Raw genomic sequence first — 54,211 nt, forward strand, 5'->3', positions numbered from 1 at the left:
TGCCCAGGCCGTTGAGCAGCGAGTCCACCGCATCCAGATTCGCGGCCAGGTCCTGGAAGTTGGTCCCCGCGTTCTGGGCGATGCGCCGCGTCTCGTTCGGATCCGCGGGCAGCACCGAATTGATGCGATTGATGATGTCCTGCAACTGATTCACCGCCCCGCCCTGGGTGAAGGCGGCCAGCGCGGCCATGGTGTCCTCGAGCTGCACCGGCGGCCGGGTGAACTCCTGGCCGATGGTGCCGCCGTCCGGCAGCAGCTTGCCGAAACCGCCGGGCGGCGTGGTCAGCGCCAGGTGGATGTCACCGAGCACGGTGTTCTGCCGCAGCTCGGCCACCGTGGTGGCGGGCAACTGCACCTTGCTCGAGATCTCGGCGTCCACCACGACGTAGCCGCCCTTGCCGCCGGAATGCGCCGAATCCACCACGCGCACACCGGTGACCGTGCCGACCTGCGCGCCGTTGGCGATCACCTTGGCGCGGGCGGGCAGGTTCAGTACATTGCCGAACTCGATGTGGATGTTGTAGGTCGGGCCGGAAACCGACGTGCCGGGGACCGGCACCGAAGACGGATCGAACGCACAGCCACCGGCGCCCGCTATCAACGCGGTAGCCAGTACCGCCGCACCGAGGGCGCGTTTCGGCAGCGCCGGAAGACGCAAGGTAATGGTCCTCATCGCGCACCTGCCATTCCGACCACCAGCGGCACCAGTGGGATATCGAGGTCCGACGGCTGGGCGCAGCGGCCCGGTTGCAGCGCGTTCAGTGCCGCGCACGCCTGCTCGGACTGCTCCGCGGACAGTGCCACGCGCGGCGAACCGTAGGTCACGCCGGAGCCCATCATGTGCTCGGCGGCGCTGGTCAGCACCGGCAGCTTCTGCATGATCTCGGACATGGAGCCGACATTGGCGCGCAGCAGGCGCAGCAGCGGCATGGTGTCGTCGAGCGCCCGCATGATCGGATCACCGGCGATGGTCACCAGATCGTTGAGCATGGGCAGGGCCTGACCCAGCCGGTCGATCAATTCCGCACCGGGACCGAGCAATTCGCTGCTGGCGTTGTTCAGCGCCGGGGCCAGCCGCAGCAGCATCGAGCGCAGATCGCCCCAATGCGCCTCGACCTTCTGCCCGACCGAGGCGAAGGCATCGAAAATGCCCGCCAGATGGCCGATGTCGGCGTCCGGGGCGGACAGCGACGAACCGAGCTTCTTGACGATCGCGTTGATCTCCGGACCCGCGCCCGCCGTCGCCGCGTCCAGCGCGCCCAGACCGCGTTCCAGCGCGTCCGGGGCCTGCGCCGCCTGCAATTGCGCGGACAGATCCGCGAGCGCGGTCAGCGTCTCGGTGATGCTCTTGGGCGTCAGCGTCTTGGTGATGCACTCGCCGGGATTCCAGCGCGCGGTGTTCTTCCCGCTGAACAGCACCGCCAGATTCCGGTCCGCCACAATGGAATCCGCGACCGTGGTGGCGGCGGCATCGGCGTACACCGGGTACTTCGCGTCCACCTCGAACCCGACCGCGACCTTCGCGCCCTCGGATTCGACGGAGGTCACGGTGCCCACGGGGATGCCGCGCATGGTGACCTTGTTGCCCACGTAGAGGCCGACCGCGTCCGGCATGAGCGCGCAGTAGGACTGGGTCTTCTTCATCGGATCGAAGTAGACGAAGTACCCGACCACCGCCAGCGCCACCACCAGGACCGCGCCGGCGACCGACATGAACGCCTGTGAGGCGAGCAATCGCTTGAACATCAGCAGTCCTTTCCGGGCGCCGGGATGCAGATGGCCGGCAGCGGAACCGTCTGCTGCGACTGGTCGACGGTGACGCCGCCCTCCGGGATCACCAGTTCCGACAGCTTGGTCTGCAGGCTGTGCGCGGCGGTCAGGGTGGGCCCGAACTTCTCGCCGAGCTGTTCCAGCTGCTCGAGCGCGGCGTTCAGTTTCGGCTTCAGCGACTCGTCCCAGGCCGGCGCCGCGCCGCCCAGCCGCCCGACCACCTCACTGAGCAGCCGGATGGCCTCGGCCATTTCGGTGTGCTTGGCCTCCAGCACGGTGACCAGCAGGTTGGCATTGTCCATCAGGCGGCCGAGATCGGTTTTCGCGCCGTCGTACATGCGCACGTACTCATCGGCGACCGAGATGGCGTTCGAGACCTGGGTGCGCTGCCGATCCAGCGCGTCCACGTAATTGCCGACGGTGGTCAGCGTGGTGCGCAGGCTGTCCGGCGCGGTCTGCAGCGAATCGCCGAGGGCCGCCAGATTGCGGTTGAGGCTGTTGCCGTCCAGCTTCGACAGCGGCGCGGCCGCGTCCTGGAAGGTCTGCACCAGGCTGTAGGGCAGCCGGACCCGATCGGCCGGAATCGCCTTGTCCCCCAGGGCCTGTGACCCGGCCGGGAACACCGCGACGTAGTGACCGCCGACGATGGTCAGCATGCGAATGTCGAGGGAGGTCTGATCACCCATGAAGACATCCGAATCCACGGTGAACTTCATGATCACCTTGTCCGGCTTCAGCTCCAGGGACTTCACCTCGCCGACCGAGATGCCCGCCACGCGCACATCGTCGCCGGCCTTCACCGACTGCGCCTCGGACAGTTCGGCGGTGTAGGTGTGCTTGCCCAGCGGCAGCACGTACAGCGCGCCCGCGCCCAGCAGCAGCACCGCCACCAGCGCCGCGCCGATGATGCCGCGCCGCAGTTCCCGCTTCACCCGGGTGGGTTCGTCGATCACGCGGTCGTCGCCGAATCGCAAGCGGGGCAGTCTCATCCGTTGCACAGTGTCACCTGCTGTCCGCCGATAAGCACCTTCAGCATGCCGGGCAGTTCGGCGTTCCCCTTGCTGCACAACGGCTTCCAGCCGGACGGCCCGGAAGGCAGCGAGGCGTCCGCGGCGGCCAGCACGGCGGGCAGCCGGCCGAGCAGCTCCACCGCCTGCTTGCCGTCGGGGAAGATCTGCCGGATCAAGGTGTCCACGTCCTGGCCGCTGTTGATGCCGAGGGTGCGCAGCAGCGCGTCGATGGGCCGTAGCACCGACGGCGCGGTCGCCGCGAATTGCGCCAGCCCGCCGATGTTCTGCTGCAGCGCCTCGAAGATATTGCTGAGCTGGGCGAGCAGCGGCACCAGATAGTGCACCCGGCCGCTCAGGCGATCCGACAGATCCGACATATTGCGGATCAGCGTGCCGATCACCTGCTGCCGGTTGTCGACATGCGCGGCCAGCTTGCCGATGGCGTCCATGGCCGGGCCGACGCCGTTGCCGTCGCCCTCGATCAGAGCGACCATGCTGGCGCTGAATTGGTTGATGGCCTCCGGAGACACCGTCTGCAACACCGGCTTCAAGCCGTTGAACAGGCTGGTCACATCGAAGGACGGCACGGTGTGATCGATCTCGATGCGCGCGCCCGCCGCGATCGCCTTACCCGGCTGCGGCTGCTGCTGCAGATCGATATAGCGCTGCCCCGTGAGGTTCTGGTACCGGATCGCGAGCTTGGAGTTGTCGTAGACGGGTGCGTCGGTCTTGACCGTGAGGCTGACCTTGGCCCGGTTCCCCTCCAGCTCGATGCCCTTCACCTTGCCGACCTGCACGCCGTACATGCGCACGTCGTCGCCGACCTTGAGGCCGTTGGCATCGGTGAAAATCGCTTCGTGCGAATCGGTTTCACCCGAGACCGGCCGCTGGATGGCGGTCAGCACCAGCATGAGCACCACCACGATGACGCCCGCGAACAACACCAGCCGCCACGCCGCGGCCTTCACGCTCATCGCATTCCTCCCAGTAGCGGCGCGATGACCGCGGGCACGCTCTTCAGCTCGACCTCCACATTCAGCACCGGCCCCTGCCCGTTGTCGGGCATGGCGGCGCGCAGACGCTCCAGCAGCGTGCGCAATTCGGCCGAGGACTGCTGCGGGGCGGGCACCATCTGGGCCAGCGCGCTCAGCAGCGGCACCAGCGCGTCGGTGGTCCCGGACAGCTGAGTTCCGGCCTGGCCCAGGGTGTTCGCCAGGATGGGCAGCAGCTGCCCAGTCACGATGGCGACGCCCTTGTCGTATTCGGCCCGATTGGCTTGCAACCGCTGGATGCTGCGGATCAGATCGATGACCTGCACGGTCGCGCCCGCGAACTGACCGCCGCCGTCGAAGGCCGGGCCGAGTGCACCGAACAGCTGCGACAGCGGCATTCGCTGGTTGTCGGCGATGGTGCGCTGCGCGGTGATCAGCGCCTGGGCCAGCGGGGTGAGCGCCTGGGTGTCGGCGGCCGCCTGCGCGATGACCGAGGCCATCTGCGGGGTCAGCACCGAACTGCCCATCTGCGACATGCTGCGCAGAATCGAGCCCATGGTGGCGTCGTACACGTCGGCGGACTTGCGCCCGGTCAGGTCGATGACCGAACCGGAGCGCAACGGCGCACCGCCCGCGCCCTTGCGCAGTTCGATCTCGCTGATGCCGAACAGGTTGGCGGGCGCGTAATCCACCAGCAGGCTGTCGTCCAGCCCGAACATGCGCGAATCGTCCAGGCGCAGCGAAATCCGCTGCGTGCCTTTCTGATCCGGGTCGATGGCGGTGACCTTGCCGACCACCACGCCATTGGCCCGCACCTCGGTGCCCACCAGCACGCCGTCGCCGATCTGCTCGGTGCGCAGCGAAATCGGCAGGCCCGCTTCGGTCTTGTTGGACCGGTAGACCGTCCACACCGCCGTCACCGCGAGCACGATGGCCAGCGCCACCGCACCGACCGTCATCGCCTGCTTGCGATCGACGGCCACACCCGGCATTCCGTAATTCGCCATCCCCTACCCCGTGAACGTGATCGCCGAGTTGAAGCCCCACAGCGCGAGCGAGAGCACCATGTCCATGGCGATGATCGCCACCGACGAGGCCCGCACCGCTTTACCCGAGGCGATGCCCACGCCCTCCGGACCGCCGGTGGCGAAGAAGCCGTAGTAGCAGTGGATCAGGATGACGACCACCGCGAAGATGGCCACCTTCACCACGGCCGCGATCACGTCGAAGCCGGAGACGAACTGGAAGAAGTAGTGGTCGTAGACGCCCGCCGCCGACCCGTGCACCAGCGTGATCAGCCCGCGGCAGGCCGCGTAGGACAGGATCAGCGCGATCAGGAAGGTCGGGATGATGGCGACCGCGCCGGCCAGCACCCGGGTGGTCACCACGAACGGCACCGAACGCAGGCCGAGCGATTCGATGGCGTCGATCTCCTCGGAGATGCGCATGGAACCGATCTCGGCGGTCATGCGGCAGCCCGCCTGCGCGGCGAACCCGATGGCCGCGGCGATGGGCGCGAGCTCACGCGTGGTGGCGTAGGCCGAGACCAGGCCGGTGACCGGGCCCATGCCCAGCATGTCCAGCGTCGCGAACGACTCCACCGCGACCGAGGCGCCCATGACCAGGCCCAGCACGATCATCATCGGCACGGTCCCGCCGCCGACGATGATGGAACCGCGACCCCAGGTCATATTGGTGATGGCCCGCATGGTCTCGTCGCGATAGCGCTTGAGCGTCAACGGAATCGACGACAGCACCTGCCAGACGAAAGCCAGCACGAAGCCCAGGTTCTCCACCCGGCGCAGCACCAGACCGCGGCGGCGATAGGCGCGCGCCGCCCAGCCCAAACCCTTGGGCACGTAGGTAGCCGACATCAGGCCAGCCTCGTGGGCAGGAACATGGCGGTGATCTGCGTGGCGACCAGGTTGACGGTCACGATCGACACCACCGACAGCACCACGGCCGCGTTCACGGCATCGGCGACCCCGCGCGGACCGCCCTTGGCCTCGAGTCCGCGCTGGCAGGCGATGACCACCACCAGGAAGCCGAAGATGACCGCCTTGAGCAGCGACACCCACACATCCGCGGTGGTGGTGAAGGAACCGAAAGTGGCCCAATACGATCCGGGCGTCACGCCCTGACCGCCGATGGCGACCATGTAGCCGGCCAGCACGCCGACGAAGATGATGAGCACGTTCAGCAGCGGGGCCACGAAGATCATGGCGACCATGCGCGGGATGACCAGCCGGTGAATCGGGCTGATGCCCATGGTGTTCAGCGCGTCGATCTCCTCGCGGATGGTGCGCGCGCCCAGATCCGCGGCCAGCGCCGCCGCGCCCGCACCGCCCAGCAGGAAGCCGGTGGCCAGGGGCGCGCCCTGTTTGATGACGCCGAGGCCGCCGGTCGCGCCGAGCAGCGAATCCGCGCCCAGGGTGTGAATGAGGTTGCCGACCTGAACCGAGACGATGACGCCGAACGGAATGGCCATCAGGATGGCGGGAATCGCGGTGACCGTGATCAGCCGCCACGCCTGCAGAATGGCTTCTTTCCACTGGAACTGCCCACGCGCGAGATCGGAGAACGTGCCCGCGACCGCTTCCTGTGCGATGCCGGCGGCACGTCCGAAGGTGCGCAGCGAGGCCACCACGGTGCCGGAGAAGTTGTCGCGCACGATGCGGACAGCACTCTCTTGTTTGGTGACGAGCTTCAAAATTTCTTCTCCGTGATCGGCAACACTGCCTGCCATCAAAGCTAATGGTTACGCCGAGTTACAACAAATCCGCTCCAGGTGTGACACAGACCTCTCCGCAACTGTCCGGTACACCCGGAAACAGAGCTGGCCATGCGGCAGATCACCGATGTGACCAGGCATTCTGTAACGTGTTATCAGAGTGGATCGGCATGGACATGAGTTCGCACACGCACGCGGCGAACCCTTGGCCGAGGGGTTTTCCGGGGGTGAGCCATACCCGACCGACCTTGTTAGTGAACTGTCAGCTATTCAGAGGAATCCGCCGAACCCGCCCGTAGCCGGGCCCGCGGCGTGTTCACTGGGCCGCGTGGACGACACCGTCACCGCCGTCATGCACGCCGTCGAATCCGGCGACTGGGCCCGGTTCGCACAGCTCGTGCACCCCTACGTGCACTGGACCGAGGACGGCGTCACCACGCGCGGCCGCACCCGGGTGATGGCGCTGCTATCGGGCCGCGGCGTGAAACCGGCTGCGACCGTCGAACTGCGCGACGGGCAGGTCTATCGCTGGAACGCCTAGTGCGCTAAGGACTTACGGCCAGGAACAGGAAGCCGGAGAACAGCACCAGGTGCACACAGCCCTGCAGGAGGGTGGCGCGGCCCGGCACCACGGTGAGCGCGCCGACCACGACGGTCAGGGCCAGCAACACCATCTGCGTCGCGCCGAGGCCGAGCATGAGCGGGCCCTCGATCCAGACCGAGGCCAGCGCGATCGCCGGAATGGTCAGGCCGATGCTGGCCATGGCCGAACCCAGCGCCAGGTTCAGGCTGATCTGCACCCGCTCCCCGCGGGCGGCGCGCACGGCGGCAATGGTCTCCGGCAGCAGCACCAGCAGCGCGATGACCACACCGACCGCGGACGCGGGCAGGCCGGCGGCGGCGATGCCGTCCTCGATCGATGGCGACACCGTCTTGGCCAGCCCGACCACGCCGACCAAGGCCACCAGCAGCAGCACGAGGCTGATCAGCGCTTCTTTCTTGGACGGCAGATGCGCACGCTCGTCGTCGCCGGACTCCTCGACCGGCAGGAAGTCGTCGGGGTGACGGACCGTCTGCACCATGACGAAGACGCCGTAGAGCACGAGGGAGGCGACCGCCGCGAAGGCCAGCTGCGCACCCGAGAAGACCGGGCCGGGTTCGCTGGTGGTGAAGGTCGGCAACACCAAGCTGAGCGTGGCCAGTGTGGCGACCGTGGCGAGCGCGCCGCCGGTGCCCTCGGCATTGAATACCGCTACGCGCCTGCGCAGCGCGGCGACCAGCAGCGACAGGCCGAAAATGCCATTGCAGGTGATCATGACCGCGGCGAAGACGGTATCGCGGGCGTAGGAGGCGGCCTTGTCGCCGCCGGACAGCATCAGGGTGACGATCAGGCCGACCTCGATGATGGTCACCGCCACCGCCAGGATGAGCGAACCGAACGGCTCGCCGACCCGATGCGCCACTACTTCCGCATGGCTGACCGCCGACAGCACCGCGCCGATCAGGGCCGCGCCGATCACGGTGGCGGCGATCGGACCCGGCTCCCGCCCCCAGGAAACGGCCAGCACCACCGCCGCGAGGAGTGGGACGACGACAGACCACCAGCGCGAGAGAAGACCGACCATGATCTTCATCGTTCCAGCAATTCGGTCGCATCCACCGCAAAACGAGAGCCATCCCTCCCCCGCGCGGCGCGGGACATTATTCGATGGCGGCGGCGGCCTGCTCGAAAGCGGCTGCGGCGCGGCCGAAGTAATCGAAGAGCAACTCGCGCTGCTCCGGGGTGTACCCGGCCATGATCTCGCCGATCGCCCGGCGTGCCGGAGCCAGCACCCGCTCCAGTTCCGCGGGCTGCCCGACCGGTTCCACGATCACCTTCCGGCGATCACCCGGATCCGCGGCGCGCCGCACACAGCCGGCCGCCTCCAGCCGATCGATGAGCCGGGTGGTCGGTCCGGTGGTCAGCCCGGCCCGCGTGCCGAGTTCCCCCGGGGTCATGGCGCCGCGCAATTCCAGGATGTTGAGCGCGTACAGATCCGTGGCACCCAGCCCGACCGCGCGCGCACCCGCTTGGGCATGCAGCACCACGGCGCTCAGATAGCGGCGGAAAACCTCGTGCGGGCTGCCGGCGGCAGGCATTGACACGGCCGACTCTCCTCTCTTAATCTCTTCCTTAACGAAGAAACTTCTCCAAAGAAGAAGCATCTTCCACGCAGAAGACTAGCACGGAGGCCGATTCCCATGAGCACCATCGACGCCGACACCACCGCCATCCGCGCCCTGATCGAGCGCAGCCGCGACGCCTGGAACCAGGGCGACGGCGCCGCCTACGGGGCCTGCTTCACCGCCGACGCCACCGACGTCACCTATGTCGGGACCGTCTATCACGGCGGCGGCGAGATCGGGAGCGCGCACCAGGCGCTGTTCGACAGCTTCTTGAAAGGCACCCGGCTGACCGTCGAGATCCTCGAGATCCGCCGCTACGGCCGGGACACCGCGATCGTCGTCACCCGGGGCGAGTCCTCGAAGGGCAATCCGAAGAAGCTCGGAAAACTGGCCACCTACACGGTGATTCGCGATACCGACGGCCGGTGGCGGATCGCGGCGGTGCAGAAGACGCAGCACAAGCCGATCATGGAGACGGTCGCCTTCAAGTTCCAGCCCGCCACCCGGCCCGCCGCCCGCTGAGCGCGCGGCACACAGCGGATCGGATCCCGGAAACCCGGCCGGAGCTGGCATAGGCTGCCGGTGTGGACGAGACGACGGGCAGCGGCGCCGAGCCGGAGGACGGGCTACCGCATCCGCACGAACCGCACGACAGCAGTCTGGCCTCGCGGCTGAACTGGTTGCGGGCGGGCGTGCTCGGGGCCAATGACGGCATCGTGTCCACGGCCGGACTGGTGGTGGGTGTGGCGGCGGCGTCCACCGACACCTCGTCGATTCTCACGGCGGGCATCGCCGGGCTCACCGCGGGCGCGATCTCCATGGCGGCCGGGGAGTACGTCTCGGTCAGCACTCAGCGCGATACCGAGAAGGCGCTGCTGTCCAAGGAGCGGCGAGAGCTGGCCGAGGAACCGGAATACGAACTCGCCGAACTCACCCAGATCTATCGCGACAAGGGTCTTTCCGACGCGACCGCGCGCAAGGTGGCCGAGGAGCTGACCGCGCACGACGCCTTCGCCGCGCACGCCGAAGCCGAATTGAAGCTGGATCCGGACGATCTCACCAATCCGTGGCACGCGGCGCTCTCCTCCGCCGTCTCCTTCACCCTCGGCGCACTGCTGCCATTGATCGCCATTCTGCTGCCGCCGGTACAGTGGCGGATTCCGGTGACCTTCGTGGCCGTGCTGATCGCGCTGGCCGCAACCGGTTCGGTCAGTTCACGACTCGGCGGCAGCGACCCGAAGCGGGCGGTGCTGCGGGTGGTGATCGGCGGTGCGCTCGCCATGGCCGTCACCTACGGGATCGGGCAGCTGGCGGACGTTTCCGGGATCTGATCAGGGCTCGGCCGGGAACTCCGGTTGCGGTTCGGCGATCTCGGCCGGCGCGGGCGGAGCCGGCGGCGCGGGCTGCTGGGGTACGCAGATCCAGCGCGCGATCGGCAGCAGATCCCATTGCGCGGCAACGCCGTTCGTTGCACAGGGGGCGCCGAGCCGGGGTTGTTCGGTGGCGGGGACCGGATCGGTGCACACCCAGCCGCCGTTCGGCAGGGTCAGCGGCAGCAGCAGGGCGGCGCGCGAACAGCCCGGGCCGCCGATGGGGGCGGCGGCATCGATCGGGGCGATGACCGGCAGCGGAACCAGGGCCGGGATCACCACCGGGATCTCGACCGGATGCGGTGCGGCGGGACCTGGCGGAGTCACCGGGCTGACCGGCGCCACGCCCGAGGGCACGACGGGCGCGCCGGGAATCACCGCACCGGCCGCGCCGCCGGAGGGCACGCCCACCGTGCCGCTCGCCGGCGCCCCGGCGGGATTCGCCACGCCAGCGGGCGAATCCGGAAGGCGCCGATCGTCGATCGTTTCCGAATCGCCGGGCCGGTTCGAGTCGCCGCCCCGGTCGCTGGCGGTGGTGAGCAACAGGCCCGCGCCGATGGCGAGGACCATCAGCCCCGACACCAGCACCACCGCACCCAGACTGCGCGGAGTGATATCGCCGGTGCTGGAAGGCCGTTCGGGTTCGACGCTGCCGAGCATGGCTGTGCTCCTTCGGATTCCGGGCCGGGCGGTCAGGGAGCCGGGGGCGGCGGGGGCGGAGGTGGAATCAGGAACGGAATCAGGGGCGCGAGGATATCCGGGATGGGCGGGGGCGGCGGGGCGGCCGGCGCCGGGGGCGGGGGCTCGGGCGGGGCTTCCACCGGGGCGATATCGACGGGCTGGGATTGCGGGGTGTAGGCGGGAACGGGGGCCGGAGCCTCTTCGACCGGTGCTGGCGGCGGCGGGGGCGGGGCCGCAGCGGGCGGTGGGGGCGCGGCGTTCACCGGCTGCTGGGAAGAACTGGTGCCGGGCGTGGTGGTGACCGGGCCCGACGTATCGGCGGCGGGACGGTGCAGTCCGGCTTTCAACGGGCCGCCGATGAGGGCGAAGACCAGGCCGAAGGACAGGACGAGCAATACCACCAGCACTCGGGGCGACATCTCGCCCGACGCCATGACGCCGGGGGTGTCGCCCGTCTTGTCCGCGGCGGGTTTCTCCCGCACCGCACCGAGTGCCAAACCCGCATCCCTTCGCCTCGAAACCTGTGCCGCCGATCCGAAATGCTCGTCCTTCACGGACGGTACACAGGTTTGCCGGGATGCAGAACGGACTACACGGTACGGAATTGTTCCAGCTCAATATCTATCGATAACGATTGCTAGAAGATCGCCGAGGGCGTGCCGGTGAACCAGGAATTGGCGATGCGGACCCGGTGCAGCAGCCAGCGGCCGCCGTCGCGGCGCAGCTCCACGTCGTAGTAGTTCTTCAGCAGCGCGAAGACCGAGTGATCGGCGGTGAGCAGATGCTGCGCCTCGACCATGGCGGTCAGCCGAGCGGTGTCGCCGTCGATGACGATGCGCGGGTTGGTGACCTGATGGGTGGTGTCCACCCGCCCGGTGAATCCGCTCAGGATGGTGTCCACGATGACCCCGCGACCGCGCATGACGGGCACCTCCGCACCCCATTTCGCGGCGGCCGGGGCGAAGTCGAGTTCGGCGTCGGGGGTGAAGGACGACGCGAACAGTTCCTTGTCCTGCAGATCCTGCCCGAGGCCGAAACGGTAGAGGGCGTCCAGGATCTCGGCGCGATCGCGCAGTTCGCGGGCCGCGGCCGCGTCGTCGGTGGCGGACAGGGCCTGGGCTGCGGTGACGTACATGGTGACTCCTCGGTGGTTCGTTGACCGGATGAGTCCACCCTCCCGTGCGCCACCTGCGGCATCAATGCGAAAGTAGGGAACGGTCGTTAAGCCAGGCTTGAAGATGGGTGGCGGCATGCTGGAGCGGCACGAGATCGAGGTGTTCCTGACCTTGGTCGAGGAACTGCATTTCGGGCGCACCGCCGAACAACTGCACCTGTCCACCGCCCGCGTCAGCCAGACGGTGGCGAAACTCGAACGGCGGCTGGGGGTTCCGCTCTTCGAGCGCAGCAGCCGCCGGGTGGCGGTGACTCCGGCCGGGCGGGAGCTGTACGCCGATCTGCGCCCGGCCTGGGACCGGATCGGCGCGGCGGTGCGGCGCACCATCGACACCGCGCGCGGCCGGGGCGGCACGCTCACCGTCGCCTTCGTGGACGCCGCCACCAGCCAGCTGGTCGCCCGCGCCGCCGAACTGCTCCGCGCCACCCTGCCCGACTGCACCGTGCGTATTCGCGAAACCCAACCGGCCCAGGTGATTCCGGCCCTGCGCGCGGGCGAGGCGGATATCGCCCTCGGCACGCTCCCGATCGACGCACCGGATATCCGCCGCGGCCCGGTCCTGGTCACCGAGGCCCGCCTGCTCGCCGTTCCCGCGAACCACCCACTGGCGCAGCGCGATTCGATCACCCCCGCCGAGGCCGAGCGCACCACCGCCCTGGAGCAGCCCGCTTTCGCCACCACCACCGAACTGCTGGCCCTGGTCGGCGCGGGCCAGGGCACCCTGCCCGTCGGCGCGCACGCCCGCCGCTATCACCCGCGCCCCGATGTCGCCTACCTGCCGATCCGCGAGGCCCCGCCGATCGAATGGGCGTTGCTGTGGCTGAGCAGCAACGAGACCGTGCGCATCCGCGAATTCGCCAGCGCCGCCACGGCGGCCGCGGCGCCGGGCTGAGCCGACGATCACGGGACCGTGATGACGACCTTGCCGAACGGGTCACCCTCCATGAAGTGGCGGTAGGCGTCGGCGGCCCGGTCGAACGGGAAGACGCTGTCGATGACCGGGCGCAGGCCGTGCTCGGCGATGGTGGCGTTCATGGCCTCGTAGTCGGTGCGGCTGCCGACCGCGACCCGGCGGATGGAGAGATATTTGCCGCCGAAGATATCGGCGGCCGCGGCGGGCACCTCCGAGGCCTTCGCGCCGATCAGGGTGATGCGGGCGTCATAGGCCGCTGCCGCAACGGATTTCGGCAGGGTGAGCATACCGACCGCATCGATGACATGGTCCGCGCCGAGGCCGCCGGTCAGCTCCTGCACGGCATGCTCCCAGTCCGGCGTGCTCGCCCGATCCACCACCTCGTCGGCGCCGAGCTTGCGCAGCCGTTCGGCCTTGTCGGCGGTGGAGGTGATCGAAATGACCCGGGCGCCCAGCATTTTCGCGTGCTGGACGGCGAACAGCCCGACCGGGCCGGTGCCGACCGTCAGCACCGTCTCCCCCGGTCCGGCCGGGACCGGCTTGGCCACCCCGGACCAGGCCACCAGTCCGGCGCAGGTGAGCGTGGCGGCTTCCTCGTCGGTGAGGTGCGCGGGCACGTGCACCACCGACTGTTCCGCCAGCACGATGTATTCGGCGAGCCAGCCGTCGAAGTTCGCGCCGTACTGTTCGGCGGCCAGCGCCAGGGACTGCGGGCCGTCGATCCAATTGACGAAATAGCTGCCGGCCACCCGGTCACCGAGGGCGGCGCGGGTCACGCCGTCGCCCAGCGCGACGACCTCGCCGACGCCGTCCACCAGCGGCACCGTATCCGCTTTCAGCGGCAGCGGATAGGTGCCCTCGAGGAGCATCACATCGCGGCGATTGAGCGAGGTGGCCCGCACCCGGACCACCACCTGATGCGGTCCGGGGACCGGGATTTCCTGGGCGCGGCGGCTCAGGCCGTCCAGGCCGCGCAGCGATTCCACATGGTAGGCAAGGGCATTCATGATTCGTTCTCCTGAAACTGGAAGTGCGGGTGGCTACGCGGGGCCGATGTACTGGTGATCGCTGCGGATGCGGCCGTCCGCGTCCAGCGCGAGCACGTCGTAGCCCGCGCCGCCCTCGGAACCGTCGGCGGTGGAGACCATCAGCCAGCCGAGGCCGACCAGGTCGCCGGCCAGCCGGGCCGCCCGGCCCCGGGCCCGGAAGACGTATTCGCCCGGGGCGATGAACATTTCGTAGGCCCGGGTGACACGGGCGTCGAGGGCGTCGTGGCCGCGGACTTCCAGGTAGGGGGCCGGGAAGTGCAGGGCCGTCGCCGCCGCGCGGATCTCCTGCGGCGGGTCGGTCAGCACCTGGGTGCCGCCGGCGGCCCACAGTTCGGCGATCCGCTTGCGGCGGGCCTGCGGATCGGCCTCGTTCCACAGGGCGACGTACTCCTCGGTGAGGTTGATCAGGGCGTTTTCATCGAGTGGCTTGCTCATGCCGAGAAGTTTGTCCGGCAGGGGAACACGCCGCGATTCCCCGCAGGGAATGATCGAGTGGCCGCCTTCGTCATTCCTCGCAGGGAATCGCGGGACGGCTCGCGGTTCCGGACAGTGGAGGCATGACGACCATGGCGGTAGTGGAGGCGACCCCGTTCGCGCAGCAGTTGCGGCATTGGCGCGGAATGCGGCGAATCAGCCAGCTGGACTTGGCGATTCAAGCCGAGACCAGCCAGCGATACCTGAGTTTCCTGGAACAGGGGCGGTCGCATCCGGGCCGGACCATGGTGGTGCGGCTGGCGGAATCGCTGGGACTGTCGCTGCGCGAGCGCAACAGCCTGCTGCTGGCCGCCGGGTACGCCCCGGCATTTCCCGAATCCACTTTGGACGCACCGGAACTCGGCGCGGTGCGGCATGCCCTGGACACCATCCTGCAGGGTCATCTCCCCTACCCGGCCGTGGTCACCCGCCCGTTCGGCGTGCTGGTGGCCGCCAATCCCGCCTTCGAGCTGCTGACCGAGGATTGTGCGCCGGAACTGCTGCGGTCCCCGGTGAACGTGCTGCGCCTGGCGCTGCATCCGGACGGGCTGGCCCGGCGGGTGCTGAATCTGCCCGAGTGGGGGCGCCATATCGTCGACAGCCTGCGCAATCGGGCCGCGCGCAGTCCGGATCCGCTGCTGGACGAGCTCATCGCCGAACTGGTGGGCTATCTGCCGCCGGTCGATCCGGGCCCGAATCACATCGGTTTCGCGGTGCCGCTGCGCCTGCGGAGCGATGCGGGCGAGCTGCGCCTGATCACCACGCTGACCTCGTTCGCCACCGCCACCGACATCACCCTGTCCGAACTGCACCTGGAAGCGTTCCTGCCCGCCGATCAGGCCACCGCGGACATCCTGCGCGCCCGGTTCGCCGACTCCTGACCTCGGGATCTCCCCCGCCAATCGAATACTTGTGGCCGAATACTCGTAGACGTATATTTGTCTACGAGTATCGGAGGTGTTCGCGATGGCAGCCAAACGCAAAGTCACCAACCTGACGGGCCTGGCGGTGCTGTCCACCCTGGGTATCCAGCCCGGGCACCGCTACGAGATCGCCAATCGGTTGCGGCAGTGGGGCAAGGACACCGACATGGGTGTCAAATGGGGTTCGCTGTACACCGTCGTGGACAACCTCACCAAGCACGGGTTCCTGGAAGTCGCCGGCAGCGAACGCGACGGCGCCCGCCCCGAGCGCACCATCTACCGCATCACCGCGGCCGGCCGCGCCGAACTGGCCGACTGGACCCGCGAACTCATCGGGCAACCGGCCGCCGAGCAGCGCCCCTTCCGCGCCGGCCTGTCGGTGCTGTCGGTGCTGCCGCCGGAAGAGGTCGCCGACCTGCTCACCGAGCGAATCGCCAAGCTGGACAGCATCATCGCCGCGCATCGTGACCGCGCGGCCGCGCTGGCGGGCGCGCTACCGCGCCTGTTCACCATCGAAGACGATTACGAGCTGGCCATGCTGGAGGCCGAACTGCGCTGGTCCACCGCTCTGCGGGCGGAACTGCGCGACGGCACCTTCCCCGACCTGGAGAGCTGGCGCGCGTTCCATCGCGACGGCGTCATGCCCGCCGACTTCGCCGCGTTGCTGGAAGGGGGCGAGCCGGAGCAGGCGCCCCGGCAGGACTGATCCACAGACGAAACCGGGCCCCGGCGAGGGTGCTGCAACACCGCCGCCGAAGCCCGGGATAACACCGTCTCGAACCGCGTCCGTGCAGGCGAACTCGGCACCGAGTTTGGCAACTACAGGATAACTGGGTTCTCCGCACGCGTACCGGTTCGGGTTGATTACTCGAACCCACAGGGAGACAACCATGTCCACCATTCGTTCCGCCATCGTCATCGGCGGCGGCATCTCCGGTCCGGTGGCGGCCACCGCACTGCGCAGAGCGGGCATCGACGCCCGCGTGTACGAGGCGTACCCGGGACCGGCCTACGGCATCGGATCCAATCTGGCCCTCGCGCCCAACGGGATGGCCGCGCTCGAGCTCATCGGGGTCGCCGACGCGGTGCGCGCCAAGGCCGTCCCGCTCAGCCGGCAGGCCATGTCGGTCGGCAAGAAGATGATCACCGCACCCATGCTGACCGACGTCGAACCGCTGCGGCTGGTCGATCGGCCGGACCTGCACCAGGTGCTGCACGACGGCGCGGTCGCCGCCGGGGTGCCGTTCGAATACCGCAAACGCCTGGTCGAGGTGGAGGAGCTGGCCGACGGCGTGACCGCGATCTTCGCCGACGGCAGTTCCGCAACCGCCGATGTGCTGATCGGCGCGGACGGCATCCGCTCGGCGGTGCGCACCCTGGTCGATCCCAAGGCGCCCGGGCCGACCTACCTGCGCATGCTGGGCTTCGGCGCGTACACCGATATCCCGGACCTGCGCCTGCCCGCGGAGAGCATGGTGTTCGCGTTCGGGAAACGGGCCTACTACCTGTACTGGGCCATGCCGGACGGGCGTATCGCCTGGGGCGCGAATCTGCCGCACCAGCAATACCTTTCGCTCACCCAGGCGCGTGCGGTGCCGGCCGGGGAATGGCTGCGAATCCTGCGCGAGACCTACGCCGGGGACGAGCCGGGTGAGCTGCTGGCCCGCAGCACCACGCCCGAACAGCTGGTGACCATCGGGGCGCTGCACATCATGCCGTCGGTGCCGCACTGGTATCGCGGGCGCATGGTGCTCACCGGGGATGCCATCCACGCGCCCAGCAATACCTCGGGGCAGGGGGCGTCGCTGGCCATCGAGAGCGCCATCGAACTGGCGCGCTGCCTGCGCGACATCCCGGATCCGGAAACGGCTTTCGCCACCTACGAGGCGCTGCGGCGGCCCCGGGTGGAAGCGGTCGCGGCCCGGGTGGCGCGAATGAACCAGACCAAGGCCGCCGGTCCGGTGACGCGGGCGGCCATGGGCCTGGTGATGCCGTTGATGTTCAAGGCGCTCAACCCGGAGAAGACGTTCGCGCCCGAGCAGCGCTTCCGGATCGATTGGGACGCAACGGTGCAGCCGGTGCGCGCCCTGGCCTGATCCGCGCCCGCTCCGCCCGCTACCGGTGGGCGGAGAGGGTGTCCGGGCTGTCGGCCTCGTCCAGCAGCTTGGCGGCGATATTGTCCATGGCCTGCTCCAGCAGATCGCGATCCTTGGGATTGGTGACATCCCAGTCGTCGATCTGCGATTCCAGCCAGCGCCGCCAAGCGCCCCGGACCCGGTCCAGTTCCTGGATGCCCTTGTCGGTGAGAGTCAGTGTGCCGCCGTGGTTCCGGATGAAGCCGTCGCGTTCGGCCTTCTCGTACACCGGGGCCACCACCTCCTGCGGCACCCAATAGGTGTGCGCCACTTCGCTCAAGGTCGCCGCGCCGCGCACCTTGCCGAACATCCGCACCTGGCCGAGCGCCCACGCTTCGTCGCGGGTGAGGGAACTGCCCGCGGCACTGAGGATTTCCGGATCGGGCAGCTGATTGTCGCGCAGTTTGCGCAGCACCCGGCCGACGGCGCGCTCCAGCTGCACCACCCGATCGGAGGAATCCGGCATCGAAAAGCCTTCGCCCACATCGCTCGCCTCGGCCCGCGCGCTGTCGCGCAGCTTCACCTGCTTCAGGAACCACGCCACGATGAAGCCGAGCACGGCCACCGGCACCACCCAGCGGAAGACGTAGTCGATGGAATCGGCGTAGGCGGTGATGATCGGCGCGGCCTGCTCGGGCGGCAGCTGCCGCAGCAGTTCCGGACTCTGCGCGGCCTCCGGCGGCACCTTGGCCTCCATCACCGCCGCGCCCAGTTTCGGCGTGACCTGATTCACGTAGAGAGTACCGAAAATCGTTGTCCCGAAGGCGGATCCGATGGTCCGGAAGAAGGTCACGCCCGAGGTGGCGGTGCCCAGATCCGCGTACGGCACGCTGTTCTGCACCACGATGGTGAGCACCTGCATGGCCAGGCCGATGCCCAGACCCAGGATCAGCATGTACAGCGCCTGCTTCCAGAACGGCGTGCCCGCGCCCATGGTGGACATCAGGTACAGGCCGACCGCCATGATCGCGGTGCCGAGAATCGGGAACGCCTTGTACTGCCCGGTCCGCCCGACGATCACGCCGGACAGGATGGAGGTGCCGAACAGCCCCACCACCAGCGGCAGGGTGCGGATGCCGGACGCGGTGGCCGAAACCCCGTCCACATATTGCAGATACGCGGGCAGGTAGGTCATGGCGCCCAGCAACGCGAAGCCGACGATGAAGCTCAGGATCGAGCACACGGTGAACACATTGCTGCGGAACAGGTGCATGGGGAGCATGGGTTCGGCGGCGCGGAATTCGGCGAGGACGAACAGCACGGTCATCACCGCCGCCGTGACGAACAGGCCGATGATCATCGGCGAGCCCCAGGCGTATTCGTTGCCGCCCCAATCCAATCCGAGGATCAGGCAGGTGACGCCGATGGAGATGAGCGCGATGCCCAGGTAGTCGATGATCGGCTTGGTGGCCGCCCGGGTCATCGGGATGGTGCGGGCCGCCACCGCGATCATGACGATGGCCAGCGGCACGTTCACGTAGAAGCACCAGCGCCAGCTCAGATGGTCGGTGAACAGGCCGCCCAGGGTCGGGCCGATGACGGTGGTGATGCCGAAGACCGCACCCAGCGCGCCCTGGTACTTGCCGCGTTCGCGCAGCGGGATGACGTCGGCGATGAGCGCCATGGAGGTGACCATGAGCCCGCCCGCGCCCAGGCCCTGCACGGCGCGCGCGATGATCAGCAGCGTCATATCGTGCGAGAACCCGGCGATGATCGAGCCGAGAATGAAGATGGTGGCACTGAGCTGGAACACCAGCTTGCGGCCGAACAGGTCGCCGAACTTGCCGGACAGCGCGGTGGCAATGGCCTCGGCCACCAGGTAGGCGGTGACCACCCAGGCCATGTGCCCGGCGCCGCCCAGATCCGCGACGATGGTCGGCAGCGCGGTGGCCACGATGGTGGAGTCGAGCGCCGCCATGAGCATGCCGAGCGCCACGGTGGCGAAGATGATGTCGCGACGCCCGCGGCCGATCTGCGCGGGCACGGCAGGGACATCGGCGGTGGCGCTGGCACCCGTCATCGGCCCAGTATGTGTGGCTCACCAGCCTTGATCTGGCAACGACACGGTTAACTTCGAGCGGGGTCAGGCGGAGCGCACGGCGTAGTCGCCGAGAGACGGTTCGAGCAGATCGAAAGCCTGGTTGATCTGCGTGGTCAGCGCCTCGGCAATGACGTCGTTGGATTCCCCGGCCACGGTGCGGCGCAGGGTCTCCTCGAACAGGGTCCGATGCACACCGGCCAGCAAGGCGGCGGCAATGCGCGGGCCGAGATCGCCCGGCGCGGAATCGGTTTCACTCGCGAGGGTCTCGGCCAGCAGTCGCTCCCGCTCTTCGTGGAACTCGCGTAAACGCGCCACCAGCGCGGGACTTCCGGTGAGCAGCCGGGCGAATTCGGGCCCGGAGAACCCCGCCACCACGGCGTCCTGTTCGGCCGCCGCCCGCAGATAGTCCCGCCGCAGCGCCGCCAGCGCCGACTCCCCCGCCGCGCGGTCGCGCACGGTCCGCGCCAGGCTCGCCACGAACACCTCGTGGACGTCGAGCACCAGGTCTTCCTTGCGCGGGAAGTAGTTGGTGACCGTCATCTTGGCGACCTCGGCCGCTTCGGCGATCTCGGCGATGGTGACCGTGTCGTAGCCGCGCTCCAGGAACAGGCGGGTGGCGGTATTGGAGATGTTCTGCCTGGTCTGCTGCTTTTTCCGTTCGCGCAGGCCCGGTGGGCGGGTGCCGGTGTCGGCGGGGGGCGCACTCATGGCGACGACTATATCTGATTCCGTCCCAAAAACACTGTTGACATATTTTTAGGTCTGCTCTAAGTTTGTTCGCGATGGCTACCGCAATCGTGAGTGAAGACGCAATCAAGGACTACCTGCGGCAGATCGGGCGCACCGCCCTGCTGACCGCCGCCGAGGAGTACGCACTCGGCGAACGCATCGAAGCCGGTCTGCTCGCCCAGGCCCGGCTCGACGAATCCGGAACCACCACAAGCGAACTCACCACCGAGGAGCGCCGCACGCTGACTCGCACCGCCACCGACGGCCGGCGCGCCCAGGACCACATGGTCCGCGCCAATCTGCGCCTGGTGGTCTCCATCGCCAAGCACTACACCGCGCCCACCGGCATGTCGCTGCTGGATCTGACCCAGGAGGGCACCTTCGGGCTGATGCGCGCCGCACAGAAGTTCGAGCATCGCCGCGGGCTGAAGTTCTCCACCTACGCCACCTGGTGGATCAGGCAGTCCATCGGCCGCGCGCTGTCCGAGCAGAGCCGCACCATCCGGCTGCCCGGCCACATCGTCGAAGCGCTCAACAAGGTCCGCCGCACCCAGCGCACCCTCGCCCCGCAACTCGGCCGCGCCGTCACCCCCGAGGATGTCGCCGCCGAACTGTCGCTACCGGTCGAACAGGTCCGCGAGTTGATTCGCCTGGACCGCGAACCGCTTTCCCTCCACCAGCCGATCGGCGACGAAGACGCCACCGAACTCGGCGCACTCATCCCCGACCACCTTCCCGACCCGTCGGTCACCGTCACCGACGCCGCCGCCCACGACCAACTGAAGCGCGCCCTAGCCACCCTGGCCGAACGCGAGGCACAGGTCATCAGCCTGCGCTACGGCCTCGACGGCTCCGACCCCCGCACCCTCGAGGAAGTCGGCCGCGTATTCGGCGTCTCCCGCGAACGCATCCGCCAAATCGAAGCCAAAGCCATGCAGAAACTCCGCCAGCCCTCCCGCACCCGAGGCCTCACCGACCTCCTCGGCTGAGTCACCCTCCCTCGGCCGAGCCGACCCACTCGGCCGAGCCGCCCCAGAGGGGCCGGCGGCTAAACCGGCGGGCGATCCGACCCAGACGGGGCGGGGGCGAAACCGGCGGGCATTCCGCCGCATCCCCCAACCTTGATTCGCCCGGCCCGCCGTTCAGGCGGGCCGGGCGGCTTATCATTCCTGGCGCGGATGCTTCCGCCGGAACTTACTCTGGAGTAAGGTTGAGCGAGCGAGTGCGACGGTGCACATCGAACGCCGAACCTGTGAGGTCAACTCCCATGGCATGGAAGCCCAGCCAAATCTCGGACCAGTCCGGGCGCACCTTCGTGATCACCGGCGCCAATGGCGGCATCGGCGAGCAGACCAGCAAGGTGCTCGCGAGCAAGGGCGCGACGGTGATCATGGCCTGCCGCAATACCGCCAAGGCGCAGGAAGTCGCCGACAAGATCGACGGTGATGTGCGGGTAGCGGCGCTGGATCTGGCGTCGCTGGACTCGGTGCGCGAGTTCGCCGAGAAGTCCGGCGAGATCGACGTGCTCATCAATAACGCGGGCCTGATGAACATTCCGTTCTCGCGCACCAAGGACGGGTTCGAAACCCAGTGGGGCGTCAACCATCTGGGCCACTACGCGCTCGCCGGCCTGCTGCTGGACAAGATCCGCGACCGGGTGGTCACCCTGGCGTCCATCGCGCACCGGCAGACGCCGAAGCTGTGGATCGACGACCTGAACTACGAGAACCGCCGCTACCAGCGCAATCTCGCCTACGCGCAGTCCAAGCTGTCGAACCTGATGTACGCCCGCGAATTCCAGCGCCGCCTCACCGAGGCCGGTTCGGCCAAGCGCTCCTACGGCGTGCACCCGGGTGTCTCGGCCACCGATCTGTTCGCCCGCACCGAGACCCCGCTGGACAAGATCTCCAAGCCGTTCGTCCGCCTGGTCGGGCACTCCCCCGCCCGCGCCGCGCACTCCTCGCTGTTCGCCGCCACCGAACCCGACGCCGATCCCACCGTCTACTGGGGTCCGAACCGGTTCCGCGGCACCCAGGGCCCGGTCGAGCCGTGCTCCTCCAGCCGCCTGTCCCAGAATCGCGAACTCTGGCAGCGGCTGTGGGCCGAGTCCGAGCGTTTGACCGGCGTCACATACAAGTTCTGAGCCCGCTCCCGATCGGCTCCCCGGCCGCCGCGACCTTCGTCGCGGCGGCCGCGCTTTCCCCGGACCTCTTACTACGGGGCGCGTAGTAGGCAGGTACCGTGGAGGACGTGTCCGCTCCCCAACGCCGCCCGGCCTTGATCGTGTTCGTGGTCGTGGCGGCCGCGGCGTGCCTGGGCCTGGGTTACTGGCAGTGGGGGCGCTTCGAATCCGGCACGGGCACCGCCCAGAATCTCGGCTACGCGCTGCAGTGGCCGCTGTTCGCCGGCTTCGTGGTCTGGGCCTACTTCCGATTCGTGCGCTTGGAACGCGACGCGGAGGAAGAGTCCGCGCCGCAGGCCCCCGGCGAGACCGCGCCCCGCGCCCAGCGTGTGAAGCCGGTCGCGCCGCGCGAGATTCCCGCGGGCCTGCTGCCCGAACGCCCCAAGGCGGTCAAGGACGAGGATCCGGAACTCGCCGAATACAACCGATACCTGGCCGATCTGCACGCCCACGATCTGGATCAGGCGATCCGGGACGCGGGGCTGCGCAATACCGAGAGGAACGCCGGTTGACCACCAGCGACAATTCGACCGAAGCCACCGTCGCGCCCCGGCCGATCGGCGCCGCGACGACCGAGAAGATCCGCGGCGCGCTGCTGCGCTACCGGATCCTGGCCTGGATCACCGGTATCTGGCTGCTGGTGCTGACCGGTGAGATCGTCTACAAGTACCTGCTGCTCGACGATCGCAACGACGCGCCGAGCTGGTTCTTCTACATCGGCCAGGTGCACGGGCTGTTCTACATGCTGTACCTGGTCTTCACCATCGACCTCGGCATCAAGGCGCGCTGGAAGCCGGTGACCACGCTGCTCACCTGCCTGGCGGGCACGGTGCCGTTCCTGTCGTTCGTGTTCGAGCACAAGCGGACTCAGGAAGTGAAGGGCGCCTTCGGGCTCTAGAAACCCCAGTTCCAGATTCGCGCCCCGCCATTACTGTGGCGGGGCGCGGTCGTCTCCGGCCGGTCGAGCAACAGCCCCCTACTGCGAAACAGGGTCCGGGGACCTGATCCCCGAACCCCATTGTTCTTTCCCCGCAGGGGAATTCAGTCCTGCGCGAGCGCCGCCAGCGCGGGCAGCAGCTGCCGCAGGGCCCGGCGGCGATGCGACACCGCGTCCTTCTCGGCGGGGGTGAGCTGGGCCGCGGACACCTCGCCGCCCTCCGGCACGAACAGCGGGTCGTAACCGAATCCGCCGTCCCCCACCGGTTTCCGGGCGATCGTGCCCGGCCATTCCCCGCGCACGATCTCCTCGACGCCGTCGGCCACCAGCGCGCACGCCGACACGAACCGCGCGCCCCGGCGCTCGTCCGGCACGTCACCGAGCTGCGCGAGCAGCAGGGCGTTGTTGGCCTCGTCATTGCCGTGCGTGCCCGACCAGCGCGCCGAGAGCACCCCCGGCATGCCGTTGAGGGCGTCCACCGCGATCCCGGAATCGTCTGCGATACAGGCCAATCCGGTCGCGGCGAACCCGTCCCGGGCCTTGGCGACGGCATTCCCCTCGAAGGTCGCGGCGGTCTCCGGCGCTTCCTCGTAGGGCGGCACGTCGTTCAGGCCGATGATCTCGATGCCCGCGATCCCGGCCTCGTCCAGGATCCGGCGCAATTCGTTGAGCTTCTTGGCGTTCCGGCTCGCCACCAGCACCTGACGCGGCATTATCGCTTCTTCGCCTCTTCCGGTTCCGGCAGCGCGCCGGGGTACGGCAGGGCCAGGGCTTCCTTCTGGATCGCGAAGATCTGCTCGCAGCCCGCCAGCGCGGAGTCCAGCAGCTTGTCCAGGGTGGAGCGCGGGAAGGTGGCGCCCTCGCCGGTGCCCTGGATCTCGACCAGGGTGCCGGTGTCGGTGGCGACCACGTTCATATCGACCTCGGCGCGCGAATCCTCCTCGTACGGCAGGTCCAGCCGGACCCGGCCGTCGACCACGCCGACGCTGACGGCGGCGATGGCGCACGAGATGGGCTGCGGATCGGTCAGCTGCCCGGCGGCGGCCAGGTAGGTGACGGCATCCGAGAGCGCCACGTAGGCGCCGGTGATGGCGGCGGTGCGGGTGCCGCCGTCGGCCTGCAGCACATCGCAGTCGATGGCGATGGTGTTCTCGCCGATGGTGGACAGGTCGATGCAGGCGCGCAGCGAACGCCCGATCAGCCGGGAGATCTCCTGGGTGCGGCCGCCGACCTTGCCCTTCACCGATTCGCGCCCGGAGCGGGTGTGGGTGGCGGCGGGCAGCATGGCGTATTCGGCGGTCAGCCAGCCCAATCCGGAATCGCGCCGCCACGGCGGCACCCCGTTGGTGACGCTGGCGGTGCACATGACCCGGGTCTGCCCGAACTCCACCAGCACCGAACCCGCCGGATGCGTGGTGAACCCACGGGTGATCTTTACCTCGCGGAGTTCGTCATCCGCACGTCCATCGGCTCGTTTCGACACGGCAGTAGCCTAACCGCGCGCGGAGACAAGTGAGCAAAGGCCCGGCCCGCGCCGAAACGCGGGCCGGGCCGTTCACTTACCGGGTGGCGACGCCACCGTCAGATGTCGAAGACCTCGCCGGGCGAGACCGCGTGCACCGGACCGGAGTACACGGCCTTGGCTTCGGCGATGACATCCTCGCGCGAAGTCCACGGCGGAATGTGGGTGAGCAGCAGTTCACCCACGCCGGCCTGGGCGGCGATCAGACCGGCTTCGTGGCCCGAGAGGTGGATGCCGGGCGGGCGATTGGCCGGATCGTGGGTCCAGGACGCCTCGGACAGCAGCACGTCCGCGCCCTGGGCGAGCTCGAAGACCTCGTCGCACAGCGCGGTGTCACCGGTGTAGACCAGGGTGCGGCCGTTGGCGGTGGTGATGCGCAGCCCGTAGGACTCCGGGGGATGGAACATGCGGCGTGCTTCCACGGTGTGCCCGGGCCCGAAGCCGATGGGCGCGTCGGTCACCCACTGGCGCATGTCGATGACGTCGGACCAGTCGTCGGTCTCGCCGCCGATCTCGGCCGAGGCGTTGCCGATCCGCAGCGAGGTGTCGGACGGCCCGTAGACGATGGCCTTGCCGCTCGGCGGATTCGGGTGGTAGCGCCGCCACACCAGCAGACCGGGCAGGTCGAGGCAGTGGTCGGCGTGCAGGTGAGTCAGGAAGATGTCGACTTCACCGGGATCCAGATAGCGCTGCAACGCGCCGAGCACTCCGGGTCCGAAATCGATCACGGTGGGAGTCATGTCCGGGCCGGTGAGCAGGTATCCCGACGCCGGGGAATCCGGGCCGGACACGCTGCCCGAGCACCCGATGACGGTGAGGCGCATTCCCCCATGCTGCCACGCTGCTGTCTCGCTCAAAGGAGGGATCCCCCAAAACGCCGACCGGGTCCAGCGTCACCCCGACGTAACAGGGCGGCCGGCGTTGGCCCCGCGACGATGACGACGTTCATGAGCAGAGAGTACCCATCCGGCAACCAGACCACCCACCGCCCCGAAAAGATGCCCTTGCCAAGAGATTCCGGGCTGTCCGGGTAGCACGCCCCACAGGATCGAGCCGTACAGCAACCCCACCCCCACGCTGACGGCGACGAAGACCCAGTTCCGGGCCAGCCAGCCCCAGCACAGCAGGTAGGTCAGCCAGCCGAAGACCAGCACCGAGGCGCCCACGTGCACGGACCCGGTGGCGCCGGTGAGCCACACGCCCGTTCCGGCGATCACCCAGATGATCGCGGTCGCGGCCAGGCCCCGGCCGATCCCGGTGAGCAACGTGAGCAGGCCCAGGACCAGCACCGGGAGGGTGTTGCCGATCAGGTGTTCCCAATTGGCATGCAGCACAGGTGCGAACAGGATGCCGTCGAGGCCGTCGATCTCGCGCGGCTCCACCCCGCCCTCGTAGTCGAGCCGGTCCCCGGTCACCTGGTCGACGGCTTCTACCCCGTAGAGCAGACCGGTAAACCCGAGAATGATCACAATGGCGCGCTGCCACAACAGCTTCACCGGATTGCCCGGGCGCGCCGGATCGCCCGCCGGCCGGATCGGATTCGGGGAACGCGAGCCGGGACTGTCGAGCTGCCTGCGCAGCCGCTCGATCCGCTCCGGGTCGAACGACGCTCCTACGCCACCCATGGCAGCACCTCCTGGCTCCCGCTCTCCTCACCGAGCGTACCGACGGGCGCGCGGCTCAGGCCCAGAGTTGCCCGTCGAGGCGCTCTTCGGCTTCTTCCAGGGTGCCGTCGTAGGCGCCGGTGGAGAGGTATTTCCAGCCGCCGTCGGCGACCACGAAGGCGATATCGGCGGTCTTGCCCGCCTTCTGCGCCTTGCGGGCCACGCCGAGCGCGGCGTGCAGGATGGCCCCGGTGGACACGCCCGCGAAAATGCCCTCTTCCAGGACCAATTCGCGGGTGCGCTTCACCGCGTCGTACGGGCCGACGGAGAAGCGCGAGGTCAGCACCGATTCGTCGTAGAGCTCCGGCACGAAGCCCTCGTCGAGATTGCGCAGCCCGTAGACCAGTTCGCCGTAGCGCGGTTCGGCGGCCACGATCTCGATGCCGGGGACCTTCTCGCGCAGGAATCGGCCGGTGCCCATGAGGGTTCCGGTGGTGCCGAGGCCCGCCACGAAATGCGTGATCTCGGGCAGGTCGGCGAGGATCTCCGGCCCGGTGGTCTCGTAGTGCGCGAGCGCGTTGGCCGGATTGCCGTACTGGTAGAGCATCACCCAGTCCGGATTTTCGGCGGCGATCTGCTTGGCCAGTGCCACAGCCTGATTGGAGCCGCCCGCGGCCGGGGAGTCGATGATCTCGGCGCCGAACATGGTCAGCAGCTGCCGCCGTTCCACCGAGGTGTTCTCCGGCATCACGCAGACCAGCCGGTAGCCCTTGAGCTTGGCGGCCATCGCCAGGGAGATGCCGGTATTGCCGCTGGTCGGTTCGAGAATCGTGCAGCCGGGGGTGAGCCGTCCGTCGGCCTCGGCCTGCTCGATCATGCGCAGCGCCGGACGGTCCTTGATGGAGCCGGTCGGATTGCGGTCCTCGAGCTTGGCCCACAGCCGCACGTGGTGCTCGCCGTCCCATTGCGGGGACAGGTTCTTCAGCCCGACGAGCGGGGTGTCGCCGAGCGTCGCGATCAGCGACTCGTAGCGCGCCACGGTTAGCGCGCGCCGCCGGCGACCGCCGGAAGAATGGTCACGGTGCCGCCGTCGGTCACCTCGGCGTCCAGCCCGCCCGCGAAGCGCACGTCCTCATCGTCGATGTAGATGTTCACGTAGCGGTTCAGCTTGCCGTCCTTGAGCAAACGCTCCTTCAACCCCGGGAAATTGGCTTCCAGGTCGTCGATGAGCGCGGCCAGGGTCGCGCCCTCGCCCTGAACTCGCTTCTCGCCCTTGGTGATCGGGCGCATGATGGTCGGAATGGACACGGTGACCGGCATGACTGGGACTCCTTGCTTTCAGGTGGTGACGATCTGGACGGGCTCTTCCTGGACCTGCCCGTCCAGAATCCGATAGCTGCGCAGCTCGTGCCGCTCCGGGTCGCGGGTGGAGATGAGCACGTAGTGGGCATTGGGTTCGGAGGCGAAGGAGATGTCGGTGCGACTCGGGTACGCCTCGGTCGCGGTGTGCGAGTGGTAGATGACCACCGGCTCCTCGTCGGCGGCGTCCATCTCACGCCACAGCTTCAGCTGTTCACCGGAATCGAACTCGTAGAAGGTCGGCGAGCGCGCGGCATTGATCATGGGAATGAAACGCTCGGGCCGGTCGGACCCCTCGGGCCCGGCGATGACCCCGCACGCCTCGTCGGGATGGTCGGCGCGGGCGTGCGCCACCATGGCGTCCACCAGGTCGGCCCTGATCACCAGCACTGTCGCATCCTTCCGATCCCGGCGCGGCTCGGCCGTGGCGGCCAAACGTTGTCGTCAACAGGTGAGAATATTCGGGTATTCCCGGCGCGCCCGCGCACACCCCCTGGTCAGGCTCCGAACAGTTCCCCGTAGGCCGGAATCCCCGCGACCGAGGTGGCGGACAGGATGGCGTCCACGATGGCCCGCTCCACGCACACCGCGGCGGCGGTGCAGAGCTGGTCGAGCAGCAGCAGATCCGACGGGAAGGCCGGGGGCAGTGGGAAATCCGGCTGTGCTGCGGCCTGCCCGGTGGCCAGCGCGAAGATGGTGTCGCCGTCCAGCGGCGAATGCGCGGGCCGGACCGCGCGGGCGATGCCGTCCTGTCCGGTGGTGGCCAGGCGGCGGCACGCGGACTTGTCCAGGGCGGCGTCGGTGGCGACCACGCCGATGGTGGTGTTGAGCACGGTGCCCTTCACCGCCAGGGCATTGGCGGCGGCCAGCTGTTCGGCGGTGGCGGGCCGCAGGGCGAAATGCTCGGCCCCGTCGGTGCCGCTCCCCCACGGCAATCCGGTGCGCGGATCGAAGACCGAGCCGACCGGATTGGCCACCATGATCGCGCCGACGGTGACGCCCGCGGCCGGGCCGTCGGTGAATTTCACACTGGCCGTGCCGATTCCGCCCTTGATGGATCCGGCCCGCGCCCCCACGCCCGCTCCGACCGAACCGCGCGCGAAGTCCTGGCTCGCGGCATCGGCGGCCAGGAAACCGAAGTCGGCGTCGGGGCGGATATGCCACGAGCCCACCGGCAGATCGAAGATGACCGCGCCCGGCACGATCGGCACCACGCGGGCCGGATCGGCGGGATCCATCGGAATGCCCTCCTTGTGCTCCTCGCACCAGCGCATCACGCCGTCGGCGGCGGCCAGCCCGTAGGCGCTGCCACCGGTCAGCAGGATCGCATTCACCTGCCGCACAGTGTTTCCCGGATCCAGTAGGTCGGTCTCCCGGGTGCCGGGGCCGCCGCCGCGCACGTCCACCGAGGCGACCGCGCCGCCGGGCACCCGCACCACCGTGCACCCGGTGGCCGCGCCCGAGCCGATGGCGGCGTTCTCGTCCAGGGCGTGATGGTGGCCGACGAGCACGCCCGCCACGTCGGTGATCGAATTGCGCGGTCCGGCAACGCTGTTCACACGGTTCTCCTGTCCGGGAAGGCGGTCGGCGCTAGGGCGCGAGGGCTTGCAGCAGGGAGTCCTGCATCCAGGTGAGCCAGTGATAGACCTCGAGGCTGGGCGCGCGCGGGTCGTCGGGATCGAGCTGATCGGGGGTGTCGGCGCTGATGTCGAGCGCGGTGCCCAGCGCCAGCCGGACGTCGTTGAGCGCGTTCAGCCAGGCGTCGGCCTGTTCGGGGGTGAGCACGATCTTCCCGCCCTGCGGCGGCAGCGTTTCCAGCACCACCAGCCCGGCCGAGACCTTGGCGTCGATGATCTCCGGCTCGTGCAGGCTGCGCAGCGCGCTGTTCATATCGGCGCGCTCGGCATCGGGCGAACCGGGTTCGCTGCGATGGAAATCGGGCAGCAGCCGGCGCAATCGCGGATCGTCGGGCGGGGTGTTGTTGCCGAGCTGTAGCCCGGTGAGGGCGGCCAGATCGTCCTCGGGGGCCGAGCGGGCCCGGTCGGTGAGCAGTCCGGTGACGGCGCCGACGAGCGACCGCAGGACCTCCGCTTCGTGGCCGTCCATTTCCGACTTCAGTTTCAACCCGCCCAGGGAGTTCTTTCTGCTCCACTTCCGCACGGGTTCACCGTAGTCGCCCGGATCAGTCGTCACGCTGCATGGTCGCCCACAGTCCGGCCGCGTGCAGGCGTTGGACGTCGTGTTCCATCTTGTCGCGCGAGCCCGAGGACACCACGGCCTTGCCCTCGTTGTGCACCTTCAGCATGAGCTCGGTTGCCTTGCCTTTGCTGTAACCGAACAGCTTCTGGAAGATGTACGTCACGTAGTGCATGAGGTTGACCGGATCGTCCCAAACGACCGTTACCCAGGGCCGATCCTCGGCCTCCAGGATTTCGCTGTACTCGATCGCCTCGGGGGTCGCCTGTGCCGCCGACAGTGTCACGTTCCCACCGGCCGGACCGGCGGCGACCCGGACAGTGTCATCTGTACACAGACCCATAACGTCCAGGGTACGACTCGACTGCTGATAAACAACAGCCCGCGACACGCCGACAAGCGACCGCAAGACGCCCCGGCGTCCCGGGCGTGGCGCGGGGACGTGGCGAGGCCGGGGCATATGCCTAGAGTGGGGAGCGTGAAGATCGCTGATGGCGTGACGAGCACCGCACTGTTGACCGATCAGTATGAGCTGACGATGCTCGCGGCGGCGTTGTCCGACGGGTCCGCGCAAAGGCAGTGCACCTTCGAGGTATTCGCCCGGCGATTGCCGCACGGCCGCAGGTACGGCGTGGTCGCGGGGACCGGGCGATTGCTGGCCGCGCTGGCCGAATTCCGTTTCGGGCCGGACGAACTCGCGGTGGTGTCGAAATTCCTGGACGAGCGCACGCTGGAATGGCTACGCGGGTACCGGTTCTCGGGGGATATCGACGGGTACCGGGAGGGTGAGCTGTATTTCCCGGGCTCGCCGATCCTGACCGTGCGCGGCACCTTCGCCGAATGCGTCCTGCTGGAAACGCTGATCCTGTCGATCTACAACCACGACAGCGCCATCGCGGCCGCGGCGGCGCGCATGATCAGCGCCGCGGGCGGGCGGCGGACCATCGAGATGGGTTCGCGCCGTACCCACGAACTCGCCGCGCCGGCCAGCGCCCGCGCCGCCTACCTGGCCGGGTTCGACGCCACCTCGAATCTGGAGGCGGCCCGCACCTTCGGCGTGCCGAGCGCGGGCACCAGCGCGCACGCGTTCACCCTGCTGCACAGCGGATCCGACGGCGCGCACGAGGCCGAGGCGTTCCGCAGTCAGGTGGCGGCGCTGGGCGTGGGCACCACGCTGCTGGTGGACACCTTCGACATCACCAAGGGCGTGGCCACCGCCATCGAGGTGGCGGGGCCCGAATTGGGCGGCGTCCGAATCGATTCCGGTGATCTCGGCGTGCTGGCCCGCCAGGTGCGCGACCAGCTCGACGCGCTGGGCGCGACCCGCACCCGCATCGTGGTGTCCGGTGACCTGGACGAATACGCGATGGCCGCGCTGCGCGCCGAACCCGTGGACGTGTACGGCGTGGGCACCTCGCTGGTCACCGGATCGGGCGCGCCGACCGCCGGGATGGTCTACAAGCTCGTCGAGGTCGAGGGCGTGCCGGTGGCGAAACGCAGCTCGCACAAGGAATCTCGTGGCGGCACCAAGAAGGCCGTGCGCTTGTCCCGCTCGACCGGGACCGTGGTCGAGGAGATCGTCTACCCGGCCGCCGCCGCACCGCCCGCGCCCAACGGGTACCAGAGCCGCGACCTGCAAACGCCGCTGGTACGCGGCGGGGAGGTGCTGCCGGACCAGCCGACCTTGCAGGAGAGCCGGGACCTGGTGGCGCGCGGGCTGGTCAGCCTGCCGTGGGAGGGTTTGAAGCTGTCGGACGGGGAACCCGCTATTCCGACGACTTTTCTGAGTTGATCACCGGCTCGCCGGAGTCGGTGGCAGCGGCTCGGCGCGCCTGCACCTTCCCCGCGATCGCCGCCGCCACGAACAGGAGGATCAGCACGACCACCGCGTAGCCGACCCCGTTGCGCAGGCCGTGCAGGACCAGACTCACCCAGGCGCCCGGATCGTCGGGCCGGTCGCCCAGCGCCACCGTGGTGACGATGGTCCCACCCATGAAGCAGAACGCGGAAACCACCGCGAACCGCAGTATCCAGGCAATGTGCTTCCCCGCCATGTCGTTCCTCTCGGGCAAGGGCCGATGACGCCGCGTGGACCGACTGGGAGCCGGGCGGCACAATGCAATACGAGCGCCGGACCCGCCCGGGTTCAGCCGCTGGCATCGGGAGGAAGCCATGAGCCGGGCCTTGATCGTCGTCGACGTGCAGAACGATTTCTGCGAAGGTGGGTCGCTGGCCGTCACCGGCGGGGCGGCCGTGGCCGATCGGATCTCCGAGTATCTCGGCGTGTCCGATTACACCGCCGTGGTGGCCACCCGCGACTTCCACATCGATCCGGGCGCGCACTTCTCCGCCGCGCCGGACTATGTGGACAGCTGGCCGCCGCACTGCCGCGCCGGCACCGCGGGCGCGGAGTTCCACCCCAACCTGAATATCGCCCCCATCGAGGAGATCTTCTCCAAAGGGGCCTATACGGCGGCCTATTCGGGTTTCGAGGGCACCGCCACCGACGGCTCCACCACCCTGGCCGACTGGCTGCGCGAGCACGGCATCGACGCCGTCGACGTCTGCGGCATCGCCACCGACCACTGCGTGCGCGCCACCGCCCTCGACGCCCGCGCCGCCGGTTTCGACACCCGCGTCCTGCTCGGCCTCACCGCCGCCGTCTCCCCCGCCACCGTGGACACCGCCCTGGACAAACTGCGCGCCGCGGGCGTCGAACTCGCCGGAACCCTGGAGAGCTGACCCTGGTGTGACGCGACCGGGGTGGCGCGAAACCGCCGCTCGCCGAGGTTTGCGTGAGGTTGTCAGCGGGGCTCGGTAATCTGGCCGCCGTGCCCGAACTCCCTCCCGTACCGAAGCTCTTGGCCACCGCAGTGCAGGCGCTGGGAGGGAAGGAACGCAAAGGTCAGCAGACCATGTCCGCGGCGGTGGCGCATGCCATCGACACCGGGGAGCATCTGGCGGTCCAGGCCGGGACCGGCACGGGCAAGTCCCTGGCCTATCTGGTGCCGAGCCTGCGGCACGCGGTGCGGACCGGACGGACCGTGGTCGTCTCGACGGCGACCATCGCCCTGCAGCGGCAGCTGGTGGACCGGGATCTGCCGCGCCTGTCGGAGGCGCTCGCCGAACCGCTCGGGCGGGTCGCGCAATTCGCGATTCTCAAGGGCCGCAACAACTATCTGTGCCTGAACAAGGTCAACAGCGCGATCCCGGACGAACCCGCCGAAGCCGAGCTGTTCGACGCCTTCGCCATCTCGCGGCTCGGGCGCGAAGTGCAGCGGCTCAACGAATGGGTCTCCGAGACCGAGACCGGCGACCGCGACGAGCTCACCCCGGGCGTCAGCGACCGCGCCTGGCGGCAGGTGAGCGTGAGTTCCCGTGAATGCCTCGGCAAGTCGCGCTGCTCCTTCGGGCAGGACTGCTTCGCGGAGAAGGCGCGCGCCGAGGCCGGCAATGCCGATGTGGTGGTGACCAATCACGCGCTGCTGGCCATCGACGCCATCAGCGGCATCCAGGTACTGCCCGAACACGATGTGGTGGTGATCGACGAGGCGCACGAGCTGGTCGACCGGGTCACCGGCGTGGCCACCGCCGAACTGTCCACCGCCTCGATCAGCGCCGCCGCCAAGCGCTGCACCAAGCTCATCGACGAGCAGGAGGTGGATCGCCTGGAGGGTGCGGCCGAGGCCTGGCACGCGCTGCTGGACGATCTGAACCCCGGCCGCTGGGATCGCCTGCCCGACGGCGCGGCCCCCGTGCTGGCGCTGGTCCGCGATGCCGCCTGGAACGCCCGCACCGCTCTGAATCCGCAGGGTTCCAGTGCGCCGCAAGGGGATCCGGAAGGCGCGGCCGCCCGCAATCAGGCGCTCGCCGCGGTCGAGGAGGTGCACGACGCGGTGGTGCGGGTGCTCGAGACCTTCGAGGAACCCGATCCGGCCGCCCATCGCGATGTGGTGTGGCTGGCGTCGGACGAACTGCGCGGCGTCGCCCGCCGCACCCTGCACATGGCCCCGCTCTCGGTGGGCGGCCTGTTGCGCAGCCGCCTGTTCGCCGAGGCCACCGTGGTGCTGACCTCGGCGACCCTGCAGATCGGCGGTTCCTTCGACAATCTGGCGGTCACCTGGGGTCTGCCGCCCAAGTCCGCGAGTCAGGTGGATCCGGCGCTGGCCTCCGGCAAGGAAGCACCGTCGGACGAGAAGAAGCTGCGCTGGGAATCGGTCGACGTGGGCTCGCCGTTCGACCACGCCAAATCCGGAATTCTCTATGTGGCCAAACATCTTCCGGCTCCGGGCCGGGACGGGCTGCCGCAGTCCTACATGGACGAGATCGAACGGCTGATCACCGCCGCGAACGGCCGCACACTGGGCCTGTTCTCGTCCATGCGCGCCGCCAAGGCCGCCACCGAACTGCTGCGCGAACGCCTGGACACCCCGATCCTGTGCCAGGGCGACGACGCCACCGGCGCGCTGGTGCGCAAGTTCGCCGACGACCCGGAAACCTCACTGTTCGGGACGCTTTCGCTGTGGCAGGGCGTGGATGTGCCGGGCCCGTCGCTGAGTCTGGTGATCCTGGACCGGATTCCGTTCCCGCGCCCGGACGATCCGCTGCTGGTGGCCCGGCAGCGCGCGGTGGAATCGCGGGGCGGCAACGGTTTTCTGTCCGTCGCGGCCAATCACGCGGCGCTGCTGCTGGCGCAGGGCACGGGGCGCTTGTTGCGCAGTGTGGACGATCGCGGAGTTATCGCAATTCTGGATTCTCGCCTGGCGACCGCGCGCTATGGCGGATATCTTCGCGCCTCGCTGCCGCCCTATTGGGAAACGTCCGATCCCCAAGTTGTGGTGAAAGCCTTGGCGCGACTTACTAAAACGAGTTAACAAATGCAAGAACGTCTGTGAGAACACTCACAGGGGTGGCTCATGCTTCCGATCAGAAGTAAATTGGCAGGCGATACTCCGGTGACCCCCCAATTCCCACATCGGATGTGTCCGTAGTCCCCGCGCCAAGCCCTGCACGCGGCGCGGGGACCCGAAACTTCTTCTTACAGCGCCGACTTCAGCACGAGCGTGACAATCGCGGCCACGACGGCCAGCGCCACCGCTCCCGCGCCCCACACCAGGCCGTGCCGCTGCCACGGGCGACCGTGATCGAGCGACAAACGGCCCGGACCCGTGAAGGCCAGTGCGGCGGCGGCGATTCCGAACAGCACCGGCAGCTCCCACATGGCGAAACCGCCGCTCCAGGTCGCGTTCGCGGCATTGATCATGGTGCCCAGCGCGGCCGCGGCGGCCAGCGGCGTGAGCAGGCCCAGCAGCAGGAGCAGCCCGCCGCCGAGTTCGGTGAGCCCGGCCAGGGTGCCGAAGAACTTGCCGGGGTTGTAGCCCATGCCGTCGAAGGCCTGGGTGGTGGCGTCCCAGCCGTAGCCGCCGAACCAGCCGAAGAGCTTCTGGGAGCCATGGACGGCCAGCAGGCCGCCGAAGCCCACGCGGGCGATCAGCAGGCCGATATCGGAGCCGGTGACGGAGTTGGTGGCGGTGGTGTTCGGAGTGGTCATGGCGTTCTCGACTGTCTGCTCGAGGGTGGTCATGGCGTGCTCGTTTCTCATCGGTCGGTCTGCGTCCCGGCCGCGATCCGGAAAGCGGACCATGGTCCGTATCGCTGCCGACAGTGGGAGCCAACCGGCCTCGGCGGCAGCGTATTCCGCTCCCGCCGCACCGAAGGGGTGACCTGGGTCACCGGTGCCGAATCATTCGGCCAGGAACCAGAAGTACGACAGGAAGATGACCGCGAGCACCCACATGACCGGATGCACCTCGCGGGCGCGCTTCTTGGCCACCATGACCACGGGATAGAACAGCAGGCCCATGGCGATGCCGTTGGCGATGGAGTAGGTCAGCGGCATCATGATCACGGTCAGGAAGGCCGGAACCGCGTACTCCAGCTTGCCCCACTCGATTTCGCCCAGGGCCCTTGCCATCAGCACGCCGACCACGATCAACGCCGGGGCCGTCACCGCCGGCACGCCCGCGACGACCGCGAAGAGCGGGAAGAAGAACATGGCGACCAGGAACCAGAAGGCGGTGGACACCGCGGTCAGGCCGGTGCGCCCGCCCGCCGAGACGCCCGCGGTGGATTCCACGTAGGCGGTGGTGGTCGAGGTGCCGATGATGGCGCCGGCGGCGGTGCCGACCGAGTCGGCCGCCAGGGCCTGGCCCGCGCGATCGAGCTTGCCGTCCTTGGTCAGCAGCCCGGCCTGGTTGGCGACGCCGATCAAAGTGCCGGAGGCGTCGAAGAAGTCGACGAACAGCATGGTCAGCACGACGATGATCATCTGCTGGGTGAAGGCGTCGGGCAGGTGGATGACCGCCTGGCCGAAGGTCTTGTCCAGCCCGTGCGGCAGCGCCGCGAGGGAATTCGGCAGTTCCACCAGACCGCAGACGATGCCGAGCACGGTGGTCGAGAGGATGCCGTAGAGCACCGCGCCGTGCCAGCCCAGCACCAGGAACACCACGGTGACGACCAGGCCGAACACGGCCAGCAGGGTGGTGCCGTGGTGGAAGTTGCCCAGGTGCACGAAGGTGGCGTCGGAGGCCACCACGATGCCGGAGTTCTTCAGGCCCAGGAAGGCCACGAACATGCCGATGCCGGCGCCGACGGCCAGCTTCATCTGCATGGGGATGGCGTCGATGATCTTCTCGCGCACCTTGGTGATGGCGAGCACGAAGAAGATGATGCCCGAGAGCAGGGTGCCCGAAAGCGCTTCCTGCCACGGGATTCCCATGCCCAGCACGACCGAGTAGGCGAAGAAGGCGTTCAGGCCCATGCCGGGCGCCAGCGCCACCGGGTATTTGGCCCACAGGCCCATGACCAGGGTGCCGAAGACGGCGGCCACGGCGGTGGCGGTGAAGACCGCCTGCACCGGCATGCCCTTGTCGCCCAGCGCGCCGTTGGGGCCGTCGCCGAGGATGGACGGGTTCACGGCGAGCACGTACGACATGGCGAGGAACGTGATGGTTCCGGCCATGAGCTCACGTTTGACGGTCGATCCGTGCTGGCTGATGCCGAAGTACTCGTCGACGCGCCCCTTGGTGCGCGTGAGGACGCCGGTGCTCATGAGTGTGCTGTCTCCAGTCGGCGGGAGGGTAGAAAGATGCCCTGGGCACCGTACTTGTCCGGTTCGCCGGGACTCAACCCGGCCCGGCGAACCATCGGCAATCGCAGCTGCCTCACCCTTGAATTCACGGTGCGAGCAGCGCAATTAGTCCGCAATTTAACTGATTACCGGCCGGTAATTAAGAAGCCTTGACCTAAACTGTCTGGGACGTTACAAATGCGTTATCGCCGGACGACAGGGGAACCGGCCGACGAGAGTTTGCAAGCACGTGGTTACCGACGTCATCGATGCGATCGCCGAATTTCCGATCGCCCGCAAAGCAATCTGGGATGTGCTCGTCGAGCCGCAGACCTACCCTCGGCTATTTCCCGGAATCGGCGCGTGTGAAACACCGGATACCGCCGAGGAACATCAGACGCTGAATCTGCGCATCGGCGGCGCCGGCCTCGAGATCCGGACGCTGCGGGTGCTGCTGCGGATCGCGCGCGATCAGGAGAGCCTGGAACTGCACTGCCCCGACTACGGCAGCTTCGCGGCGGTGCGGCTGCGCGAGATCGGCGAGCAGACCCGGGTCATGGTCACCTGCTTCAAGGCGAGCCGGGTGCATCCGCTGCTGACCGAACTGCCCAATTCGGCGGTGACGGCCTGGGTGCAGCAGGGCCTGCGGCGGGTCGCCGAACTGATCCAGGGCGCGCCCACCGCGGTCATCATCAATGGCGAGGACTCGCCGATGAAACTGCAAGCGGGCGTCGCCAAGCAGATGGTGGCCTCCGGCGTGGTGCGCACCTTCCGGCCCGATGTCGGGCTGCGGCAGATCGGCAGCCTGGCCAAATGGGGCTTCAGCATGGCGGGCGGATACGCCGCCGCGGCCGCGCACTCCCCGCAGCGGCTGGCCGTCGTGGACGACCGCTACAGCAGCACCTTCGAGCAATTGCACGCCCGCAGCAATGCCCTCGCCGGGGCCTTCACCGCGCTCGGCTTCGGGGCCGGCACCGCGGTCGGGCTGCTGTGCCGCAATCACAGCGGCATGGTCGAATGCATGGTGGCGGCGGGCAAGTCGGGCGCGGACGCGGTGCTGCTCAATACCGGGCTGGCCGCGCGGCAGGTCGAGGAGATCGTGCAGCGGCATCAGCTGGCGGCGCTGTTCGTGGACAACGAGTTCGAGCCGCTGGTGCGGTATCTGCCCGCGGACCTGCCGCGCTTCACCGCCGACGATGTGGCGCCGGTGCCGGGGCGCACCACCATCGAGGAGCTGATCGCCATGCGGCAGCAGCCCCCGCGGAAATCACCGCGGCCGGGGCGGCTGGTAGTGCTCACCTCCGGCACCAGCGGGACGCCCAAGGGCGCGCGGCGGCCGCATCCCAAGGGTTTCGGGACGGTGGCGGCGCTGCTGTCGCGAATTCCGTTCGGGGTCAACGAGACCATGCTGATCCCCTCGCCGCTGTTCCACACCTGGGGACTGGCGGCGCTGCAGATCTCCACGGCCATTCGCGCCACCGTGGTGCTGAGCGATCGCTTCGATGCCGAGGAGTGTCTGCGGCGCATCGCCGAACAGCGCATCACCGCGCTGATCGTGGTGCCGGTCATGGTGAATCGCATTCTCGACCTGCCCGCGCACGTGCGCGAACGCTACGACCTGTCCAGCCTGAAGGTGGTGGCCAGTTGCGGTGCGCCGCTGGCCGGGGCGGTGGTGCTGAAGTTCCTGGAGGCCTTCGGCGACATCCTCTACAACGTGTACGGCTCGACCGAGGTGTCGTGGGCGTCCATCGCCGATCCCGCCGATCTGCGGCTGTCCCCCACCACCGCCGGACGCCCGCCGCTGGGCACCCGGATCGCGGTGCTGGGCCCGGATCGGCGGCCGCTGCCGGTCGGGGTGGTCGGGCGGATCTTCGTCGGCAATCACATGCTCTTCGACGGCTACACCGATGCCACGCCGCCGGACGAGGCGGACGGCATGCTCGACACCGGCGATATCGGCTACCTCGACGCCACCGGGAAGATGTTCGTGTCCGGCCGCGACGACGAGATGATCATCTCCGGCGGCGAGAACGTCTTCCCGCGCGCGGTCGAGGAGGCGCTCTCGCATCTGCCGCAGGTCAGCGAGGTGGCGGTGGTCGGGGTGCCGGACCGCGAATTCGGCCAGCGGCTGGCGGCTTTCGTGGTCAAACGCCCCGGCTCCGGCCTCGACTCGGACATGGTGCGCAACTACATCCGGCATCGGGTCAGCCGGTTCTCGGTGCCGCGCGACGTCACCTTCCTGGATTCGCTGCCGCGCAACGCCACCGGCAAGATCCTCAAGCGCACCCTGGTCCTGCCGACCTGAGGTCAGGGGCTGGGCGTGGCGATCAGGCCCAGTTCGGCGTCACCGGCCAGCAGCGGATGGTGCGGCAGGATGCGGATGGTGTAGCCGACCGCGCCCGAGACCGGGACCGGGGTCTCGACGGTGAAAACGTCGGTGCCGGAATCGGTTCCGCTGTGCGTCATGGCGACGGTGTGGACGTCGGTGAGGTCGTCGTTCGGGGTGACGCGGCCCAGGGCGGCCTGCACGACGACGTCGGAGGGCGCGAGGCCGCCGAGATCGATGCGGGCGCGCAACGCCAGGTTCGCGCCGATCACCGGGGTGTCGGGCAGGCCGGAGCTGTCGACCTGCACGACTTTCACCGCGGGCCAGGCGGATTCGACGCGGCGGCGGTATTCGGCGAGCTCCCGTGCGCCCTTGAAGTCGTCGGCGGCGACGGCGGCGTAACCGGCCGCGGTGGGGGCGTAGTAGTCGACGGCGTAATCGCGAACCATGCGGGACGCCAGCACTTTCGGGCCCAGGGTCTGCAGGGTGTGGCGGACCATTTCCATCCAGCGGACCGGCAAATCGTCGTGGTCGCGGTCGTAGAAGCGGGGCAGCACCGCGCGTTCCAGCAGTTCGTAGAGCGCCGACGCCTCCAGATCGTCGCGGCGGTGTTCGTCGCGGATGCCGTCGGCGGTGGGGATGGCCCAGCCGTTCTCGCCGTCGTACATCTCGTCCCACCAGCCGTCGCGGATGGAGAGATTGAGGCCGCCGTTGAGCGCCGACTTCATGCCCGACGTGCCGCAGGCTTCGAGCGGGCGCAGCGGATTGTTCAGCCAGACATCGCAACCCCAGTACAGGTAGCGGGCCATGGACATGTCGTAGTCGGGCAGGAAGACGATGCGGTGCCGGACCGCCGGATCGTCGGCGAAGCGCACGATCTGCTGGATCAGCGCCTTGCCGCCGTCATCGGCCGGATGGGACTTACCGGCCACCACCAGCTGCACCGGGCGCTCGGGATCGAGCAGCATGGCGCGCAGGCGCTCCGGATCGCGCAGCATGAGGGTGAGGCGCTTGTAGGTGGGCACGCGGCGCGCGAACCCGACGGTCAGCACGCGCGGATCGAAAACCTCGTCGATCCAGCCCAATTCGGCCGGGGCGGCGCCGCGTTCCAGCCAGGACGCACGCAACCGGCGGCGCACCTCGGCGACCAGCACGCCGCGCAGGGCATTGCGGGTGGACCACAGTTCGCCCAGGTCCACATCGCAGAGCCGCTCCCAGCCGCGCGCCTCCTCCACCAGTTCGTCGCCGATGAGCTCGCGGGCCTTGTCGATCCATTCGCGGGCGGCCCAGGTGGGGGCGTGCACGCCATTGGTGACCGAGCCGATCGGCACCTCGGCGACATCGAAGCCGGGCCAGAGCGGGGCGAACATCTCGCGGCTGACCTCGCCGTGCAGCTTCGAAACGCCGTTGGCGCGCTGGGCGAGTCGCAGGCCCAGGTGGGCCATATTGAACACCGACGGATCGGCCTCGCGGCCCATGGCCAGGATGCGATCCACCGAAACGCCGGGCAGCACCAGCGATTCGCGTTCCCCGTGCGCACCGCCGAAGTAGCGGCGCACCAGGGCGCTCGCGAAACGGTCGATACCGGCGGGCACCGGGGTGTGGGTGGTGAACACGGTGCCCGCGCGGACCGCCGTCAGCGCGGCATCGAAATCCATTCCGGTGGACATGAATTCGCGAATGCGCTCGATGCCCAGGAAGCCGGCGTGGCCCTCGTTCATATGGAACACATCGGGATCGGGCAGGCCGCCTGCGCGGGTGTAGGCGCGCACCGCGCGGGTGCCGCCGATACCGGCCAGGATCTCCTGCTTGATGCGGTGGTCCTGGTCGCCGCCGTACAGCCGGTCGGTGACCGCGCGCAGCTCCGGATCGTTCTCCGCGATATCGGAATCCAAGAGCAGCAAGGGAATCCGGCCCACCTGGGCGATCCACACCCGGGCCCGCAGCACCCGGCCCTCGGGCATCGCGACGTGAATCAGCACCGGCGCGCCGCCCTCGGTGAGCAGCCGCAGCGGCAATCCCTGGGGGTCCAGCGCGGGATAACGCTCGGCCTGCCACCCGTCGGCGGTCAGCGACTGCCGGAAATAGCCTGAGCGATACAGCAATCCGACGCCGATGAGCGGCAATCCCAGATCCGACGCGGCCTTGAGATGGTCACCCGCCAGAATCCCCAGCCCACCCGAATAGTTCGGCAGCACCTCGGTGACCCCGAACTCCATAGAGAAGTACGCGATCCCCTTCGGCCCGCCCGTCTGCTTCTGGAACCACCGCGGCCGCGCCAGATAATCGGCGAGATCAGCGGCAGCCGCATCGACCCGCCGCGTGTACGCCTCGTCGGCAGCGAGCTCATCCAGCCGCTCCGCCGGCACCTCCCCCAGCATCCGCACGGGATCGTGCCCGACCTCCAGCCACAGCCCCGGATCCAGCTCGGCGAACAAGTCCTGCGTCGGCCCGTGCCAAGACCACCGCAAGTTGGTGGCCAGCTCGGTCAGCGCGGACAGCCGCTCGGGCAAATGAGCGCGGACAGTGAATCGACGCAGTGCCTTCACCCCTGTAGACCCTACCCGCAGGCCGGCACGCCCCGCCGTCTTCAGCCGCCCCGGCGGGAGCATCCCATCGGCAACCGATAACGTGTTTCATATGAGCGAGCAGCAGGTTCAGGCGGTCGAGGCAGACCCCACCCAGGAGCATCACGAGGGCGGGTTCCGGCCGATCCGGGAACTGGCACGCGACAACAGCGTCGGCGGCCCCCATTACGGGGAGCTCATCGACCAGGTCCGGACGCTGATGGACAAGGCGCGGCTGGTCAGCCCCAGCGACGAATTGGCCCTGGAGGCCATCGCCACGCTGAAGGAACTCAACGACAAGCTGGACGCGGCGGTGGTGGACGAATGGTCCGCCCCGACCTGGCACCGCACCGACCTGCCCTCGCGCGGCAATATCACCCTGCCGCCGTTCCTGGTGGACAAGGTGAGCAAGGAGGGCGTGCACGCGCGCATCACCTTCCGCACCTTCCATCTGGGCGGCAATGCGGCGGCGCACGGCGGGCACATCGCCCTCGGCTTCGACGATCTGCTGGGCATGACCGCGGCCGTCTACTCCGGCAATGCCACCCGCACCGCGTACCTGCACGTGGACTACCGCTCCATCACGCCGCTCAACACCGAACTGCAGGTGCACGGCTGGGTGGAACGCCAGGAGGGCCGCAAGATCTTCGTGCGCGCCACCCTGCACGACGGCGACCGCCTGTGCGCCGAAGCCAACGGGCTGTTCGTGCTCCTCAAGCCCGGCCAGCAGTAGGCCGGCCCCGCGCGCCTCGCCGGTCCGGAACGCCGCGCGGGCCGGGCACCCGGTAAGTTCGGACGGGTGACCGGCCGCATCGCAATCGATGACATCGCCCCGGCAATCCCCGGCGGCCGACCGGCGAAAGCCGTGGTCGGCGAGGTGTTCCCGGTGCGGGCCGTGGTCTGGCGGGAAGGGCACGAAGCCGTGGCCGCCACGCTGGCGGTGCGCGCGCCCGGATCCTCGCGCACCCAGCGGATCCGGATGACGCCGGACTATCAGCCGGATGTGTTCAATGCCGTGTTCACGCCCGGCAAACCGGGCGCGTGGACCTACCGAATCGAAGGGTGGAGCGATCCGCTGACCACCTGGCGGTCCGGGGTCGAGGCCAAGCTGGCGGTCGGGCAGAGCGCGGTCGACCTGGCCAATGATCTGGAGATCGGGGCGCGGCTGCTGGAACGCGCCGCGCAGGCGGTGCCGAAGAAGCAGTGGGAGGTATTGCGCGGCGCGGCCGAGGCTTTGCGCGGCGATGCGCAATTGCCCGCGCGGGTCGCGCCGGCGTTCAGCGCCGAGGTGAGCGAGATCCTGCGGGCAACGCCGTTGCGCGAGTTGGTGACTCACGGACCGCAGCAGACGGTACTGGTGGAGCGGCAGCGGGCGCTGTTCGGGGCCTGGTACGAATTCTTCCCGCGCTCGACCGGCGGCTGGGACGCCGACGGGAAGCCGGTGCACGGGACCTTCGCCACCGCCACCGCGGAACTGCATCGCATCGCGGCCATGGGGTTCGACGTGGTGTATCTGCCGCCGGTGCATCCCATCGGCAAGGTGAATCGCAAGGGGCCCAACAACTCTCTGACCGCCGCGCCCGGGGATGTGGGGTCGCCGTGGGCGATCGGGTCGGACGAGGGCGGGCACGATGCCATCCATCCGGCGCTGGGCACCGAGACCGACTTCACCGAATTCGTGACGGCCGCAAGGGAATTGGGGCTGGAGGTGGCGCTGGACCTGGCATTGCAGTGCGCGCCCGACCATCCGTGGGTGATACGGCATCCGGAGTGGTTCACCACGCTGCCGGACGGCACCATCGCGTACGCGGAGAATCCGCCGAAGAAGTACCAGGACATCTATCCGATCAACTTCGACAATGATCCGGACGGGCTGTACGCGGAGATCCTGCGGGTGGTGCGGCATTGGATCGCCCTGGGCGTCACCATCTTCCGGGTCGACAATCCGCACACCAAACCGGCGGACTTCTGGGAATGGCTGATCGCGCAGGTGCATCGCGACCATCCGGAGATCGTGTTCCTGTCCGAGGCGTTCACCCGGCCCGCCCGGCTCTACGGGCTGGCGCGGCGCGGGTTCAGCCAGTCCTACACGTACTTCACCTGGCGGGTACACAAGCACGAGATCGCCGAGTTCGGCATGGAATTGGCGGCCAAGGCCGACGAGGCGCGGCCCAACCTGTTCGTGAACACGCCCGACATCCTGCACGAATCACTCCAGCACGGCGGTCCCGGCATGTTCGCGATCCGCGCGGTGCTGGCCGCCACGCTCGGGCCGACCTGGGGCGTGTACTCCGGGTTCGAGCTGTACGAGCATCAAGCGGTGCAGCCGGGCAGCGAGGAATACCTCGATTCGGAGAAGTATCAGCTGCGGCCCCGGAATTTCGCCGCGGCGGCGGCGCGCGGAGAATCCCTGGAGCCCTTGATCACCCGGCTCAACGAGATCCGGCGCGCGCATCCGGCGCTGCAGCAGCTGCGGTGCATCCACTTCCATCAGGTGGACAACGACGCGGTACTGGCCTTCTCGAAGTTCGACCCGACCACCGGGGACGCGGTACTGGTGGTGGTGAACCTGAATCCGTTCGGCACCGAGCACGCCATGGTGTCGCTCGACCTGCCCGCCATCGGCCGCGAATGGCATGACCGGCCGGTGGTGCTGGACGAGATCAGCGGCGAGGAATACCACTGGGACCAGCGCAATTACGTGCGATTGGATCCCGCGCGCGCGGCCGCGCATATTCTCGCCCTGCCGCCCGTGCCCGCCGCCGCGCGCACCGAACTCGCCTATCGCAGATCGTTCCGATGAACCGGCGGGATCTGCTGCTGCTGGCGGCGGGCACCCATCCCGATCCGCATACGGTGCTGGGCGCGCACCCGCATCCGGAGGGGACGGTCATCCGGGTGCTGCGGCCGCACGGGGAGACCGCGGCGGCGCGGATCGGCGGGAGCGATCATCCGCTGGAAGCTCTGGGGCACGGGGTTTTCGAAGGCGTGGTGCCGTTCCCGGAGCTGTGGGATTACCGGATCGTCACCACGTATCCGCACGGGCGCACCGTCATCGACGCCGACGGGTACCGATTCCTGCCCACGCTGGGCGAATTCGATCTGCACCTGCTGGGCGAGGGGCGGCACGAGCGGCTGTGGGAAGTGCTGGGGGCGCATCCCAAACGGTACGAGACCATGGACGGGGAGATGACCGGCACGGCGTTCGCGGTGTGGGCGCCCAACGCACGCGGGGTCGCGGTCATCGGGGACTTCGACGGCTGGAGCGGAAACACCGCGCCCATGCGGAAACTCGGCGGTTCCGGGGTGTGGGAGGTGTTCCTGCCGGGGATCGGGGTGGGCGACAAGTACAAGTACCGGGTGCACGGCGCGGACGGGCGCACCGTCGATCACGCCGACCCGTTCGCCTTCGCCACCGAGCTGCCGCCCGCCACCGCCTCGGTGATCGCGGCCAGCGAATTCGCCTGGGACGACGCGGAATGGCTGCGCGGGCGGGCCGCCACCGATCCCAATCGCGCGCCGGTGAGCGTGTACGAGGTGCACCTGGGGTCGTGGCGGCCGGGGCTCGGGTACCGGGAGATCGCCGAGCAATTGGCGGAATACGTGCTGGGGCAAGGCTTCACGCATGTCGAGCTGCTCCCCGTGGCCGAGCATCCGTTCGGCGGGTCGTGGGGTTACCAGGTCACCTCGTACTATGCGCCGACCGCGCGCTTCGGCTCCCCCGACGACTTCCGGTATCTGGTGGATCACCTGCACCGCAAGGGCATCGGCGTGATCCTGGACTGGGTGCCCGCGCACTTCCCGCGTGACGAATGGGCGCTCGCGCGGTTCGACGGGACCGCCCTCTACGAGCACGCCGATCCGCGCCGCGGCGAGCAACTCGACTGGGGCACCTACGTTTTCGACTTCGGGCGGCACGAGGTGCGGAACTTCCTGGTCGCCAATGCCCGGTACTGGATCGAGGAATTCCATGTGGACGGGCTGCGGGTGGACGCGGTCGCCTCCATGCTCTACCTCGACTATTCGCGCCCCGACTGGGAGCCCAATATCCATGGCGGACGGGAGAATCTGGAGGCCGTCGCGTTCCTGCAGGAAATGAACGCGACCGTGCACAAGCATCATCCGGGCGTGCTCACCGTGGCCGAGGAATCCACCACCTGGCCCGGGGTGACCCGCTCCACCGAGGTCGGCGGGCTGGGGTTCACCATGAAATGGAATATGGGCTGGATGCACGACACGCTCGGCTATCTGGCGCACGATCCGGTGCATCGCGCCTGGCACCACAACGAGATCACCTTCTCGCTCACCTACGCCTGGAGCGAGAACTATGTGCTGCCCATCAGCCATGACGAGGTGGTGCACGGCAAGGGCACGCTGTGGACGCGCATGCCCGGGGACGATTTCGCCAAGGCGGGCGGGGTGCGGGCGCTGCTGGCCTACATGTGGGCGCATCCGGGGAAGCAGCTGCTGTTCATGGGGCAGGAGTTCGGGCAGTTCCGGGAGTGGGACCACGATCGCGGACTCGACTGGCACGAGCTGGAAAACCCACTGCACCAAGGGATTCAGACGCTGGTGCGGGATCTGAATCGGCTGTACGCCTCGCAGCCGGCGCTGTGGAGCCAGGACACCTCACCCGGCGGGTACGCCTGGATCGACGCCGACGACCGGGACCACAACGTGCTGTCGTTCCTGCGCTACGGCACCGACGGGTCGATCATCGCGTGCGTCTACAACTTCTCCGGGTCCGAGCATCGCGACCATCGGGTCGGATTGCCCGCGGCGGGGCGGTGGCGCGAGATCCTCAATACCGATGCGATCACCTACGGCGGCAATGGGATCGGGAACCTAGGCTCCGTCGAAGCAACAAGCGAACCGTCTCACGGACGCCCGGCCTCGGCATTGATCACACTCCCGCCGAACAGCGGAATCTGGCTGCTGCCGGACTGATTCCCGCTACCGGCTGCCCCCAGATCACTGGGCAAGGGAATCAATGTCAAACGACAGAGCTTCTGATCGTGATAGGACTGAGACGCGGCCGCAATCCCGGGGGCCACCGCCCCCACACCCCGATAAAGGGGTTGGCAGGGCTGCAACCCCTGCCAATCTGATTCTCTTGAACAGGAACGATATTCGCATGAAGAAGTTGGGTACTTTCGCGCTCGCCACCGCCGCCGTCGCCGGTGTTCTCACCGCCGGTGCCGGCCTCGCCTCGGCCGACGCCGTGAAGCTGGAACCCGTGGTGGCCGTGGGCGAGCCGGATCCGACCAGCACCGGCTCCTCGTCCATCACGACGGAGATCGCCAAGCTGCTCCCCTCCCTGAGCGCCGGCAAGGCTGCCAAGTAGTTCCGGCCGGTTCCCCATCCTCCCCATCGGTGGGGAACTCCTGAGATGACTCGTGCCCCCTGCCGGATCGGCAGGGGGCACGTTGCGTAAGACGTCAGTACAGGGCGGCGGCGAGTTTGCGGCGGGCCGCCATCACGATCGGCTCGGCCGGGTCGAAGAGTTCGAACAGTTCCAGCAGGTGGGTGCGGACGCGCGTGCGGTCGTCGCCCGCGGTGCGCTTGACCTGGGCGATCAGCCGGTCGAACGCGGCCTCGGGCTGCTGGTTGAACATTTCCAGGTCGGCGGCGGCCAGGGCGGCGTCCAGGTCGGCCGGGTCGGCGTCGGCCTTGGCCAGGGCCTGCGGGTCCAGCTGCTGCACGCGGGCGATGAACTGCACCTGGCGCAGTGCCGCCTTGGCGTCGGCATTGTTCGGTTCGGCGTTCAGGATTTCCTGGTAGACGGCGATGGCGCCATCGAAATTGCCCTGTTCGAGGGCTTCCTCGGCGGCCACGAAACGCGGATCCTCCGGCGCCTCGGCTTCGGCCTCGCCGCCCGCGCCCACACCGGGCAGCTTGCCGCGCACGGCGTCGACCACGGCGGCCAGCCACTGCGTGACCTGCTCCTCCGGCTGATTGCCGGTGAAGTCGGCGAGCGGCTGACCGGCGGCCACCGCCACCACGGTCGGGATGCCCTGCACCTGGAACGCCTGGGCGATGCGCATGTTCGCCTCGGCCTCGACGCTGGCCAGATCCCAGTCGCCGCCGCTGCCCGCGACCAGCTTCTCCAGCAAGCGCACCAGTTCGACGCTGCCGGGGCTGCGCTGCGAGTACAGCACCACCACCACGGGCACCTGCGTCGAACGGCGCAGCACCTTGTCTTCGAAATCGGCCTCGGTGACAGCATGGCCGCCGGGGACATCCGCGGCGGCGGCAGCGGGCTGCTTCAGAGCGGACAAATCCACCGCGCCCGACATGGCGGCGGCAACTGCGGCTGAGGGACGGCGTGCAGGTCGAGTCACGCCCTCCAGTCTGTCACGAACGTGCGGCGGCGGGGTTCGCGGCTTGGCTGAGTTCACCGAGCAGGCCGGACTTGATCGCCCAGCGCTCGAAGAAGACCGAAGCGAACGGAATCACGCTGGAGGCCAAGCCGATCAGCGTCACCTTGCCCGGCCACTCGAACTCCCGCGAAGCCAGCAGCACGCTGATCGCGTAGAACACGAACACGACCCCGTGCAGCATCCCGAACACCATCACCGGCCACTTGATGGGCGCATCGGCGATACCGAACGAATCAGCCCGCTTCAACACCGACCCGAGCAATAGCAGCGCCCACGACGGAGCCTCCACAATGCCGAAGAACCGGACCCGCTTGGCAACAGTGCTCAGATCGAAGATTTCCACGGCCCCCATTGTGCCGGAATAGCTACGACGACTCGTAGTGGAGCCGGTCACATACCCGCTCACGCGGGTGAAAGGGGTTTCCTCGGGGGCAAGCCCCCGAACCCCCAAGGAAGTGGGACGACAAGCGGCCGGGAGGAACACGGGGGGCAGCAGCCCGCGCAGCCAGGGTGACAGCATGCGCGATCGGGCGGCAGCCCCAGAGGGGGGTTCGGGGGCTTTGCCCCCGTTTCTCCCCTTAACGCAGCGACCGCTGCGGCCTTGGCCGCAGCGGTCGCTGGATACGGTCGCGGGTTAGACGCGGACGATGAGGGCGTCGCCCTGGCCGCCGCCTCCGCAGAGGGCGGCTGCGCCGATGCCGCCGCCGCGGCGCTTCAGTTCGAGGGCGAGGTGCAGGACGATGCGGGCGCCGGACATGCCGAGGGGGTGGCCGATGGAGATGGCGCCGCCGTTGACGTTGACCTTTTCGGGGTCGATGCCGAGTTTGCGGGTGGAGGCGATGCCGACGGCGGCGAAGGCCTCGTTGATCTCGATCAGGTCGAGGTCGGCCGGCGAGATGCCTTCCTTGGCACAGGCTTTCGCGATCGCGTTGGCGGGCTGGTCCTGCAGGGTGGAGTCCGGGCCCGCCACGACGCCGGCGGCGCCGATCTCGGCGATCCAGGACAGGCCGAGGGATTCCGCCTTGGCCTTGCTCATGACGACGACCGCGGCCGCGCCATCGGAGATCTGGGAGGCGGAGCCGGCGGTGATGGTGCCGTCCTTGCGGAACGCCGGGCGCAGCTTGCCGAGCGATTCGGCGGTGGTGTCGGCGCGAATGCCCTCGTCCTCGGCGAACTGGATCGGGTCGCCCTTGCGCTGCGGGATGGACACCGGCACGACCTCGTCGGCGAAGACGCCGTTCTTCCAGGCCGCGGCCGCCTTCTGGTGCGAGGCGGCGGCGAACGCGTCCTGGTCTGCGCGGCTGATCACGTCGGCGTCGTTGCGCTGCTCGGTGAGCAGGCCCATCGCCTGATCGGTGAAGATGTCGTGCAGGCCGTCGTAGGCCATGTGGTCGCGCAGGGTCACGTCGCCGTACTTGAAGCCCTCGCGGGACTTCTCCAGCAGATGCGGGGCCTGGGTCATGGACTCCATGCCGCCGGCCACCACGACCTCGTACTCCCCGGCGCGAATCAGCTGATCCGCCAACGCGATTGCATTGATTCCGGACAAACACACCTTGTTGATGGTGAGCGCCGGGACATCCATGGAGATGCCCGCGGCCGCCGCCGCCTGCCGCGCCGGGATCTGGCCGGCGCCGGCGGTCAGCACCTGACCCATGATCACGTAATCGACCAGCTCGGGCGCGACGCCGCCCTTCTCCAGCGCGCCCTTGATGGCGATGCCGCCGAGATCCGACCCGCTGAAGTCCTTGAGCGAACCGAGCAGTCGCCCGACAGGGGTGCGCGCACCGGAGACGATGACGGAGGTGGTGGTCACGATGGGGGCCTCGCTTACGTCAGATGAGTCGGCCCCGCCAACCATCGGAGCCTTTACTCAAAGGTAACGTGCGGCACGTCCGCATCCTTCCGAGGGTGCGCGCTACCGTCGGTGGTGTGAGCAACACCGAGAACACCGAATTCATCCCCACGGAATACGTCACCGCCGTCGATCATGTCGGTATCGCGGTGCCGGATCTCGATTCCGCGGTGGCCTGGTACCGAGACCATCTCGGCATGGTCGAGACGCATCGCGAGATCAATGAGGCGCAGGGCGTGCACGAGGCCATGCTGTCCGTCGCGGGCGCTCCCGCCGGTTCGGTTGCGCTGCAGTTGCTGGCTCCGCTCAACGACGAGTCCACGATCGCCAAGTTCATCGACCGAAACGGGCCTGGCCTGCAGCAGCTCGCCTATCGGGTCACCGATGTGGAAGCTGTTTCGCAGCAACTTCGTGAACGGGGCTTGCGTTTGCTGTACGACGCCCCGCGCGCCGGAACCGCTGGTTCCCGCATCAATTTCATCCATCCCAAGGATGCTGGCGGTGTGCTGGTCGAACTCGTCGAACCGGCCGCGAAAACTACCCACTAGTACCGGAGTTCAGCTCCCTAAAGAGGCTGTAACAACATTCGCGGTCGGGTCACCATCAGTGGTCGGCAGGCTGTAGTTTGTGGGGCATGTCGTCCACTGAGCCCGATCGTAATCGCTTCGTTGCACTGCCCTTTACCGTTGTGCGGAAGGGCTATGACCGTGACGAGGTGCGTAACTACTTCGACCGTTTCGACGCCGAGCTAAGGGTCACCGCAACCGATCGCGATGCCGCCGCAGCCCAGGCCCGCAACTTGGCGGCCCAGCTGGAGGACGCCCGCGACGAGATCGACGAGCTCCGTAAGGAAGTCGACCGGCTGTCCGTGCCGCCGACTACCGCCGAGGGCATGTCCGATCGCATCTCGCGCATGCTGCGCCTGGCCTCCGACGAGGCTTCCGAGGTGCGCGCGCAGGCCCAGGCCGAGGCCGCCGAAATGATTTCGATCGCCGAACAGCAGGCGACCGAAATGCGCGGTAAGTACGAATCGCTCCTCTCCGAGACCAAAGAGAAGCGCGAAGCCCTCGAAATCGAATTCGAGCAGACCCTCGCGAACGCCCGCTCCGAGTCCGCCAAGATCGTCGACGCCGCGAACGCCGAAGCCGACCGCCTCACCAAGGAATCCGAGGCCAAGCGCAAGGCGACGCAGCAGGACTTCGAGGTCACCATGGCCGAGCGTCGCACCAAGCTGACCCGCGCCATGGAAGAGCTCGAGGCCACCTCGCGCGCCGAGGCCGCCCAGCGCATCAAGGACGCCACCGACGAGGCCAACCGCCTCATCACCTCGGCGACCAACACCGCCGATCGAAAGATCGCGCACGCCAAGGAACTCGCCGAGGAAATGCGCGTGCTGCGCGGCCGCGTACTGGCCCAGCTGCTCGGCATCCGCGGCCAGCTCGACTCCGTGCCGGCCATGCTGGCCGCCGTCAACCGCGAGAGCGAATTGCTCGACGGCGCACCGGAACAGCGCTCCCTGGCGAACAAGGGCCGCAAGGCCATCTCCGACGTTCGGGAAGACGAGATCGTCGACGAAGAGCGCGAAAACGCCGACATCTCCAGCTAACTCATCCCGAACCGGGCGACACCCACCGTTCGAAGGCCGCTCCCTTTCCAGGGAGCGGCCTTCCTTATGTCGTGACCAGGTTCGTCAGAACCCGCTGCCGGACATGACATTGCACGCCGCATAGCCCGCGCTACCGCCGTCGATGAACACGCACGGCGTCTGCTTCACCTCGGCGTCCCTCGACATCGAACTCAGCACCGCGCCATTGGCGTCCCGCTGCTCCATCACGATGTGATGCATGCCGGTCGTGGTCGGCCGCCACGGCACCATGTAGTAGTCGGGATAGCCCTTCTCGCACTGCCACTTACCGGGATCGATTGCTTTCCCGGTTACCGGCTTCCCGTTGTCGAGGATCCAGATCACGCCCGAGCACACCGACGTCCGCCCGGTGATCATCCATTTCTCGCTGTGCGTGTAATCGCCGACATAGACGTTCAGGTCCTCGACGGTGGCCGCGGCGTCGGGCGCCCCGGCGATGGTCATAGCGGTGCCCGCGACCGCCGCCAGCGCCAGGCCGATCCGATGTGTTCTCAAATCCGACTCCCAGTGAAACGAAACGATTTCAGTTCACTGGGCAGCGTAATGAGCACTGCCGCACGGGTGCTCGGAACGACGGCCCCCAGTTCTCGGGGGTCGATGTGCCCGAAACCGGGTCAGGACCAGCGGCGGGTGATGGTGCGGGTGCGGCGGCCGTTCCAGCAGCCGGTGTGCCAGTGGCGGCGGTCGCCCTCGCCGCCGTAGGCGGGCCAGGCTACGAGGTGGGGGACGCCGGGCATGATCTCGTGGTCGCAGCCGGGGCAGCGGTAGGTCTTGGTGGCGCGGGAGCCGGCGATATTGCGGACCTGGTAGGTCTCGCCGTCGGGGCCCGCCTCGGTGCGGCCGAAGGAATCGGAGATGGGGCGCGGTTCCTGCTGGAACCGCGCCGCGGACGGGCTGGGGCGGGGTTTCCGGCGGGGCATGGTATCGAGGTTAGAACAGCCGGAAAACGTCGCTCTCGGTGCCACGCAGAGCATCGTAGTCGAGGGTGAGGCAGCGGATGCCACGGTCGGTGGCGAGGGTCTTCGCCTGCGGCTTGATCTGCTGGGCGGCGAAGACGCCGGCCACGGGGGCCAGCAGCGGGTCGCGGTTGAGCAGTTCCAGGTAGCGCGTCAGCTGTTCGACGCCGTCGATCTCACCGCGGCGCTTGATCTCCACGGCTACCGTCGCGCCGTCGGCGTCGCGGCACAGGATGTCGACGGGGCCGATGGCGGTCATGTACTCGCGGCGGATGAGTGTGTAACCCGCGCCGAGGGTTTCGATGTGCTCGGCCAGGAGTTCCTGCAGGTGAGCCTCCACGCCGTCCTTCTGCAGGCCGGGGTCGACGCCGAGTTCGTGCGCGGAATCGTGCTCGATCTCCTCGAGGGTGATGCGCAGTTCCTCGCCGGCCTTGTTGGTCACCACCCACAGGGCTTTGGCTGTCTCCGAATCGCTTTCGCGTTCCTCGAGCCAGCACGGGGGGCTCATCCAGTTCAGCGGCTTGTAGGAGCCGCCGTCGGAGTGGACGAGCACCGAGCCGTCGGCCTTCACCATGATGAGGCGACGGGCCATCGGCAGATGGGCGGTGAGACGGCCGACGTAGTCCACTTGGCAGCGAGCAATCACGAGGCGCACCGGTCCACTCTAGAGAGTGCCTCCGCGAGGTTCCGAACCGGTGCGCAGGAGTCGCGCGACGGCGCGTAGACCGGCCACTATCTCGCGTTGATCCAATAGGGCGGAGTCGGCGGTGGACTGCCAGGTGCGGACCGAGGTCTGCAGTTCGTCCATGCGATGGGTGAGGTCCTGGACCTCCGTGCGCAGGGCGAGCACCGTGTCGGGCGGGTAGTCGGCCTCGTGGGAGATGGCGGCGATGCGGGTGCGGACGTAGGCGAAATACGCTGCCACGGGGCGGAATACGGTACTCAGGAGGAAGAAGGCGGCGACGTAGTAGCCGAGCAGGTAGCCGAAGGCCACGGAGATGATCAGGGCTATCAGAGCCGAGATGATGTGCGATCCGACTGCCATCGCCAGCAGCCGCTTGGTGAGGGCGAACAGCTCGGCCGTATTGGTCGGGGGTACCGGGATCTCCTGGCGCTGCGCCGAACTCATGCGATGGGCGGCCTGTCTGGCGGCGAAATAGAGATTCCACGGGACCGTGAGGATGACCAGGAGCCAGAAGAAGGCCACGAGGCCCAGGGCGACTGCGACGACCGTGCGGGTGTCGAGATCGGCCCAGATCGTAAGAGCCACAACCACGATCACCATCACCGCGGCGGACCAGAACAACCCCCAGTATTGCTTCATGGGGTAGAGCTTCGCGGGAAGGCTTGCCGGCCAACAGCGTAGGACTACGCAAGGCGTTCGAATCTTCCCGG

At 68.4% G+C, this 54,211-nt stretch carries 58 protein-coding genes (1 of these 58 cut by a window edge); 21 read left to right on the forward strand and 37 right to left on the reverse strand.

Annotated features, from left to right (window positions below):
• The 7 genes in view from NY1_RS20060 to NY1_RS20090 are tightly spaced (at most 3 nt apart) and all read right to left on the reverse strand, a layout consistent with a single transcriptional unit that may run on beyond the window.
• A protein-coding gene (locus NY1_RS20060; RefSeq protein ID WP_084535133.1) for an MlaD family protein crosses the window boundary here: on the reverse strand, positions 1–673 show its 5' portion. It extends 407 nt beyond the left edge of the window; only the first 673 of its 1,080 coding nucleotides appear in the window; the start codon lies at positions 671–673; its stop codon lies beyond the left edge, outside the window.
• Positions 670–1,746, reverse strand: a complete 1,077-nt coding sequence (locus tag NY1_RS20065) for an MlaD family protein (protein WP_067715378.1) — start codon at positions 1,744–1,746, stop codon at positions 670–672. The genes NY1_RS20060 and NY1_RS20065 overlap by 4 nt, the downstream gene beginning before the upstream one ends.
• Positions 1,746–2,759 carry an MlaD family protein gene (locus tag NY1_RS20070; RefSeq protein WP_067715380.1) on the reverse strand — a complete coding sequence of 338 codons (1,014 nt, stop codon included), beginning with the start codon at positions 2,757–2,759 and terminating at the stop codon, positions 1,746–1,748. The genes NY1_RS20065 and NY1_RS20070 overlap by 1 nt, the downstream gene beginning before the upstream one ends.
• Positions 2,756–3,754: an MlaD family protein gene (locus NY1_RS20075; protein ID WP_067715383.1), complete on the reverse strand. Its 999-nt coding sequence runs from the start codon at positions 3,752–3,754 to the stop codon at positions 2,756–2,758. The genes NY1_RS20070 and NY1_RS20075 overlap by 4 nt, the downstream gene beginning before the upstream one ends.
• Positions 3,751–4,779, reverse strand: a complete 1,029-nt coding sequence (locus NY1_RS20080) for an MlaD family protein (protein ID WP_067715386.1) — start codon at positions 4,777–4,779, stop codon at positions 3,751–3,753. Before NY1_RS20080 ends, NY1_RS20075 begins: the two co-directional genes overlap by 4 nt.
• Before the next feature lie 3 nt (positions 4,780–4,782).
• Positions 4,783–5,646 carry an ABC transporter permease gene (locus NY1_RS20085; protein WP_084535134.1) on the reverse strand — a complete coding sequence of 288 codons (864 nt, stop codon included), beginning with the start codon at positions 5,644–5,646 and terminating at the stop codon, positions 4,783–4,785.
• Positions 5,646–6,518: an ABC transporter permease gene (locus NY1_RS20090; RefSeq protein WP_067715388.1), complete on the reverse strand. Its 873-nt coding sequence runs from the start codon at positions 6,516–6,518 to the stop codon at positions 5,646–5,648. Before NY1_RS20090 ends, NY1_RS20085 begins: the two co-directional genes overlap by 1 nt.
• A gap of 313 nt (positions 6,519–6,831) precedes the next feature.
• Here NY1_RS20090 and NY1_RS20095 point away from each other — a divergent pair, with 313 nt between their 5' ends.
• Positions 6,832–7,044 carry a nuclear transport factor 2 family protein gene (locus NY1_RS20095; RefSeq protein ID WP_067715391.1) on the forward strand — a complete coding sequence of 71 codons (213 nt, stop codon included), beginning with the start codon at positions 6,832–6,834 and terminating at the stop codon, positions 7,042–7,044.
• A gap of 4 nt (positions 7,045–7,048) precedes the next feature.
• Here the strand turns inward: NY1_RS20095 and NY1_RS20100 are convergent, their stop codons facing one another.
• Together NY1_RS20100 and NY1_RS20105 are read right to left on the reverse strand one after the other, a co-directional pair.
• Positions 7,049–8,137: a calcium:cation antiporter gene (locus NY1_RS20100; protein WP_067715395.1), complete on the reverse strand. Its 1,089-nt coding sequence runs from the start codon at positions 8,135–8,137 to the stop codon at positions 7,049–7,051.
• Positions 8,138–8,204: 67 nt separating this feature from the next.
• Positions 8,205–8,642: a MarR family winged helix-turn-helix transcriptional regulator gene (locus NY1_RS20105; RefSeq protein WP_067715397.1), complete on the reverse strand. Its 438-nt coding sequence runs from the start codon at positions 8,640–8,642 to the stop codon at positions 8,205–8,207.
• 102 nt (positions 8,643–8,744) lie between these two features.
• Here NY1_RS20105 and NY1_RS20110 point away from each other — a divergent pair, with 102 nt between their 5' ends.
• On the forward strand, positions 8,745–9,191 hold the full coding sequence (locus NY1_RS20110) for an SgcJ/EcaC family oxidoreductase (RefSeq protein ID WP_067715399.1): 447 nt from the start codon (positions 8,745–8,747) through the stop codon (positions 9,189–9,191).
• Between the two features lie 62 nt (positions 9,192–9,253).
• Positions 9,254–10,000 (forward strand): VIT1/CCC1 transporter family protein, encoded by a 747-nt coding sequence (locus tag NY1_RS20115; RefSeq protein WP_067715401.1) that lies wholly within the window; start codon positions 9,254–9,256, stop codon positions 9,998–10,000.
• On the opposite strand, the gene NY1_RS20120 is transcribed toward NY1_RS20115, so the two are convergent.
• From NY1_RS20120 to NY1_RS20130, 3 genes are all read right to left on the reverse strand, one after another.
• Positions 10,001–10,699, reverse strand: coding sequence for a hypothetical protein (locus NY1_RS20120; protein ID WP_067715408.1), 699 nt, complete (start codon positions 10,697–10,699; stop codon positions 10,001–10,003).
• A gap of 32 nt (positions 10,700–10,731) precedes the next feature.
• Positions 10,732–11,217, reverse strand: a complete 486-nt coding sequence (locus NY1_RS44095) for a hypothetical protein (protein WP_067715411.1) — start codon at positions 11,215–11,217, stop codon at positions 10,732–10,734.
• A 140-nt stretch (positions 11,218–11,357) separates the two neighbouring features.
• Positions 11,358–11,855: a nuclear transport factor 2 family protein gene (locus tag NY1_RS20130; protein ID WP_067715414.1), complete on the reverse strand. Its 498-nt coding sequence runs from the start codon at positions 11,853–11,855 to the stop codon at positions 11,358–11,360.
• A gap of 103 nt (positions 11,856–11,958) precedes the next feature.
• Here NY1_RS20130 and NY1_RS20135 point away from each other — a divergent pair, with 103 nt between their 5' ends.
• The gene (locus NY1_RS20135; protein WP_218028396.1) at positions 11,959–12,786 is read left to right on the forward strand and encodes a LysR family transcriptional regulator; all 828 of its coding nucleotides are present in this window, start codon (positions 11,959–11,961) and stop codon (positions 12,784–12,786) included.
• An 8-nt stretch (positions 12,787–12,794) separates the two neighbouring features.
• On the opposite strand, the gene NY1_RS20140 is transcribed toward NY1_RS20135, so the two are convergent.
• On the reverse strand, positions 12,795–13,814 hold the full coding sequence (locus NY1_RS20140; protein ID WP_067715417.1) for a zinc-dependent alcohol dehydrogenase family protein: 1,020 nt from the start codon (positions 13,812–13,814) through the stop codon (positions 12,795–12,797).
• Between the two features lie 33 nt (positions 13,815–13,847).
• On the reverse strand, positions 13,848–14,291 hold the full coding sequence (locus tag NY1_RS20145) for a hypothetical protein (protein WP_067715420.1): 444 nt from the start codon (positions 14,289–14,291) through the stop codon (positions 13,848–13,850).
• Positions 14,292–14,413: 122 nt separating this feature from the next.
• Here NY1_RS20145 and NY1_RS20150 point away from each other — a divergent pair, with 122 nt between their 5' ends.
• From NY1_RS20150 to NY1_RS20160, 3 genes are all read left to right on the forward strand, one after another.
• Positions 14,414–15,211, forward strand: a complete 798-nt coding sequence (locus NY1_RS20150) for a helix-turn-helix domain-containing protein (protein WP_067715423.1) — start codon at positions 14,414–14,416, stop codon at positions 15,209–15,211.
• 85 nt (positions 15,212–15,296) lie between these two features.
• Complete coding sequence (locus NY1_RS20155; RefSeq protein WP_067715668.1) at positions 15,297–15,959, forward strand: PadR family transcriptional regulator; 663 nt, start codon at positions 15,297–15,299, stop codon at positions 15,957–15,959.
• A gap of 184 nt (positions 15,960–16,143) precedes the next feature.
• Positions 16,144–17,349: an FAD-dependent monooxygenase gene (locus NY1_RS20160; RefSeq protein WP_067715426.1), complete on the forward strand. Its 1,206-nt coding sequence runs from the start codon at positions 16,144–16,146 to the stop codon at positions 17,347–17,349.
• Between the two features lie 19 nt (positions 17,350–17,368).
• Here NY1_RS20160 and NY1_RS20165 read toward each other — a convergent pair whose 3' ends face one another.
• Both NY1_RS20165 and NY1_RS20170 read right to left on the reverse strand, forming a co-directional pair.
• Positions 17,369–19,408, reverse strand: a complete 2,040-nt coding sequence (locus NY1_RS20165) for an MDR family MFS transporter (RefSeq protein WP_067715429.1) — start codon at positions 19,406–19,408, stop codon at positions 17,369–17,371.
• Between the two features lie 63 nt (positions 19,409–19,471).
• On the reverse strand, positions 19,472–20,137 hold the full coding sequence (locus NY1_RS20170) for a TetR/AcrR family transcriptional regulator (RefSeq protein ID WP_067715432.1): 666 nt from the start codon (positions 20,135–20,137) through the stop codon (positions 19,472–19,474).
• Positions 20,138–20,226: 89 nt separating this feature from the next.
• On the opposite strand from NY1_RS20170, the gene NY1_RS20175 reads away from it, so the two are divergent.
• From NY1_RS20175 to NY1_RS20190, 4 genes are all read left to right on the forward strand, one after another.
• Positions 20,227–21,147, forward strand: coding sequence for a sigma-70 family RNA polymerase sigma factor (locus NY1_RS20175; protein WP_233434397.1), 921 nt, complete (start codon positions 20,227–20,229; stop codon positions 21,145–21,147).
• Positions 21,148–21,425: 278 nt separating this feature from the next.
• Complete coding sequence (locus NY1_RS20180; RefSeq protein WP_067715436.1) at positions 21,426–22,301, forward strand: oxidoreductase; 876 nt, start codon at positions 21,426–21,428, stop codon at positions 22,299–22,301.
• A 98-nt stretch (positions 22,302–22,399) separates the two neighbouring features.
• Positions 22,400–22,852, forward strand: coding sequence for an SURF1 family protein (locus NY1_RS20185; protein ID WP_084535135.1), 453 nt, complete (start codon positions 22,400–22,402; stop codon positions 22,850–22,852).
• Between the two features lie 44 nt (positions 22,853–22,896).
• The gene (locus tag NY1_RS20190) at positions 22,897–23,238 is read left to right on the forward strand and encodes a DUF3817 domain-containing protein (RefSeq protein WP_067715670.1); all 342 of its coding nucleotides are present in this window, start codon (positions 22,897–22,899) and stop codon (positions 23,236–23,238) included.
• A 143-nt stretch (positions 23,239–23,381) separates the two neighbouring features.
• On the opposite strand, the gene NY1_RS20195 is transcribed toward NY1_RS20190, so the two are convergent.
• From NY1_RS20195 to clpS, 10 genes are all read right to left on the reverse strand, one after another.
• Positions 23,382–23,990 carry a non-canonical purine NTP pyrophosphatase gene (locus NY1_RS20195; RefSeq protein WP_067715438.1) on the reverse strand — a complete coding sequence of 203 codons (609 nt, stop codon included), beginning with the start codon at positions 23,988–23,990 and terminating at the stop codon, positions 23,382–23,384.
• Positions 23,990–24,760 (reverse strand): ribonuclease PH, encoded by a 771-nt coding sequence (gene rph, locus NY1_RS20200; protein ID WP_067715442.1) that lies wholly within the window; start codon positions 24,758–24,760, stop codon positions 23,990–23,992. The genes NY1_RS20195 and rph overlap by 1 nt, the downstream gene beginning before the upstream one ends.
• 98 nt (positions 24,761–24,858) lie before the next feature.
• The gene (locus NY1_RS20205; RefSeq protein ID WP_067715444.1) at positions 24,859–25,623 is read right to left on the reverse strand and encodes a cyclic nucleotide-degrading phosphodiesterase; all 765 of its coding nucleotides are present in this window, start codon (positions 25,621–25,623) and stop codon (positions 24,859–24,861) included.
• A 69-nt stretch (positions 25,624–25,692) separates the two neighbouring features.
• On the reverse strand, positions 25,693–26,424 hold the full coding sequence (locus NY1_RS20210) for a rhomboid family intramembrane serine protease (RefSeq protein WP_084535137.1): 732 nt from the start codon (positions 26,422–26,424) through the stop codon (positions 25,693–25,695).
• A gap of 55 nt (positions 26,425–26,479) precedes the next feature.
• Positions 26,480–27,442, reverse strand: a complete 963-nt coding sequence (locus tag NY1_RS20215; protein WP_067715446.1) for a PLP-dependent cysteine synthase family protein — start codon at positions 27,440–27,442, stop codon at positions 26,480–26,482.
• Positions 27,443–27,444: 2 nt separating this feature from the next.
• Complete coding sequence (locus NY1_RS20220; RefSeq protein ID WP_067715448.1) at positions 27,445–27,723, reverse strand: MoaD/ThiS family protein; 279 nt, start codon at positions 27,721–27,723, stop codon at positions 27,445–27,447.
• Between the two features lie 18 nt (positions 27,724–27,741).
• Positions 27,742–28,152: a M67 family metallopeptidase gene (locus NY1_RS20225; RefSeq protein WP_067715678.1), complete on the reverse strand. Its 411-nt coding sequence runs from the start codon at positions 28,150–28,152 to the stop codon at positions 27,742–27,744.
• A 107-nt stretch (positions 28,153–28,259) separates the two neighbouring features.
• Positions 28,260–29,321: a P1 family peptidase gene (locus NY1_RS20230; RefSeq protein WP_067715450.1), complete on the reverse strand. Its 1,062-nt coding sequence runs from the start codon at positions 29,319–29,321 to the stop codon at positions 28,260–28,262.
• 31 nt (positions 29,322–29,352) lie between these two features.
• Complete coding sequence (aosR, locus tag NY1_RS20235) at positions 29,353–29,922, reverse strand: oxidative stress transcriptional regulator AosR (protein ID WP_067715681.1); 570 nt, start codon at positions 29,920–29,922, stop codon at positions 29,353–29,355.
• Positions 29,923–29,944: 22 nt separating this feature from the next.
• Positions 29,945–30,301, reverse strand: a complete 357-nt coding sequence (gene clpS / locus NY1_RS20240; RefSeq protein ID WP_157762378.1) for an ATP-dependent Clp protease adapter ClpS — start codon at positions 30,299–30,301, stop codon at positions 29,945–29,947.
• 117 nt (positions 30,302–30,418) lie between these two features.
• Between clpS and NY1_RS20245 the strand changes: the two genes are divergently transcribed.
• Complete coding sequence (locus NY1_RS20245; protein ID WP_067715457.1) at positions 30,419–31,750, forward strand: nicotinate phosphoribosyltransferase; 1,332 nt, start codon at positions 30,419–30,421, stop codon at positions 31,748–31,750.
• Here NY1_RS20245 and NY1_RS20250 read toward each other — a convergent pair.
• Complete coding sequence (locus tag NY1_RS20250) at positions 31,725–32,012, reverse strand: hypothetical protein (protein ID WP_067715460.1); 288 nt, start codon at positions 32,010–32,012, stop codon at positions 31,725–31,727. The two genes, NY1_RS20245 and NY1_RS20250, sit on opposite strands and share 26 nt — an antisense overlap.
• Before the next feature lie 118 nt (positions 32,013–32,130).
• Between NY1_RS20250 and NY1_RS20255 the strand changes: the two genes are divergently transcribed.
• Complete coding sequence (locus NY1_RS20255) at positions 32,131–32,700, forward strand: nicotinamidase (RefSeq protein ID WP_067715462.1); 570 nt, start codon at positions 32,131–32,133, stop codon at positions 32,698–32,700.
• An 89-nt stretch (positions 32,701–32,789) separates the two neighbouring features.
• On the forward strand, positions 32,790–34,832 hold the full coding sequence (locus NY1_RS20260; RefSeq protein ID WP_067715468.1) for an ATP-dependent DNA helicase: 2,043 nt from the start codon (positions 32,790–32,792) through the stop codon (positions 34,830–34,832).
• A 164-nt stretch (positions 34,833–34,996) separates the two neighbouring features.
• On the opposite strand, the gene NY1_RS20265 is transcribed toward NY1_RS20260, so the two are convergent.
• Both NY1_RS20265 and NY1_RS20270 read right to left on the reverse strand, forming a co-directional pair.
• A complete protein-coding gene (locus tag NY1_RS20265) occupies positions 34,997–35,542 on the reverse strand; it encodes a DoxX family protein (RefSeq protein WP_084535138.1) in 546 nt (181 codons plus the stop codon).
• A gap of 159 nt (positions 35,543–35,701) precedes the next feature.
• Positions 35,702–37,069 carry an NCS2 family permease gene (locus NY1_RS20270; RefSeq protein ID WP_067715472.1) on the reverse strand — a complete coding sequence of 456 codons (1,368 nt, stop codon included), beginning with the start codon at positions 37,067–37,069 and terminating at the stop codon, positions 35,702–35,704.
• A 268-nt stretch (positions 37,070–37,337) separates the two neighbouring features.
• On the opposite strand from NY1_RS20270, the gene NY1_RS20275 reads away from it, so the two are divergent.
• Positions 37,338–39,392, forward strand: coding sequence for an AMP-binding protein (locus tag NY1_RS20275; protein WP_067715475.1), 2,055 nt, complete (start codon positions 37,338–37,340; stop codon positions 39,390–39,392).
• 2 nt (positions 39,393–39,394) lie between these two features.
• Here the strand turns inward: NY1_RS20275 and glgP are convergent, their stop codons facing one another.
• The gene (glgP, locus tag NY1_RS20280) at positions 39,395–41,962 is read right to left on the reverse strand and encodes an alpha-glucan family phosphorylase (protein WP_067715477.1); all 2,568 of its coding nucleotides are present in this window, start codon (positions 41,960–41,962) and stop codon (positions 39,395–39,397) included.
• 91 nt (positions 41,963–42,053) lie between these two features.
• Between glgP and NY1_RS20285 the strand changes: the two genes are divergently transcribed.
• From NY1_RS20285 to NY1_RS20300, 4 genes are all read left to right on the forward strand, one after another.
• Positions 42,054–42,713, forward strand: a complete 660-nt coding sequence (locus tag NY1_RS20285; RefSeq protein WP_067715479.1) for a PaaI family thioesterase — start codon at positions 42,054–42,056, stop codon at positions 42,711–42,713.
• 66 nt (positions 42,714–42,779) lie between these two features.
• Positions 42,780–44,783: an alpha-1,4-glucan--maltose-1-phosphate maltosyltransferase gene (locus tag NY1_RS20290; RefSeq protein WP_067715480.1), complete on the forward strand. Its 2,004-nt coding sequence runs from the start codon at positions 42,780–42,782 to the stop codon at positions 44,781–44,783.
• Positions 44,780–46,927: a 1,4-alpha-glucan branching protein GlgB gene (gene glgB, locus NY1_RS20295; protein WP_067715483.1), complete on the forward strand. Its 2,148-nt coding sequence runs from the start codon at positions 44,780–44,782 to the stop codon at positions 46,925–46,927. Before NY1_RS20290 ends, glgB begins: the two co-directional genes overlap by 4 nt.
• A 187-nt stretch (positions 46,928–47,114) precedes the next feature.
• Positions 47,115–47,324, forward strand: coding sequence for a hypothetical protein (locus NY1_RS20300; RefSeq protein ID WP_067715486.1), 210 nt, complete (start codon positions 47,115–47,117; stop codon positions 47,322–47,324).
• Positions 47,325–47,418: 94 nt separating this feature from the next.
• Here the strand turns inward: NY1_RS20300 and NY1_RS20305 are convergent, their stop codons facing one another.
• From NY1_RS20305 to NY1_RS20315, 3 genes are all read right to left on the reverse strand, one after another.
• Positions 47,419–48,276: a tetratricopeptide repeat protein gene (locus tag NY1_RS20305; RefSeq protein WP_067715490.1), complete on the reverse strand. Its 858-nt coding sequence runs from the start codon at positions 48,274–48,276 to the stop codon at positions 47,419–47,421.
• A gap of 58 nt (positions 48,277–48,334) precedes the next feature.
• Positions 48,335–48,703: a DUF3817 domain-containing protein gene (locus NY1_RS20310; RefSeq protein WP_439956026.1), complete on the reverse strand. Its 369-nt coding sequence runs from the start codon at positions 48,701–48,703 to the stop codon at positions 48,335–48,337.
• A gap of 291 nt (positions 48,704–48,994) precedes the next feature.
• The gene (locus tag NY1_RS20315; protein WP_233434398.1) at positions 48,995–50,176 is read right to left on the reverse strand and encodes an acetyl-CoA C-acetyltransferase; all 1,182 of its coding nucleotides are present in this window, start codon (positions 50,174–50,176) and stop codon (positions 48,995–48,997) included.
• Positions 50,177–50,292: 116 nt separating this feature from the next.
• Between NY1_RS20315 and mce the strand changes: the two genes are divergently transcribed.
• Both mce and NY1_RS20325 read left to right on the forward strand, forming a co-directional pair.
• A complete protein-coding gene (gene mce, locus NY1_RS20320; protein WP_067715499.1) occupies positions 50,293–50,763 on the forward strand; it encodes a methylmalonyl-CoA epimerase in 471 nt (156 codons plus the stop codon).
• Between the two features lie 86 nt (positions 50,764–50,849).
• The gene (locus tag NY1_RS20325; RefSeq protein WP_067715502.1) at positions 50,850–51,821 is read left to right on the forward strand and encodes a coiled-coil domain-containing protein; all 972 of its coding nucleotides are present in this window, start codon (positions 50,850–50,852) and stop codon (positions 51,819–51,821) included.
• A gap of 84 nt (positions 51,822–51,905) precedes the next feature.
• Here the strand turns inward: NY1_RS20325 and NY1_RS20330 are convergent, their stop codons facing one another.
• The 4 genes from NY1_RS20330 to NY1_RS20345 all read right to left on the reverse strand — a co-directional run bounded on the left by NY1_RS20330 (position 51,906) and on the right by NY1_RS20345 (position 54,140).
• The gene (locus tag NY1_RS20330) at positions 51,906–52,355 is read right to left on the reverse strand and encodes a hypothetical protein (RefSeq protein ID WP_067715508.1); all 450 of its coding nucleotides are present in this window, start codon (positions 52,353–52,355) and stop codon (positions 51,906–51,908) included.
• 119 nt (positions 52,356–52,474) lie between these two features.
• Positions 52,475–52,780, reverse strand: coding sequence for an Rv1322 family protein (locus NY1_RS20335; protein ID WP_067715513.1), 306 nt, complete (start codon positions 52,778–52,780; stop codon positions 52,475–52,477).
• Between the two features lie 10 nt (positions 52,781–52,790).
• The gene (nucS, locus tag NY1_RS20340; RefSeq protein ID WP_067715515.1) at positions 52,791–53,471 is read right to left on the reverse strand and encodes an endonuclease NucS; all 681 of its coding nucleotides are present in this window, start codon (positions 53,469–53,471) and stop codon (positions 52,791–52,793) included.
• 9 nt (positions 53,472–53,480) lie between these two features.
• Positions 53,481–54,140: a hypothetical protein gene (locus tag NY1_RS20345; RefSeq protein ID WP_067715517.1), complete on the reverse strand. Its 660-nt coding sequence runs from the start codon at positions 54,138–54,140 to the stop codon at positions 53,481–53,483.
• Positions 54,141–54,211 lie beyond the last annotated feature (71 nt).

Source organism: Nocardia yamanashiensis NBRC 100130, from assembly GCF_001613325.1.
GTDB lineage: Bacteria > Actinomycetota > Actinomycetes > Mycobacteriales > Mycobacteriaceae > Nocardia > Nocardia yamanashiensis.

Coding starts and splice junctions, on each gene's coding strand:
- NY1_RS20065 (WP_067715378.1), bottom strand. CDS start 1,746: ATGTTCAAGCGATTGCTCGCCTCACAGGCGTTCATGTCGGTCGCCGGC.
- NY1_RS20070 (WP_067715380.1), bottom strand. CDS start 2,759: ATGAGACTGCCCCGCTTGCGATTCGGCGACGACCGCGTGATCGACGAA.
- NY1_RS20075 (WP_067715383.1), bottom strand. CDS start 3,754: ATGAGCGTGAAGGCCGCGGCGTGGCGGCTGGTGTTGTTCGCGGGCGTC.
- NY1_RS20080 (WP_067715386.1), bottom strand. CDS start 4,779: ATGGCGAATTACGGAATGCCGGGTGTGGCCGTCGATCGCAAGCAGGCG.
- NY1_RS20085 (WP_084535134.1), bottom strand. CDS start 5,646: ATGTCGGCTACCTACGTGCCCAAGGGTTTGGGCTGGGCGGCGCGCGCC.
- NY1_RS20090 (WP_067715388.1), bottom strand. CDS start 6,518: ATGGCAGGCAGTGTTGCCGATCACGGAGAAGAAATTTTGAAGCTCGTC.
- NY1_RS20100 (WP_067715395.1), bottom strand. CDS start 8,137: ATGAAGATCATGGTCGGTCTTCTCTCGCGCTGGTGGTCTGTCGTCGTC.
- NY1_RS20105 (WP_067715397.1), bottom strand. CDS start 8,642: ATGCCTGCCGCCGGCAGCCCGCACGAGGTTTTCCGCCGCTATCTGAGC.
- NY1_RS20110 (WP_067715399.1), top strand. CDS start 8,745: ATGAGCACCATCGACGCCGACACCACCGCCATCCGCGCCCTGATCGAG.
- NY1_RS20120 (WP_067715408.1), bottom strand. CDS start 10,699: ATGCTCGGCAGCGTCGAACCCGAACGGCCTTCCAGCACCGGCGATATC.
- NY1_RS20130 (WP_067715414.1), bottom strand. CDS start 11,855: ATGTACGTCACCGCAGCCCAGGCCCTGTCCGCCACCGACGACGCGGCC.
- NY1_RS20135 (WP_218028396.1), top strand. CDS start 11,959: ATGGGTGGCGGCATGCTGGAGCGGCACGAGATCGAGGTGTTCCTGACC.
- NY1_RS20140 (WP_067715417.1), bottom strand. CDS start 13,814: ATGAATGCCCTTGCCTACCATGTGGAATCGCTGCGCGGCCTGGACGGC.
- NY1_RS20145 (WP_067715420.1), bottom strand. CDS start 14,291: ATGAGCAAGCCACTCGATGAAAACGCCCTGATCAACCTCACCGAGGAG.
- NY1_RS20150 (WP_067715423.1), top strand. CDS start 14,414: ATGACGACCATGGCGGTAGTGGAGGCGACCCCGTTCGCGCAGCAGTTG.
- NY1_RS20155 (WP_067715668.1), top strand. CDS start 15,297: ATGGCAGCCAAACGCAAAGTCACCAACCTGACGGGCCTGGCGGTGCTG.
- NY1_RS20160 (WP_067715426.1), top strand. CDS start 16,144: ATGTCCACCATTCGTTCCGCCATCGTCATCGGCGGCGGCATCTCCGGT.
- NY1_RS20165 (WP_067715429.1), bottom strand. CDS start 19,408: ATGACGGGTGCCAGCGCCACCGCCGATGTCCCTGCCGTGCCCGCGCAG.
- NY1_RS20170 (WP_067715432.1), bottom strand. CDS start 20,137: ATGAGTGCGCCCCCCGCCGACACCGGCACCCGCCCACCGGGCCTGCGC.
- NY1_RS20180 (WP_067715436.1), top strand. CDS start 21,426: ATGGCATGGAAGCCCAGCCAAATCTCGGACCAGTCCGGGCGCACCTTC.
- NY1_RS20195 (WP_067715438.1), bottom strand. CDS start 23,990: ATGCCGCGTCAGGTGCTGGTGGCGAGCCGGAACGCCAAGAAGCTCAAC.
- NY1_RS20205 (WP_067715444.1), bottom strand. CDS start 25,623: ATGCGCCTCACCGTCATCGGGTGCTCGGGCAGCGTGTCCGGCCCGGAT.
- NY1_RS20210 (WP_084535137.1), bottom strand. CDS start 26,424: ATGGGTGGCGTAGGAGCGTCGTTCGACCCGGAGCGGATCGAGCGGCTG.
- NY1_RS20220 (WP_067715448.1), bottom strand. CDS start 27,723: ATGCCGGTCACCGTGTCCATTCCGACCATCATGCGCCCGATCACCAAG.
- clpS (WP_157762378.1), bottom strand. CDS start 30,301: ATGGGTCTGTGTACAGATGACACTGTCCGGGTCGCCGCCGGTCCGGCC.
- NY1_RS20245 (WP_067715457.1), top strand. CDS start 30,419: ATGCCTAGAGTGGGGAGCGTGAAGATCGCTGATGGCGTGACGAGCACC.
- NY1_RS20250 (WP_067715460.1), bottom strand. CDS start 32,012: ATGGCGGGGAAGCACATTGCCTGGATACTGCGGTTCGCGGTGGTTTCC.
- NY1_RS20255 (WP_067715462.1), top strand. CDS start 32,131: ATGAGCCGGGCCTTGATCGTCGTCGACGTGCAGAACGATTTCTGCGAA.
- NY1_RS20265 (WP_084535138.1), bottom strand. CDS start 35,542: ATGACCACCCTCGAGCAGACAGTCGAGAACGCCATGACCACTCCGAAC.
- NY1_RS20270 (WP_067715472.1), bottom strand. CDS start 37,069: ATGAGCACCGGCGTCCTCACGCGCACCAAGGGGCGCGTCGACGAGTAC.
- NY1_RS20285 (WP_067715479.1), top strand. CDS start 42,054: ATGAGCGAGCAGCAGGTTCAGGCGGTCGAGGCAGACCCCACCCAGGAG.
- glgB (WP_067715483.1), top strand. CDS start 44,780: ATGAACCGGCGGGATCTGCTGCTGCTGGCGGCGGGCACCCATCCCGAT.
- NY1_RS20300 (WP_067715486.1), top strand. CDS start 47,115: ATGAAGAAGTTGGGTACTTTCGCGCTCGCCACCGCCGCCGTCGCCGGT.
- NY1_RS20305 (WP_067715490.1), bottom strand. CDS start 48,276: ATGTCGGGCGCGGTGGATTTGTCCGCTCTGAAGCAGCCCGCTGCCGCC.
- NY1_RS20325 (WP_067715502.1), top strand. CDS start 50,850: ATGTCGTCCACTGAGCCCGATCGTAATCGCTTCGTTGCACTGCCCTTT.
- NY1_RS20335 (WP_067715513.1), bottom strand. CDS start 52,780: ATGCCCCGCCGGAAACCCCGCCCCAGCCCGTCCGCGGCGCGGTTCCAG.
- NY1_RS20345 (WP_067715517.1), bottom strand. CDS start 54,140: ATGAAGCAATACTGGGGGTTGTTCTGGTCCGCCGCGGTGATGGTGATC.